Source organism: Gracilibacillus dipsosauri (assembly GCF_003176895.1).
GTDB classification, from domain to species: domain Bacteria; phylum Bacillota; class Bacilli; order Bacillales; family Amphibacillaceae; genus Gracilibacillus; species Gracilibacillus dipsosauri.
Genome location: NZ_QGTD01000018.1, coordinates 184206 through 241876 on the forward strand (window position 1 = coordinate 184206; position 57671 = coordinate 241876).

Below are 57671 nucleotides of genomic sequence, written 5' to 3' on the forward strand. Positions count from 1 at the left end.
AAATTACTAACACACCAACCATGATGAAACCAAATCTTTTTAATAATGAAACCAAAATAAACACTCCTTATCAAATCGTAATAATTACGATTTAAATTATAACCATATATTGGTTCGGTCGTCAAGGAAAAAGTTATAAATAAAAGAAGACTAAACCAAATTCGGCTTAGCCTTCTGAAAAAGTGGGGTACTAGATATTCTCAATGGATGTTTTAACAGAATCCATAATCTTTAAAAAAGCGTCAGATGCTTTATTAGGGTTCTGCTCTTTTATTGCTTGAAGTAATTCCTCATGAAAGGGATAGCTTTTATCAAATATGTCCTCAATCCCAAATGGTTCATTCCAAAATTGGTTAAAAGTATCCCCGACAGAGTCAATAATACTAGTTAATAAATCATTGTCAGCAGCTTCATAAATAGTTTGATGAAACAATGAATCAGACTCGTTTGCTTTATCCCGCTCTTTATTGTTGATATACATCACATATTCTTTTAGATAACTTTCCATTTTTTTAATATCATCCTGTGTGGCTTTTTTTGCTGCTAGATCCACTGCTTTTCCTTCTAAAGCAATTCTAACTTCTAGAGCATCTAATAAAAATTTCCGTTCATTTTCAATATCAAAAGAAGTTTGAATATGAAAAGCTTTATTGTTTTTTACGAAAGTCCCTTTTCCGTTTAAAATTTCAACATATCCCTGTGTTTCTAACAACTGGAGAGCTTCTCTAAGGGAGGATCTTCCGATCCCCAGGGTTTCGATGAGTGTGGATATAGATGGAAGACGATCTCCTTCTTTCAGTTTTTCTTTTTTAATATATCTCTTTATTTCATCTGCAACAATTTCTGATAATCGTTTCTTCTTTAACGTTTTCATACGGTTCACCTCGAAATGATTATGCTCTAAGTTTATTATATTATCAACGATTAATCCAATAATAGATGTGTACTTACATTTCAAAATAATATAACCTTTCATACAGGTTGATAGTATGATAGAATGAAAAAGAAATGAAGTTCATCATGAGAAAGAAGGGATTAATTATGCAATATACGGATGAAGAAATTTGTACACAATTTTGGGATGATCCCTCCCAATATCATGGATCGGTTTCTCCTCCTATCTATCAAACTAGTCTTTTTGCCTTCAAGAGCTTTAAAGAGTTTACGGAAGCACAGAAGCTAGAAAGAGAAAATTATGTATATTCAAGAGGGGTTAATCCTACCGTACAAATTCTAGAGCAAAAATTAGCAGCATTAGAGAGAGGAGAAAAATGTAAGTGCTTTAGCTCAGGGATGGGCGCAATTAGTGCGGTGTTTCATACACTTTTGCGAAGTGGAGATCATGTTGTTGTAATCAATAATATTTATGGTCCTACAACCGAGTTAATTCATTATTTATCGAAGTTCCATATATCATATAGTGTGGTAGATCACCAATTAACCAATATTTATGAAGCGATACAAGAAAATACTAAATTGATTTATGTAGAAAGCCCGGGAACGATGCTAATGAAAGTAGTTGATCTGCAGGCAGTAACAAAAATAGCAAAAGAGCAGGGGATCGTCACTGCGATAGATAACACATGGTCCACTCCGATTTTTCAGAAACCGTTAACATTAGGGTTTGATTTGTCGATCCATTCCTTGACAAAATATATTGGTGGTCATAGTGATGTTATTGGTGGAGCAGTGATCGGTGATCAGGATCTAGTGGACGAAATTTTTCAATATGGGTATCAGTTGAATGGAGCAGTTTTAGGGGCACATGACGCCTATCTGATAAATCGTGGTTTGCGTACATTACCTATCCGTCTGAAGCAACATCAGGAAAATGCTTTGAATGTTATTGAGTATTTACAAACAAAAGATGAGGTTGCAAGTATTTATCACCCCAGCCTAGTAAAGAAGGATTCTCCTTATCTAGATAAACAGATGAAAGGATTCACAGGACTGCTGAGTTTTGAGCTTAAAGAAGCGAATTTTTTGAGTGTTTCTCGTTTCATTGATGCCTTATCTTTATTTAAAATTGGCGTCAGCTGGGGAGGATATGAAAGCTTAGTAAACTCTCCTGTAAAAGATAATAATGAACAACAACTAAATGAGCAAGGAATTTCACCAGGCTTAATTCGTTTATCTATTGGGCTGGAAGGCTCTGAATTGCAAATTGATGATTTAGAAAAGGCATTTCAACAATTATGATAAAAATCCTTGAAAGGGAGAGTTAAACGATGAATACAGATAATTTGAAACGTCCCTCCTTGGGTATGGCTTTAATTCCGATCGTTATTTCATTAGCTATTTTTATTTTGGGTATTGGAATAATGAAATATCCCGCAGAGTTAATGCTATTATTTGCAGGAATAGTTTTTGCGATTTTTGCTATATTTCATGGAAATCGGTGGGAGACAATAATAGAGGTGATGGGGTCCAAAATAAAAAAGGCACTTCCAGCCATTCTCATCTTGTTTTGTATTGGGTTACTAATCGGGACATGGATGATATCCGGAACGATCCCTTTATTTGTATATTATGGTCTTAAAATTATTGATCCAAACTATTTATATTTACTCGCATTCTTAGTTACTGCGATTGTATCAACCTGTGTAGGAACCTCATGGGGTGCAGCGGGAACCATCGGGGTAGCAATAATGAGTATTGCTCAAACAATGGATTTATCATTAGCGATAACAGCTGGAGCTGTCGTATCTGGTGCTTATTTTGGTGATAAGTTATCTCCTTTATCGGATACGACCAATATGAGTTCGATTGCCGCTGGTTCCAATTTATATGAGCACATAAAACACATGCTTTATACAGCCATTCCATCCTCTATACTTGCTATTATCATCTTTTCCATAGTTGGTTTAGGGATTGAAACCGATTCTGCCCAATTATCGAATATTCAAGAAATGGTTGCAAATCTTGATCAGTTATTTCAGTTGAATCTCTGGCTATTAATACCTGCTGTGGTGGTCATTGTGGGATCCTTAATGAAAAAACCACCACTTATTGTGCTATTTACTTCATCTGTTACTGCCATGATTATAGCAATTTTATTCCAAGGTGCGTCATTAGCTAATTTATTCGCTTCTGCCGTATCTGGATTTAATGTGGATATGCTGGTAGGAGTCGACATCGGCGATGATTTACAAGAGTTGTTAAATCGAGGTGGACTATATTCGATGTATAATGCCACATTCTTTGTCTTTGTAGCGTTTTTCTTCGCATCGGCATTAGAAGTATCACAGGCATTAAATACAATCCTAGAGAGTATTATTAAGCATTTAAAAACAGTCGGAAGTATAACATTTTCAGCACTTGTAACAGGTTTCGCTGTAATTAACTGTACTTCCAACGCCTTAGTATCTTATTTCTTAATTCAGGATATCTATGGAAGGGTATACAAGAAAAATAATTTGCACCCAGTCAATTTGTCTCGTAATATGGAGGACTCTATTACCATTACCGAAGTGTTAATGCCTTGGACTGTTTCGGGGGTATTTATGGCAACCACTTTAGGAGTTGACAATTTTGAATTTTTACCTTGGGCGATTTTTAATCTTGGAGGCTTTGTATTTTCAGCACTGTATGGATTTTTGGCACCGATTACAGGAGGTTTTGGAGTTCGTAAATTGGAGGGGCCAGTTGGAGATGACAATCGTTAACGTGAGGAAAAGCTAGTGGATTGTAGCACATATTAAGGCTCACCTATGTATGGTTGAATTAACCATACATAGGTGATTTGATCTTTTAGAATATCTCCTCGCTTAGTTCAATACTTCTTCCATTGCTTTCAGCATTTCATTCCAAGCATTTTCTGTTTGAGGGATATATTGTGCCCAATTAGGATCTATTTCATGTGTTAACGTAGCAATGGCACCGCTTTTTGATGGTTGAATTTCCACAGTAACCATATCTATATCAGGCAGGTCATCCACTGTTGCCCACGTGAATTTAATTAGATTTGGTTTATCCAGTTCTAAATATTGCCCAATATGCTCAATATCATCACCTTCTCGTCTGTCTACAAAAATGAAATAACCTCCTACTTTAGGATTGTTTTCACACCTTACTATATTTCCATTAGGGAACATCCACTTCTTTATTTTTTCAGGATTTATCCATGCATCATAAACTTTTTCTGGTAAAGCGTTAAATTGGTAGGTAACAACTGCCTTTGATTTTGTCATACTAATCAACTCCTATTATAATTATTTGGGTTTAATTCGTGCCATTCGATAAATTAATCTTCTGCTTCCTCCTTTTCAAGAAATTCATCCAATGAAGCAAGATTGTCCTTCCAAAAATTTCGATAAGGCTCTAACCATTTATCCACCTCAGATAAGGGAAGAGGACATAAATAATAAACACGTTTTTGAGCCTCGCTCTGTACCTCTACTAATCCTGCTTCTTTCAATATACGAAGATGTTTGGAAACTCCTGGTTGGCTCATTCCTGTTAATTGAACTAGCTCATTCACTGAATTTGCTTTTTTTCTTAACAAATCTAATATCAATCGGCGGTTAGGTTCTGAAATGATATCAAAAATACTCCTAGTTGTTTTCATGAGTTTATATTACCATACAGTTATATAACTGTAAAGGGATATTAGTATAACCTTTTATTGTAAAAAATATTTGTGGTGAATTTGTAATTGGGTAGTAGAAATGATGTTTTTGTTAGGTAATTTATAAAAATTCAAGCATGAAAATCGCATTTTCTCTACTTTTCAGCTAAATAAGGGAAGATGAAGCTCAATCTAAGCAACGTTATGCTTGTCTTACCGCGGAATACAAGTAAGGGCGCCTTTACATATGGGGCTTTGAATAATGGAAGATTTCGATAAGGTATTGAAGCATCATGAACGCATTATTTTTCATTTAATTCATAAATATGGGATTCGAGATGAAGACGGGGAGTTTTATCAATTGGGGTTAATCGCACTATGGCAGGCCTGGCGGGAATATGATAGTAGCAAATCCAAGTTTTCGAGCTATGCTTATCTATGTGTTAGGAGGGAGTTATTGCACTTAATCGATCACAACAGACGCGTACAGGAAAAGCATGAAAAATGGCTAAACACTGTTCGTATAGAAGATTTAATGGTAGAGGATTTAGCCCACGAACTAGACCCACAGTTACTTCATAAAATTCAGAATGCTTTAACGATGAAACAATGGAAATGGTTCGAGCATTGTTTGTTACATGGATATCCATTAAAAGAATTTGCACAGAAGGAAGCCGAGACATACGGAGCAGTAAAAAATTGTGGCAAGCGAGCGAGAGCAAAGCTTCGAATGCTTTTAACAGAGGAGGGATATGCTTTGTAATGCAGAGAAAAGTTCAAAAATTCCCTACCTATTTAGTTATTTTCGCAAGTTTTTTTATTTTTACTCTTTTATCCATTGCGATTTATACGTTCTTTTATCTTAAGCTTGGTATTGGTGAAAGAGTGGGGAGGGGGATCTTCTATTTGAAAGGACATTATCTGGTAGGGGATGTTTCGGATGGGGAAATTCGTAGAAAGGAATTTGGTATGGGTCTAGTGACAATCCCATTGTTTTCAAGTATTGCCTTCCTCTCTCTCTATTGGATAGTGGACAAAATCCTGTATAAGAAATAAAAAACTGCTTCCAAAAGGGTATCTACCTAATGGAAGCAGTTTTTCCTATATTATTCTACGCCCTCTGTCCATTTATCTACTTTATCTTGGTTTTCTTCTACCCAAGCTTCAGCAGCATCCTTTGGATCTTCTCCGTTTACAATGATTTCAACCATTACGGAGTTCATGTCATCTTGTGTCCATTCGAACTGATCAAGTACTTTGTAGGCATTTGGCAGGTCTTCTTCAAGCCCTTCGCGAACCATTGTTTCAATCGTTTCCGCTTCACCAAATCCACCATTTGGATCCTCTAAATATTTAAGATCATATTCTGAGAACATCCAGTGTGGAGACCAGCCTGTAATTACAATCTCTTCTTCATTATCAATCGCATCACCAAGTGCAGTAGTCATGGCGCCACTAGAAGAAGTTTGTAATGTCCAGTCACTAAGGTTGTCATATTCTTTAATTGCCTTTTCTGTTGCTGCAGTTACACCAGCACCTGGTTCAATACCAGTAATCGTTTTTTCTGCTTGATCTTTTAAGTCGGCAATAGAATTAACATCCATATAAGAAGGTACAACGAGTCCAGTTTTTGCTCCTTCTAGATTTGGTCCTAATTGCACTACTTTATCGCCAAACTCTTCATATTGTGATGCATGTGTCAATGGTAACCAAGCTGCTACCATACCATCAGCTTCCCCATTTGCTACAGCTTCCCACATTGCCGCATTTTCTAGAGAAGTTAATTTAACATCATAGCCTAAATTTTCTAAAACCTGACCAATCACGTGAGTAGATGCAATTTCTGTATCCCAGTTAACATAGACTAGTTCGATTTCTTTGCCTTGACCAACAGTGTCTTCACCTGAAGCATCGCCATTATCATTGCCACCACATGCAGCAAGGACTAATGCTAAAGATATTAGTACAGCCATCAATCCAAAAGTTTTACGTGTTTTAAACATACTAAATGATCTCCCCTTTTTTATAAATTTTATTGAAACTTCCCGGAGGAAACCGGGAAAGTTTTTAGCCTTTGTTTAAATTTTGAGAAATTCGGTCAATAATAATTGCTAGAATAACAATACCTAAACCTGCAACAAAACCAGGGCCTTCCTGTGAGCGTTGTAGGGCAGTTAAAACATCATTTCCAAGACCAGGTGCACCGATCATTGATGCGATAACAACCATGGATAATGAAAGCATAATGGTTTGGTTTACCCCAGCCATGATCGTTTTTCGTGCCATTGGCAGTTCAACCTTAAATAGTTTCTGTGATCCAGTTGTACCAAATGCATCCGCAGCTTCCACGAGTTCCTGTGACACTTGACGAATACCAAGGTTCGTAAACCGGACAACAGGTGGTGTTGCGAAGACTACAGAAGCAAAAACACCTGGCACCATTCCTATCCCAAAGAATAAAATTGCCGGAATAAGGTAGACGAATGCAGGCATTGTCTGCATAAAGTCTAAGATTGGTGTAATAATGGTTTGTGCCCATTTACTTTTAGACATCCAAATACCAGTAGGAATTCCGATAATGACCGATATAATACTTGCAAATAATACAAGAGAAAATGTATACATCAAATGCTCCCACAAGCCTTGGTTGTAAATGAACCAAAGTCCAACGATAGAAAAAACAGCTAAGCCAAACTTCTTCCCTGTAATAAAGAAGGCGAGTATGGCCACAATTAAAATCACTACAATTGGTGGAATAGTGCTTAATGAAGCGGATGTCCATTCAATGAATTCACCAAAATCTTCTTTAATTGGGTCGAATATAAATTCAAATGTATTTTGCACCCATTCTACAAATAAAGTAATCCAATCAGCTACTGGAATCTCAGGTACGAAATCAAGCATTCTCTAGCACCTCACTTCCATTTCCATTCGCTAATGCCGCGATAACAGCACCTCTTACAATAATTCCTTTTAATTTTCCATCTTCTACAACAGCAACTGGCACTGGTGCATCATGAATAATTTCAAATATTTCATGAATTGGTGATTCTAGTTCTGCTGTTCGCATATCTGTACGAAGAATGCCTTGTAAGTCTTTCTCACCGTTTTCGCGAGCTTGCTTGACATCATCCGCTGTTACATATCCTCTTAATTTTCTAGAGCGATCTACAACGTAAATACTGGATAATCCTTGCTCACGTATCCGTTCTAGGGCAACCCTTGGACCGTGTTTTTCAATATCTACCGTTTCTGGACGCTTCATAATATGGCTTGCCGTTAAAATCTTCGAACGGTCTACATCTTCCACAAAGCGCTCCACATAATCATTCGCTGGGTTTACGAGAATTTCTTCAGGAGTACCGATTTGAACAATGGCACCATCCTTCATAAGAGCGATTCGATCGCCAATTCTTAATGCTTCATCTAAATCGTGGGTAATAAAAATGATGGTTTTCTTCATTTTTTGCTGAAGGTCTAAGAGTTCGTCTTGCATTTCTTTACGAATTAATGGGTCTAACGCGGAAAAGGCTTCGTCCATTAACAGGACCTCTGGATCGTTAGCAAGTGCACGCGCTAAACCAACACGCTGCTGCATACCACCTGATAATTGATCCGGATATTGGTGAATAAAATTTCCTAATCCTACTAATTCTAATGCTTCCTGTGCTTTCTTTGTTCGTTCTTCCTTACCGATGCCTTGAATTTCAAGACCGAATGCAGCATTATCTAAAACCGTACGGAATGGAAAGAGACCAAATTTTTGGAATACCATACTAATTTTTTTGCGTCGGACTTTGCGTAGAGCATCTTTACCAACTTTGGCAAGATTTTCCCCGCTGATTTCGACATCGCCTTCTGTAGGCTCAATCAAACGATTCATCAAGCGAACGAGGGTGGATTTCCCACTACCAGAAAGTCCCATGATCACAAAGACTTCTCCTTCTTCTACCTCGAAGCTTGCTTGATTGACACCGACTGTACAGCCAGTTTTCTTCAAGATTTCTTCTTTTGAGTGTCCCTCTCTGAGTAAGGAGAGAGCACTTTTTGTTTTCTTACCAAAGATCTTCGATAAGTTTGTAACCTTAATTAAAGACATGAATTTATATCTCCTCATTTTCTTCGATTTTTTCTAGGAAATTATACTCACTTTTATAATGCTACAGATTTTGTCGAAACATTTCAAGTGATATGATTAGATTTTTCAGAATGTTTTGTTTGTAAAGTTAAAACTTTACAAACTTTATTTTGATCCTATACGATAGTTTTAATGTTCCCATTGATTTTGAAGCTATGTAGTGTAAATTAGATAGTAGGAGAATTTAAGGAGGATTACTTTCACTTATGACAAATGAAAATGAGCGATTAGAGCTTGAAAAAATTAATAATCAGATTATTTCTGAATTTTCCAAAACATTAGAGATGTTTTCTTTAAATAAAACAGAGGCGCAATTATTCGTCACCTTATATCTAAATGGAGCACCCATGACTCTAAATGAGATGAGGGACGCGTTAGGGAAGAGTAAGACTGCAATGAGTTACTCGATTAGAAGATTATTGGAGTTCAATTTAGTCGAACGTGTTTTTCAGAAGGGAGTTCGTCAAGATTTATATGAGGCTCGTCAAGATTTATATAAAAAATTTATGAAAACGTACGTCAATCGCTGGCTGGATTCTCTTAATCTACAAATTGATAATTTAGCGGATATTCAAGATACTATGGGGAATTGTCCAAATGATGAGAAGAAATTACTTGAGCACAAAATCGAGGAGGCCATTTCGTTTCATCGATCGTTGGAGACCGTTTTTTCGAAAATTAAGAAGAATGATTTTTTGTGAAATTTTATGGTGGAGCCTTCTGGCAATAGCAACAAGAAAACCGTTACTGTGAGGTGACGGTTTTCTTATTTGATCAATAGACTACTGTGGATCAGATATATTATTTTCGATAAAATATTCGGCCTGACTCTTAAACATGTCTAAGTAAGATTCTTGATCCATTGAAATATTTTGTAATTCGTCAACACTACCTTTGATTTCCACTGTATCCTTTTTTAAATCGATATGAACCGTCATATAGACCTTCCCTTTGTATGTAACAGTTCCGGTTACGCGTTTATTTTGTAAATCAATTAGAGGAAAAGCATGTGTTACACCTGTTGGTTTGAACAGTGTAATCCCCATGTTTGAAAAATGATTATTGGTTTTCAATTTTGAACCACCTTTCTAATGTTTTTTTAACACCCAAATTCCTTTCTTTAAGAAAATGCACGGTGTACTTATTCAGAGGAATTACTAATTTTTTATACTTTTATACGATTTGCACGAAGGAAATCCGTTTTGTTTACACTTTTTTACAGAATCGATTCCACTTTTTATCATAACATATAATTTTAGGGAGGATATTTAATCAACAACCATACCTGTCTCTTCCTCATCTTTGATTCGTATTGACCAATGTGGTCATTTGTGTTATATTAGAAATGACCACATTGGTCAATGTAGTCGTAGCAGAAAAGAGGTAATCACTATCAATTCCAAATTTAACAGTCTAAAATCAGAAAAACAACAGCATATTATCAATGCTGCAATAAAAGAATTTGTAAAAAGTGGTTTTGAAAAAGCATCTACAAATGAAATTGTCAAAGAGGCGAACATCTCTAAAGGTTCATTATTTAACTATTTTAATAGCAAGAAGGATCTTTATTATTATTTAATCGACCACAGTATTCAAGTTATCGAAAAGATTTATGAACAGATTGACTATAATGAAACAGATCTTTTTAAAAGAATCCAAAATATTGGATTACAGAAATTTCATATCCAACAAAAGTTCCCACATGTATTTGATTTCCTGGCCTCTTCCATTCAAGAAGAATCGGCTGAGGTAAAGGATATTATTAAGCAAAAAGTTGATCCAATCTATGACGAGGGCAAGGAGAAAATATATAAAGATATTGATTACTCTAAATTCCGGGAAGGGATTGATATTGAAAAGGCGATGGAAATCTTGAATTGGACGATGTTTGGATTTGTAGAGAAAGCGCTCCAACAAATAGATTCCTTTGAAAACATTGGTGAATTTGGAGAGCAATATCTCAAAGCATGGAAGAATTATTCTGAAATACTGAAGTACAGCTTTTATAAATAAGGATTAAATATCAGTGCATAAGAAGTAAGATATTTAACGAAGAAGGAGTTTTTATCTAGAATTTTAAACTTCTCTTGTAACAAACACTCTTTTCGTGTTACTAATCATATGAACAGATAAAAACGGGCTTAACTGTTAGGATCTAAGAGAAGGGGAAGTGTAAAAATAATGAGTCTCATTTGGTACTTAAACCTCGCCTAAGTACCAAAAATAAAAATAATGAGTCTCATTTGGTACTTAAACCTCGCCTAAGTACCAAAAATAAAAATAATGAGTCTCATTTGGTACTTAAACCTCGCCTAAGTACCAAAAATAAAAATAATGAGTCTCAACCAAAAATAAAAATAATGAGTCTCATTTGGTACTTAAACCTCGCCTAAGTACCAAAAATAAAAATAATGAGTCTCAATTGGCACTTAAACCTCGCCTAAGTACCGAAAATAAAAATAATGAGTCTCATTTGGTACTTAAACCCCGGCCCCAAAGCGCCAAGATGAACTCTCATGCCCTTCATTTCGCACTTATTCTTATCTCAGCTAATTTATGTTAAATATAAAAGTGTGCTATCAAATTTTTCAAAAAGAAGGAGTGGCAGTGTCGTGACAAAAATTATAGAGGTGCAAGGTTTGCAAAAAAAATTTGGTAAGTTTCAAGCATTAAGTGACGTGACCTTCACGGTAGATGCTGGAGAAGTTGTTGGTTTTATTGGTCCAAATGGTGCTGGTAAATCGACAACTATCCGTACTTTATTGGGAATTATCAAGCGAGATGCTGGCAATGTGGAAATATTCGGTAAGGACGTTTGGAAAGACAGTCTTGAAATTCATAAGCGTATTTCTTATGTCCCTGGGGATGTCTCTCTGTGGGGAAGTCTAACAGGTGGTGAAATTATTGATTTGTTTATTAAATTGCATGGTGGGGGAGATAAGCAAAAACGCGATTATTTAATTAGACGCTTTGAATTGGATCCTAAGAAAAAAGCCAAAGGATATTCGAAAGGAAATCGTCAAAAGGTTGGTTTGATTGCGGCATTATCTGTTGATTCGGATTTATATATATTTGATGAACCAACCTCTGGTCTTGACCCTTTGATGGAGGCTGTCTTCCAAGAAGAAGTAGAAAAAATCAAAAAATCAGGTAAAGCGATCCTGCTATCCTCTCACATATTGAGTGAGGTAGAACGTTTAGCAGATAAGGTTGTCATCATTCGCCAAGGTGAAATTGTGGAAACTGGTACTCTTGATGAATTGCGTCACTTAACCCGTTCTACTGTAACTATAGCAACAGAAGGTGATGTAGCTAAAATGGCCACCGTAAATGGAGTTTTTGATTTCAAACAAAAGGATAATCAAGCAACCTTCTCTGCGGATAATCAATATCTCAACGATATTTTAATGGAAGCAAGCAAATTAGGTGTCAGAAAATTTGAATCTATACCGCCAACTCTTGAAGATTTGTTTATGCGTCATTATGAAGGTTAAGTGCCAGAAAGGAGGATGGAATACGATGAAGGAAAAATTCGCTCGTTGGGATATACTGTTTCTACAATATCTTAAACGAGATTGGAAAAAAATTATTGTGTGGGTTTTAGGACTTGGCTTGTTTTCAGCTGCTTATGTTCCAGCTTTTGAAGAAATAGCAAAAGGGAATGGTTTGCTCGGAATGTATGAAACTATGCAAAATCCTGCTATGATATCTATGGTGGGCACAACTCCAGTAGATACTGCAAGTGATTATACTTTAGGAGCAATGTATGCGCAAGAAATGTTACTGTTCTGTGGTTTATTTGCGATGGTAATAGCTGTTTTACACATGGTAGGTCACACACGTAAAGAAGAAGATCTTGGTCTTATGGAGCTTGTGCGGTCATTTCAAATAGGTCGTCAAGCAAACTCTCTTGCTGCAACTATAGAGATAGTTTTCATTAATGTCTTATTAGCACTTTTTATTGCTGGGATTATGATGAGTTTCGGTACCGATACCATTTCTGCTGAAGGTTCCTTTTTATTTGGTGCATCAGTCGGAATGTCTGGTATTATTGGTGCTGGAATTGCTCTGTTTATGGCACAAATTATGTCAACTTCATCTGGGGCAACAGGTTCAGCACTTGGAATTATAGGATTACTTTATATTGTTCGTGCGGGAACAGATGTATCTAACGTTGACTTATCCATGATCAATCCCCTTGGTTGGACATATTTAACTTATCCCTTTACGGAAAATAACTGGTTTCTACTTATCCTTGCAACAATTTTTAGTGTAATTGTTGTGATTATTGCTTTCGCCCTTGAAGAGGCTCGTGATATGGGAGCTGGTTATCTTCCAGAAAGAGAAGGTCGAGAAAGCGCCAAAAAATCCTTGTTGTCTGTCCGTGGTTTACTTATCAAGATTAATAAAGGCGTAATAATTGGTTGGTTGATTGCTTTTGTTATTATGGGGGCAGCTTATGGTTCGATATATGGAGACATGCAGACCTTCTTGGAAAGTAACGAAATGATGCAACAGATGTTTACTCAATCAGGCGTTTCCATTGAAGAATCATTTACTAGCACGATTATGATGGTAATGATTGGTTTGGTTTCGATTTTACCAATTGCCATTGTCAATAAATTGTTTTCTGAAGAAAGAAGCTTGCATTTAAGTCAGCTTTATGCAACAAAAGTGTCTCGCAGCCAATTGTATTGGACCAGTATTATTTTAGCGACCTTTGCGGGTGTAATAGGAGTATTATTAGCTGCAGTAGGACTCGGTGGGACAGCTATCTCAGTCATGGGGGATAGTAGGTCGATGGATATATTTGATTTTCTGGCTGCTGGCTACAACTTTTTACCATCCGTATTATTTTTTACAAGTCTTGCAGCTTTAGCACTTGGTTGGGCACCGAAGCTAGGAAAAGTGGTTTATGTTTACCTCGCCTACTCCTTTTTGCTTAACTACTTTGGTGGTATTTTAGATTTACCAGAATGGTTTTCGAAAACAGCCATTCAAAGCTGGATTCCACAAATGCCAATGGAAGAATTTGATGCACCAATTTTTATTACTATAACTGTGATAAGTATTTCGCTGATGGTAATAGGCTACCTTGGTTATAATAGACGGGATATGAATGAAGGAGCTTAATATTGATCTAGAAGTATTTGAAATTAGTCAATGACCTAAAAGCTTGGACCTATAAGTATGAAGTGCTGATGTTAAGAACTTTTTTAAATGCTGCATTTTTCAACGAAAGAATGCGGCTTTATTAGCTTATTTGGGAGTCATCTTATAATCATATAAAAAGGAAGAGTATTATGCCGGTTAACTCTTTTGAAAATTATCCGATGAGCTGGAAGCCGTTGATTGATAGAACGAAGAAACCAATTTACAAATCACTTGCAAAGCAATTAAGAGAAGATATTGCTCATGGTGTTTTATTACCTGGTACCAAACTTCCTCCACAGCGAGAATTGGCTGATTATTTAGATTTAAATGTGAGTACCATTTCCAAAGCATTTAAAGTATGTGAATCAAAAGGATTGTTAAGTGCAACTGTGGGTAACGGCACATTTATATCGTATGATGCATTAGCAAATGCTTACTTACTAGAAGACATGAAACCAAATCATTTAATCGAAATGGGTGCAACATTACCTGATAATGATTCTTATCACCCGTTAATGGAAGAACTTAAAGGTATGCTGAAAGAGCCAAATTACGAAAAATGGTTTAGTTATGGTCGACAAGGTGAGAATCTTTGGCAAAAGGACGCTGCTGTAAAATTAATCCAAAGAGGGGGGTATGAAACAACAGTAGATCATATCTTATTTGCTAATGGTGGTCAAAATGCAATTGCTGCTACGTTAGCTGGAATTTGCCAGCCTGGAGATCGGATTGGTGTTGATGATCACACATATCCAGGCTTAAAAACGGCCGCATCCATGCTTAATATTCGATTAGTGCCGATAAAATCGGAGAATGGTGAGATGAGCGCTACTGCTTTGGAACTAGCATGTAAAAAGGAAAACCTAAAAGGAATTTATGTGATACCAGATTACCATAATCCAACCGCGAGCCGAATGTCCATTGAAAATCGAAGAAAGATTGCTGGAATCGCCAAAAGATGTAATCTGTTCATTATCGAAGATGCAGCATATCATCTTTATAACGAAAAACCACTTCCAGCTCTTGCATCATTTGTACCAGAGAAGACCATCTACATTGCAAGCTTATCTAAATCAATTGCGCCGGGGTTACGAATGGCGTATGTTGCAGTGCCTAATAAGTTTAAGGAGCAAATTTCAAAGGCACTGTATAATTTAAATGTTTCTGTTTCGCCTTTATTAGCAGAATTAGCAGCAAGAACGATTGTCTCGAAACAATTTGAGGTATTAATCGAGAAACATCAAGAACAAACGCTTTGTAGAAATAAAATAGTCCATCAATATTTAGCAGATTATCCGTGTTTGGGGTATGAAACAGGTATCTTTCGTTGGCTATTATTACCTGGAAAAATTACCGGGAATGAATTTGAATCTTTAGCTGCACGGAGAGGAGTGCAAGTGTATGCAGCAGAACGCTTTGTAGTTGGCAATAGCTGTCCAGAGCGAGCTGTAAGGATAGCAGTTTGTGCACCTAAAACCATGGAGGATTTGGAGCAAGGGTTGAACATTCTGAAACATTTACTAGACGAATTAAATTAAATTGTTTGCCATACAATTATCATATTGTATGGTTTATTTGTGCATGTTATGGTTAATATCAAACTCATTGTATTTAATTACATAACTGTAGCAATCAGATTTCTGCTTCTTTTTATGGAATCAAAAGAAAAAATACTATAAAAAGACTATATAATTTATCATTTTAAGGCTGTATGGACTTGTTGTAATACTAAGGAGTTAGATAATACATAGAATAACAGTATTTCACTTGTTAAATAGAGAGGTAGGTAGAATTATGGTAGATGGTAGAGGTGAAAAATTAGATGCTCAATCTGACAGTTTACAAGGTTATATTCATTCTAAAGAACAACAACAGTTATATAAGAAAACATTAATTGTTGTCATTATATCTCAAATTTTTGGAGGAGCGGGACTTGCGGCGGGTATAACAGTTGGAGCTTTATTAGCACAGGATATGTTGGGAACAGATAGTGTAACTGGACTTCCTACGGCTGTATTTACCTTTGGATCGGCAGGGGCTGCGTTACTTGTTGGGCGAATATCCCAGCGATTTGGACGTCGTTCTGGCCTCGCATCAGGCTTCTTAGCAGGAGGGATTGGTGCAATAGGTGTTGTTATTTCAGCAATAATGAATAATGTATTCCTTTTATTTATTTCCCTACTTATTTACGGATCTGGATCGGCAACCAATTTACAAGCACGCTACGCTGGAACGGACCTAGCCACTTCTACTCAACGAGCAAAAGCGATTAGTATGGCTTTGTTTTCCACCACTTTTGGTGCTATTGCGGGACCGAATTTGGTCGATGTTATGGGAAAATTTGCGATGGCAGTCGGTATTCCTGCATTAGCTGGTCCGTTTATATTAGCGGCGGTAGCGTATATACTGGCAGGTATTGTTTTGTTTATTTTTCTTCGTCCTGATCCTTTTATCGTTGCAAAAGCAATATCTGACAATCAAAGAGAAAAAAATCAACATGTCGAAGAAAATAGTCCGAATTTGGTTTCGACAGACAGACGAGGTGTTTTAGCTGGAGCTACTGTGATGGTGTTAACACAATTCGTTATGATAGCAATTATGACAATGACACCAATCTATATGGGCAACAACGGTTATTCTTTAAATGCTGTAGGGGTCGTGATTGGATTACACATTGCTGGAATGTATTTCCCTTCTTTTATCACTGGTGTACTTGTAGATAAAATTGGACGTACTACTATGGCTTTCGCATCCATCGTTACATTACTTGCTGCAGGTGTATTAGCTGCCATTGGACCGACAGATTCACTCATTTCTATCACTATCGCACTCGTGCTACTCGGTGTTGGCTGGAATTTTGGTTTGATTAGTGGTACGACCATCATAGTCGATTCTACCACTCCTTTTACTCGTGCTAAGACACAGGGTTCAGTAGATGTCTGGATTGCTTTCTCAGGAGCATTAGGAGGGGGGCTATCTGGGATAGTAGTAGCATATTCTAGTTACGCAACTCTCTCGATTATTGGCTCAATGCTTTCATTATTCATTATTCCGGTCATTGTTTGGTCTGGCACTCATAAACAACGTCCAGAGAAGTCATCAACATAGAACTTGAACTTTTAGCCAAAAATCATCACTCAAGCCTTCATTCATGAATTCTCTGATGAAGGCTTTCTATTCTTCTGAAATTCAAGCAAAACGATCACCATATACATCTGATTTTCTTAAATATCTTTCCATTCTATTCTAAAATATCTTCTAATCTAGTTTTTACAGCTCTCCATTCACTGTCAATAATGCTGTAATAAACAGAATTACGGTAGGTTCCATTGGCACGGACCATATGATTTCTTAGGATGCCTTCTTTCACTGCACCTAATTTTTCAATAGCCTTTTGTGATCGAATATTTTGTTCATCTGTTTTAAATTGTATTCGAATCAGATTCATGGTTTCAAAACAGTGCTTTAATAATAAATATTTACATTCGGTATTTGTATTTGTTCCCCAAACAGCGGGACTATACCAGGTCCAACCGATTTCCAGGCTTTTATTTGTATTTGATATATTAAGAAAACGTGTAGATCCAATAATTTGTTTGTTATGGCTTAAGACAACAAAGGGAAATTCCTTTTTACTTTCTTTACCTTCTAATGCTTTTTCCACGAAGGACTGCATATCATTTATTGTTTGTACGTTTTTAGGTAAATGATTCCAAACGTCTTGTTCTACTGCAATTTCATATAAACCTTGTACATGTTTTTTTTCCATTGGAACAATTTTTACTTTCTCACCAATTAGTTGATCAAACATTTAATAGCTCCTATCTGTTTAACCATTTTACTTTCTGAGATTAAGTTAGTTTAATTAGGCTCGATCATTACTCATTGACAAAAATCTTTTCCGCAGGCTCTTTGTCTTTTTCTTGAACCCAAACTTTAACATTGTCTCCTTTTGCTAACTCATCAAGATTATTTTTATAGCCCACTATCTGTGTCATTTCATCCACATATATTTCGTACACAGGATATGAGGCTTCTGGATCTGTTGCAGGTGGAGTAATGAAAAGAGACGTCTCTTTCACATCTTCGATAATAAAATTTTGATAATCTGGATTGGATTCTACTTGATGGTGAGTTTGTAGATTTAGAGTGGTATAGTTATTTTTATTTTCACTATTCTGATTGCAGCCAACTAGAGATATCAATAAGATTGAAAATAGAACAATTTTACTCAAGGAAACCCCTCCTGTCTTCCGTCCCCACCTTATTTTAATTTATTATTACTACTTCAAATTTTAAATTATTCAAATCCAAGCTATCTCCATCATCATTTTTGGTAGCATTAACTTTCACGCGTTGTCCTATCTCATAATCTTCTGGATTGGATACGCTTATCACATGTGATATAGAATTTTGTACAATTTCAAAGGACTCTGATGGGGACACAGCTTCTTTGATTATCATTTCCCCATACACTTCCATATCCCCACTGTTCTCATCAATAAGAGTTATTGTCCCATTAATAACCATTTCTTCTTTGTTTTGGGAGCAACCGATCAATAGGAATGTTAAGAGTGCGAAAAGAAAGATTACTTTATTTGTTGTCATCTAAATTCTCCTTTGATCTCAACCTAAAATTCGCTATAATCTTATAAAGATATCAAATATTATTTTAACATAAAATTCCATTATCATTCTCAAATAATAAGAATTCACCTATCACCGGCACCCAAATAGAAAGATATTAATATTACTCACCAATCTGTAACAAATATCTATTTTCCATTCCATCATATTCAACAATTAAGATGTCTCCTCTTTCTTCTGTTGTGTAGATTGTTGCACCATCTGGTAGCTTAGTTGCCGACCATTTCGATATTTCTCCAACTCTTTCCCCTTTTGTTAATTCCTTTTTTTCTATCCAACCTATACCTGTACGATAAACTTTTCCATTAAATTCAAAGAGATCAGCCTCTGGGTCTCGTTTTAACACTTGCTCCTTGCTTAAGATACCACCTTCCTTTTCCCCTGGACTTTGTATACAGCCTAATAAAGTGATGGGCACCATAAATAAAAGAAGAAAAGTCAAAAACAATCTCATGTAGAACCTCCAGTAGTGTTAATTCTTGATTAAACTTCGCTTTCTTTTTTTTCTACATGTCTTTCGTAAGATTTTTCCCAAAGATTCTTTCTAGGTAATGCATCTGATATTCTCTTATGAATATCATTCAGAATATAAAGTGCCCGAAATAGAGAACCAATAACAATTCCAAAGCTAAGGATGATTCCTATATAGGGTGGAATGAAAAATAACGAAATTCCCAATATTGTGCACAAAAAAATTGATAGTAATAAATACATAATAGTTCCTCCAATAAAAGTAAAGTTACACCAAAAATCTCTAGTCGAATGGGCTGTTAAGCTACATCACTTTGAATGTTAAGCATATAACATTTTTGGTAATTTTTAAATAATTTCTGGGGAACGCTAAGAATGAATTTGATTAAAAGGAGGCAATATCTGTGGACAGTCAAATGAATTACGGTAGTGATTATAAGTACATTCCCGTTACTTCGGTTGGAAGTGGTATGGGGATGGAGGTTTTACCTGATATTTTTCATTACACGATACAAATAGTGAATATTTTCTTAGTAGGGAAGCCGGACACTAATGATTTTGTGCTCGTTGATGCGGGGATGCCAGGTTCAGCAGAAAAGATTATCTCTGTAACAGAAGAACGGTTTGGTGCAAATAGTAGACCAAAGGCTATTATATTAACCCATGGTCATTTTGATCATGTTGGTGCCATTATAGAGTTAGTCGAACATTGGAAGGTTCCAGTCTATGCACACGAGAATGAGATTCCTTATTTAATTGGCCAAAAGAGTTATCCAGAACCAGACCCAACTGTTGAAGGGGGAATGGTTGCTAAAATGTCTCCATTCTTTCCTAATGAAGCCATTAACTTAGGGAAGAATGTAATGCCATTACCTACTGATGGATCTATACCATCTATGCCAGAATTCAAATGGATCCATACTCCTGGTCATTCACCTGGTCATGTTTCCTTTTTTAGGGAAAGTGATAGGGTCTTGATTGCAGGAGATGCATTTATTACGGTAAAACAAGAAAATCTTTTTAAGGTCTTAACACAAGATAAAGAAATTAGTGGTCCACCAAGATATTTAACAACAGATTGGAAAGCAGCCAAGGAATCTGTTCACAAATTAGCTTCTCTAAAACCAACGATAGCCCTTACTGGTCATGGATCAGCACTTTCCGGCGAATTACTAACAGAGAGTTTAGATAAATTGGATAAGAACTTTGATAAAATTGCGAAACCAGATTATGGAAAGTATATTAACTAAGAGATATCTTTTTTAGATTAGAGGGAATTACTGCAACAGGTATTAATTAAGCAATTTGGCACCACTCTCTAATTGTGAATAGATTAGAGAGTGGTGGTTCCTTTAATCTACTTGTCAATTGCTTTCGTCGTTATCCCTTTTATTAAAGTAGCGTCTATATAGTCATTTTCAATTTTCCTATTTCTATTAACCATATCGATCAGTCGTTTAGTTGTCATCTTGCCTAATTTTTGTTCATTTTGTTTTAAATGAGTGAAGTTGCTTTCCATGTCACTGAATGGCGTACTGTCAAAGCAGATAATCGATATGTCATTTGGGACTTGCAAATACAACTCCTCCACAGCTTTCTTAGCAAGTAAAGCAATATTATATTCTAGAGCGAAAATGGCAGTAATTTTTGGATGGCTTTGAATGTGATGTTTTATTCTTTCCACATCTTCGGATTTCGCTGAAAGTGGATAGGGGAGAGTGCTGTGGATTTCCGAGTACCATAATTGTCTGTCCACAATCAGATTATTTTCTGCGTAAGCTTGAACAATTCCGGTTATTCGGTCTTCAATAGAAGTAGTCTTATAATTAGAGGGCATGAGAATCGCAATGTGTTCATGCCCTAGTTGAAATAGGTAATTAACTCCCATTTGAGCTGCTGCTTCGTTATCTGTTGAGACAGTTGTGACACCGATCCCTTTAATAGACCTGTCAATAAGAACAAGTGGAAATTTATTGACAACCATCTTTAATATTTCGGAATTGTAATGCTCAGAATGTGCAGGTGCTATGGCAATGCCATCAACACCTAGCTCTCTTAATTCTTGAATTATTCTTTTTTCGTTTTCAGGAATACCTAAAGAAACTCTAAGAATAAAGTTGTGTGATTCCTCAGGTCCTTGCAATAGGGAGGTAACTAATTCATTACCAAAACTTGCATCAAGACTTGTCATAATTAGTCCAAACAAAGGTTTTTTGCTTGGTTTTTTATGATCAGGAGAATGTTTGTCTTTATCTGAAACAAAGGTACCTTTCCCACGTTGTCGATAAACTAAACCCTCTATCATCAGTTTTTCAATTGCTTTTTTACTTGTAATTCTGCTTACTTGAAACTGCTCTGCTAGATCTTTTTCAGATGGAATTCGGTCTCCTGGTTTGAATTTTCCATTTATTATATCATGTTTTATGGAACGATATACTTGCTGATAAAGTGCAGTCATACTTCAACTCCTTGATTATGTTTTTCGCTAAAATACATTTCATTCTCTCCAATAACTTTATCCTTTCGTTGCACCGCCGAAACTAAAACCTTGTGACATGAATTTTTGTGAAAATAAATAAAGAATAACAGCTGGCATCGTATAAACTAATGAAAATGCAGCTAGCTTTCCATATTCGACCATTCCATAAGTTCCGAAGAATTGATAAATGGTAACAGATGCTGGAAACTTATCGGGTGATTGAATTAAAATATAAGGTACAAAAAAGTTTCCCCAGCTCATCGAAAAGGTGAAAATTCCAACAGTACAAATTCCTGGAATCATTAAAGGGGCTACTACTTTTCTAAGACAGGTCCAAATAGAAGCTCCATCGACCCAAGCTGATTCCTCCAATTCTAGAGGGACAGCATCCATAAAGTTCTTTAGCATCCATATTCCATAGGGCAATCCAGAAGCTGTTAAAAACAACGTAGTAGCGACCAAGGAATCTTGTAAATTTAAGAACATAAATAATTGATAAACTGGCACCATAACAGCGGTAATAGGTAATGAAGTCATGAATAAAATCGTCAGCATAAAAGGCTTTTTATATTTAAGTGCATATCGTGAAAGTGGGTATGCTGCGAGGCCCCCCACTGCAACTACAAGAATAGATTGGCCTAGAGATATAAATAATCCAATAATAAAGGAACGAATAGTTGCTGGATCAGATAAAATAGCCGTAAAGTTATCTAGCGTAAATTCAGAAGGTATCGTTAACGCCTGTTTTGCATTTGCATCAATGGAAGCAAGGATTACCCACAAAAGTGGTAAAATAAACAAAAAACCAATAAACGTCAATACAATATAGGAGAGTTTTTTTTCTAATTTAAATCGATTCACAATTGACCTCCTTCCTATATTTGAACCTTCATTGAACGAATATAAAAAAGGCTAGCTATTACTCCAATAAGTAACAGGACGAGTGATATGGCAGTACCATACCCAAGCTGGTAATTAACAAATGCCTGATTGTACATAAAGATTGGCAATGTCTGAGTTGACGTTCCTGGTCCGCCTCCAGTCATTGCATAAATTAGAGTAAATACACCAAGTGTTTGCAAAGTAACTAGAATCATATTCGTTACAATCGAACCCTTCACTGTTGGTAAAATAATTCGGATTAGTATTTGTAATTTGGATGCTCCATCAATCATAGCTGCCTCTTCAATGGTTTTAGGTACATCGTCAAGCGATGCTTGGAAAACTAACATAGAAAAAGCAGTTCCATGCCAAATATTTGCTACACATACACTTATAAGAGGGAAGGTGTACAACCAAGTGATCGTCTCAAGGCCAAAGGATTGCAGGATGGCATTCAGTGTACCGCTATCGTTTAGAAAAGCAACCCAGCAGAATGCAACGACAATCTCTGGTGTTACCCATCCCGCAATGACGACAATTCCAATAATTCTTCGGAATGTCGTGTTTTTTTCTTTCATTAAATATGCCAGCAAAAATCCTAGAACCTGCTGTCCAATTATGGCAGAGATAAACAAAAATAGAATGGTCTTCGTTACACTGATTCGAAAATTAGGATCCTGAAACATTTCGATGAAGTTATCAAAGCCGACGAATGCCATTTGTTGTGCTTGTGCCCCTGTTAGGGCTAGGTCAGTGAATGAAAAATAGAAGGTTAATAATATTGGTCCGATAAAGAATATTAATAGAAGTATCCATGATGGTAATAAAAAAAATATCGATCTTAATGTAATCGCCCTTGACGCAGTATTCACAAGATCACCTCACATATAGAATTGTCTAGAAAGGCACTACCATGATGTATTCTTGCAATAGCTTACCACCTGACAACTACAAGTGAACAAAGAGTAGAAACAATCAGCCATAAGGGCAATCTATCGCGGATCACATTTTGTTTATTTTTAGAAGAGTAGTAGTATAGTAAAAAATGTAAGCAAAGACTTGGAAGCTTACGATTATCCAAGCTAGTTGAAATCATTTAGAGGCAAATGGAAAATTATATCTGATCTTAGGAATGAATTATTTTTCCATAATCTTATCAGCACCAACGATTTCAGTAACTTGAACTTTATACTGTTCTGCTGCTTCTTCAGGAGAAATGGCATCTGTCACTACTTGTTCTACCAATGATTGAATGACAGTAGAAACATTTGGATATTTATCAACAGCAGGTCGAAAGTTGGTATTTTCTAGGAAAGAGGTTGCTTCTTCAAAAAACGGTAATTCTTGATATTTAGGATTTTCGGCTACCTCTTTGTATGGTGAAATATTACGATCATTTAGCTGTAATTCCAAATTCATTTCTGGAGTAGATGCCATTTTAATAAACTCCCATGCCAAATCCTTATTGTCTGATTTTGCCGGAATAGATAACGCCCAGCCACCAGACATCGAAGTAGTTCCAGGATCATTCCCGTCTTGAGTAGGCATCGCGGCAAAACCTAATTTATCTTCAAATTCTGGCCATGGTGCAGAACCATTTTCGTGCCAGTTACCTGTTTGCCACATACCGTCCAGGCCAATTGCCAGTTTTCCCTCTGGCATTAGTTGCTGGTAGGCAATACTACTACCTTGGCCATTAAGAACTTGTGATAAATTAGGTCCAAGCCCCTCTTCATAAATGGTATCTATAAATTTAAAGGCATCGACTAATCCATCACTCTTGACAATCCATTTTTCCTCTTCATAATCATATAGCGGATCATCTGTTCCGTATAAAAGCATCTCAAATGTCTGCATCGAGGTGGCTTCTCCAGTAGCTTTACCAGAATTCATCCACATCGGTACAACATCATCCCCGAATGTTTCTTTGACAGCCTTTGCCGCGTTAATAATGTCATCCCAGTTTTTTGGTTCCCATGGAACGGACACGCCAGCGTCTGCTAATAATTCCTTGTTATACCAGAGTCCTCTAGTGTCTGTATTATAGGGGACACCATAAATATTTCCATCCTCCGCTATAACACCTTTTTTGACTGTGTCGGTAACTTTATCCCAGCCATCCCATGACTCAATGCGATCATCAAGTGCTTCAAGATAGCCAGCACTGGCATCGGAATTGACCATAAAAGTGTCTTCGGTAACAATATCTGGAGCTGTATCCTCTGACTGAAGCAATAATGCAACCTTAGCAAAATAATCGCCTTCACTAACTTCTAAAGGAGATAATTGAACATTTACCTCTGGATTTTCTTCATTGAATTTAGGGATAACCATATCATTTAACCAATTTATTAAACCTTGGTTGGTACTTCCACCAGATCGGAAGGTTATAGTGAGTTCATTATTTTTCGCTTTTTTGGGATCATTTTCCTTATCAGTAGAACCAGCATCGGAATCACTATTTGAACAAGCTGCTGTAAAAAGAATAAGCAGAATAAGTAATCCTGCTAACAACACTTTTTTTCCAATGTTTCTATCCATAATAACTCTCCTTTAATTGTCATTTTGTGTGAAATCAACACATGCACCATAAACTGTAAGCGCTTAGATATGATGTTATACCTCCTCTTTTCTGAGAAACTGTATTCCTTAATAAAATTATGTCAATATATATTGTCATATTCTATTTAATTGAAATTCTTAAGATTTTAATAGGGAATTAAAATTAGTCATTGCCATTCTTTTAAGGATATCGTGGAATATTAAACCAAAGACAGAAAAAGTAGTTTAAAGGCAAAGAGGTATGAGATGAAGATTCTTTACATATATGATATAACATGATATAACAACAAGTAAGGTTTTACTGGTAGGAAAGTAGGTGTTTCGGTTGTCGAAGCCATTGTATAAGGTTTTGTATGAAAATATTAAAAAAGATATTGTTTCAGGAGTTTACAAAGAAGGGGATCGAGTGCCGTCAGAGAAGGAATTATCACAGCAATATGGTGTTAGTCGCATTACAACTAAAAAAGCACTTGAATTATTAGCTGGAGATGATTTGATTACAAGACAGCCTGGTAGAGGTTCTTTTGTCAAACGGGCTTCAGGATTTAATCATAAAATGAAGGTGAATAACCAAAAAGGTGAACAGACTGCTTTACTGTTCGGTTTAGTGATAACCGATTTTGATGATAGCTATGGTACCGAATTAATTTCGTCACTGGAGAAATGCTCAACAAAGCATTCGAGTTTTTTAATCCTTAGAAGGTCCTTCGGAAAACCAGAATTGGAAGAAAGAGCAATCAAAGAATTAGTGGAATTAGGAGTCGATGGACTTATTGTTTTCCCATCTCAAGCTGAGTATTTTAGTGAGGAAATATTAAAATTAGTAATTAAAAAATTTCCACTTGTTCTGGTTGATCGCCATTTGAAAGGTATTTCCACTGCATCCGTTAGTACTGACAATGTTGCAGCAGCAAAAAAAGGGACTGAGCACCTTTTGGAACTGGGGCATAAGCATATAGCTCTCCTCACTCCACCGCCAACAGATACAACAGCATTAGAGGATCGAATTGAGGGTTTTGTCCAGGCACATGCGGAGAAAGGGGTTATGGTTGACCGTAACTTATGGTTGAATAATATAACTTCCACACTGCCCAATGCATTTAGACCGCCTAATTTTACTCAAGATATTAAAAAGATAAAAGACCATTTGGTGAAATTTCCTTATATTACAGCCTTATTTGCGGCAGAATATTATATTGCTCTGATGGCAAAGAAAGCGGTAAAGGAATTAGGAATGAGAGTACCTGAGGACATTTCTATTATTTGTTTTGATAGTCCTCCGCGTCGAATAGGGGATTTTCATTTAACTTATTTATCTCAGGACCAGGAAAAAATGGGCCAAAAAGTATTTGATCTTTTATTGAAGCTGAAAAGTAAAGAGGAGCAAGAAGAAACTCCAAAGCGTTTGTTACTGGATGCCAGTCTGGTAGTTGGAGATTCTACAGCAGAGGTTTCATCGAAAAAGCAGAATAAGCTATCATGAAAGGTAACAGATAGGAGCTACCCTTAATTAATAGGTGGCTCTATTTTTTTATTTTTCTTCAAATGATATATACATGTAATATTAAATTTCTATTGACATATCATTAGTATATCAATTATATTATTTGTAAGCGCTTTTACAAAGGGAGGGGGGTGAATGAAAGGATGAATCAATCTCAAATAACCATTCCAGAATCCATGATTAAGAAGATGGATCAAGTAAGAGCATATTTTAGAAATCGCCCTAAGCTAGGAGAGATATTTTGCAACTGTTTTAAAAATACTTTATTAACAACGGTCGAACAGCTTGAAGACAATTCTGTTTTTATTATCACTGGAGATATACCTGCAATGTGGCTAAGAGATTCTACCGCACAAATCAAACCGTATTTAACGCTTGCCAAAAAGGATCCACTGCTCGCCTCTATCATCGAGGGAGTGATTAGAAGGCAGATTGATTATATTAATCTTGATCCTTATGCGAATGCATTCAATAAAGAAGCTTCAGGCGCTGGGCAACACAGTGATATAACTGATATGTCAGATTGGGTCTGGGAACGGAAATATGAAATTGATTCACTATGCTACCCTATCCAGTTATCCTATTTATTTTGGAAAGAAACTGGTAGTGTTTATCACTTTGATAAGAGCTTTCTTGAAGCAATGCAAAAAATTATCAATGTATGGCAAACAGAACAGTATCACGAGGAAAAATCTTCTTATCGCTTTCAACGACCAGACTGTCCCCCATCGGATACTCTAATTAGAGAAGGTCTTGGACATCCAGTTCAATATACGGGAATGACCTGGTCTGGATTTCGTCCAAGTGATGATGCATGTATTTATGGATATTTAATACCTTCTAATATGTTCGCAAGTGTGGTTCTAGGATATATGGAAGAGATTCTGAGTAAAGTCTATCATGAGCACCAATTAATCGAACGTGTCCATAAACTTAAGCAAGAAATACAAGCTGGGATAGAAAAATATGGGATCGTAGAACATCCAGTATATGGAACGATATATGCATACGAAACGGATGGGTATGGCAATTATAATCTAATGGATGATGCAAATGTCCCAAGTTTATTGTCCATCCCTTATCTGGGCTATGGCAATAGAGAAGACGAAATTTACCAAAATACGAGGGCCTTTATTTTAAGTGAAGATAATCCTTACTATTACCACGGGAAATATGCCAAAGGAATCGGCAGTCCGCATACACCCGACCAATATGTTTGGCATATAGCACTAGCTATACAAGGTCTTACTGCTAAATCTATGGAAGAAAAAAATGAAATCTTGACACTCTTTGAAAATACGGATGCTAATACTGGCTATATGCATGAAGGCTTCCATGCAGATGATCCAACAAAGTTTACGCGCAAGTGGTTTTCATGGGCGAATTCCATGTACTGTGAATTTATATTGGACTATATTGAAAAATCTCTAAAAAATGATTGATTAAAAAAGAGGTGCTGAGATGAATAAGAGCCGTTTTATTTGTATGTTGCTGTTAGGTTTGCTGATCATTCTAGTAATGGTGGGATGTAGTAGTGATAACGATGCGAGCTCTGATGGAAATAGTGGTTCAGATGAAGAAGTAAAGCTTACCTTTTGGGGAGATTGGACAGGGGATGGTGAAGAACAAATCAATCACATGGTGGAAATGTTTAACGAATCACAAGATCGCATCGAAGTAGAGTACGTTATTCAGGAGGATTTAATCACTAAATTTATGACAGGTATCACTTCAGGTCAAGTTCCTGACGTCATGATCTGGGATCGATGGAGAACAGCTCTTTATGCACCAAAGGGTGTACTACATCCAATTAATGATTTTATGGACGAAGACAGTGTTTCAGATGGTGACTTTTACAACGAAGCTTTAAAGGAACTGAGTTATGGTGATAAGTTATATGGCCTTCCCCTTACAGTTGATGCAAGAGCACTTTTCTATAATAAAGATCATTTTGAAGAGGCTGGTTTAGAGCCTCCTACCAATTGGGATGAATTACGGGAAGTTGCAAAAAAGTTAACGATAAAAGATGGAAATGATCTTGAACGGGCAGGTTTTTCTTTAATGGATTTAGGCTTGTTCAGTATGTGGTTACAACAAGCGGGCGGACAGATGATGACAGAAGATTTATCAGCTACTGCCTACAATAGTGAAGATGGTCTAGAAGTATTAAATTTTTGGAATCAATTAATCTATGAAGATGGAGTATATAAGCCAGGATTTGATAAAGGGCTAGAAGGTGCACAGCACCCATTTATTACAGGAAAAGTTTCGATGCATTATACCGGGCCGTGGGATGTGCAAACTTACAATCAATATTCTGATCAATTAAATTACGGGGTTGTTCCACCACCTGCTGGACCGGATGGCGACAAAGGTGCGGTAATGGGTGGTTACGGTCTAGCGATAACGGAAGCCTCAGAGAAGAAAGAGGCTGCATGGGAGTTTATCAAATGGTGGTTAGCAGATCCTGAGATTGCGTTAGAATGGGGAAAAACAAGTTTGAACCTCCCTGGTAATAAAGTTGCGCTGGAAGACCCGTTTTTCCAAGACGATCCGTTCTGGAAGCCATTTGTTGATACGTTAGAATTTGCAACGATTCGTCCTCAGCACCCCGGTTATCCTGTTGCAGAGGTGGATGCCTTAATTCCGAATTTAGAGAAATTCGTTTTAAAGGAGCAATCCGCAGAAGAAACTTTGGAAAAAGCCCAAGAAGCGGGAGATAGGATGCTAGAAGAAAATGAAGCTGAATAAGCAATATAGAGTCCATGAAAATGTACTCTCCATTGACTCTATTCCTAGAAAAAGCTCCTTTAACCGCTATCAGTCTCGAGCTGCGTATATTCTAATTGCTCCTGCTTTGATCCTTTTTATCATTTTTATGGTGATACCAATCGGGATGGCGATAGTTCTAAGCTTTATGGAATACGATATTATCAGTCAAATGAATTGGGTAGGCATTGAAAATTTTAAAAGATTAATAGATGACAGTATTCTTTGGCAGACATTTCGTAATGTCGGTCTACTAGCTTTTTTTTATGTACCGTTGATGGTTATTATTTCTTTATTGTTAGCGGTTTTAGTAACACAGCCCTATCGTGGAGTGACTTTTTTCAGACTTGCCTTCTATATGCCGACTGTAACTTCTGCTGTTGCAGCATCGATCGTTTGGTTGTGGCTCTTGAATTCTGAGTTTGGTTTAATTAATCAAATTCTAAGTTATGTCGGTATTTCGGGACCAGCATGGCTATCTGAGTCAGGACCGGCAATGGCATCCGTTATAGGGGTAACTCTCTGGCTAGGGGTAGGTGGAAACATGATTATTTATATGGCTGGGATTAAAGGAATCCCTGCACAGCTGTATGAAGCGGCCAAAATTGATGGTGCATCAGCATTTAAGCAATTGATTTATATCACTATCCCCATGTTGAGGCCAACGACATTGCTGATAAGTACGATGACGATTATCGGTGCTTTACAAATATTTGATCAGGCATATGTATTAACTCAAGGTGGGCCGGCAAATTCAACCAAGACAATTGTTTATCACATATATACCACTGGATTTGAGCAATTGCAGATGGGTTATGCTTCGGCTCAGGCGCTAGTACTTACATTGGCAATATTAATCTTTACTGCTATTAACTTTAAAATTAATCAAAGTAATGATTTCTAGAAGGAGGGGAAAGAATTGAGAAGAAGAGAAAATATTAAGAAGCTACTGTTTTATATCCTAGGTTCAGCCATTACCGTCATTATGGTAATGCCATTTATTTGGAGCTTATTAACATCCATTAAACCCAATGATGAAATATTCCGCATTCCTTTGCAGTGGCTCCCTTCGATCATCACCTTTGATCATTATATCGAAGCATTCGAAGCAGTTCCATTTGGGCGTTATCTGATTAATTCCCTTTATCTTGCTGTCATGGGGGTGTTTTTTAATCTATTATTTGGTTCGATGAGTGGCTATGCTTTTGCAAAGTTAAAATTTAAAGGGAGAAAGGTAATATTTGCTATTCTGCTCGCAGCAATGATGATACCAGGAGTTGTTGTGATGATCCCACAGTATATCGTATTAAATCACATACCCTTAATGGGTGGAAACAATATTCTTGGTCAAGGTGGACACGGCTTATTAAATAACTTTTGGGCGGTTATCCTCCCAGGTGCAGCGGGTTCATTTGCCGTCTTTTTTATGAGGCAGTTTTTTAAAACATTGCCAGATGAATATATGGAGTCTGCTAGAATTGATGGTTGCAGTGAATTCAGGATCTACTGGAATCTATATCTACCGTTAACAAAGCCAGCTCTTGCTACACTTGGAATTTTTACCTTCCAGGCAGGCTGGAATAGTTTCCTTTGGCCTTTAATTGTTTTAAATGATCGATCGCTTTATACCGTACAAATCGGATTGCAGGCATTTACCTTCGACAAACAAACTGCTTATGGACCTATGATGGCGGCAACTATTGTGATCATTCTACCAATTATCCTTATTTTCATGTATTTACAAAAATACTTCATTGAAGGTGCAAATTTTTCTGGAATCAAAAGTTAAGATTAATTCCTCTGTAATGAAAGTAGGTGTATGTGGTGTATAAGTTAATGGAGTGGACTGCTAAAATCTCCTTGATGAATATCATGTGGATTCTACTAACATTGGCTGGGTTTATCTTATTCGGTTTTTTCCCTGCGACAGTTGCTTTACTAATGGTTTGTAGAGATTTAACACAGAACAATAACAAGGTTGTATGGTCCTCCTTCCTAACCTATTTTGTGGAGAATTTCATAAAAGCTAATGGTTACGGATATTTTGTAACAACGCTCAATGTCTGTTTTATCTCATTAGCCATTCATTCCCTCAATAATTTGTCTATGGTAATTAGAGTGCCTGTATTGGTAATTGCCGTATTGACATTTATTGTCTCATTATATGTCCTGCCCGTCTTTTCTTACTTTAAAGGAACTTTTATTAACCATTTAAAGCTTTCCGTATTTATTGCTTTAGGGCATCCGGTAGTATCATTTGTTCTATTTTCCTTATTTGTCTTAAATTTCAGTGTTATTTTTTATTCCAACATTCTCATCGTTTTTCCCGCTTTATTCTTATTTTTTATGGTTAGTGTTTCAGCTTATTTGACCATGATCGTTTTAAAGCCGGTGTTTAATAAATTTAGTTATTCCAAAGATAAGAGCATATTTCCAGTTAAAAAGGTGTCGGGTAGTAATGGTTAATACATTATCTAAAGCTTTAAGAATAAACGATAAAAGGGAGTGTTAGTCTTGTTTTTGAAGTCAAATCAATTGATTGTTGCCACGATCTTAGTACCTCTAAGTACATTGTTTTTAGTAAATATTTCTAATCCTTTGGAGGTAAAAGCAGCAACGGAATGGAGTGAAGAGTATGATGCAACAGAAGGTAAACTGCATAATGTTGCAGTCGAAAACTCCGAAGCTGGTTACTTTGGCAATGGATACATTGCGAGTTGGAATGGTAATGGGCAGTTTGTACAACTTGAAGTGAGTGTCCCTAGTGCAGGTGCTTACACTTTCGTATTTAACTATTCAGCTGCTGCAGGATCAGCTACCCGCTACTTATCTGTTAATAGTGAGGTTGTGATCGAAGAGGTGCGTTTCTCTGGAACAGGTAGCTGGGGGGACTGGCAAACAACTTATGTAAAGGATGTTTATCTAACCTCGGGGGTGAATACCATTACTCTTGGTTTTGATTCCGCAAAAGGTAGTACCAATTGGCTGAATTACGACAGTTTAATTGTAAAAGAACCTAGTGAAAAACAGTCTGTAGAATGGGATTTAAAAGAGGAAGCAGAGCTAGCCCAACAATCACTCGAGGATAACTTTTGGGATAATGAAACGAGTATGTTTCGCAACCAATATCCAGATGATGAGGAGAATAACCGCTTTCATTATTGGTGGCTGGCACATGGTATAGACACACTAATGGATGGCTATGAGCGAACTGGTAATAGTCAATATATTGACAAGGCGACTGCTTTATATGCAGCAGTAAAAGAGAGAAATGGGAGAGATATCCGCAACGATTTTTATGATGACATGCTTTGGATGGCTCTTGCTTTACAACGCCTCCATCAATTCACGAATGATCCTGAACATGAACAAGCTGTTTTTACATTGTGGGAGGATATAAAGACAGGATGGAGTAATGAATATGGTGGCGGAATTGCCTGGAATAAATCTCAGTTAGACTATAAAAACACACCTTCGAACGCACCTGCAGTAATACTAGCGACTAGACTTTATCAAAACTACGGAAATGATGAAGATTTACAATGGGCTAAGAAAATTTACAACTGGCTCACTGATACACTAGTGGATCCGACAAATGGATTTGTTTGGGATGGAATTAACAGAACTGGTGATGGGAAGATCGATAAAGAATGGGAATTCACTTATAACCAAGGAGTTTATATTGGGGCATCTGTAGAGCTCTATCAAGTAACAGGTGAGGAAAAGTATTTAAATTCAGCTGTCAGAACTGCCAATACAGCCAAAAATATATTTTCCAATCACAACCATATTATTTACGAAGGAGGTTCCGGTGATGGTGGACTATTTAAAGGAATCCTTGTCCGCTATGTAACCGATTTAGTCAAGGTTGATCCGTCACAGGAACAGTTAGCACAATGGATAGTAGATAATGCAAAAAACGTCTGGAAAAAGGTTAAATTAGTTCCTGAAATCTTATTTGGGTCCTCTTGGGAAGGAAAAAATAGATTACCAATTGAGCTAAGCCAACAACTAAGTGGTGTAATGCTGATGGAGCATGCTGCACAATTAGAACCAATTATTTTAAAACAAACTACCTCGTCATTAGAGGAACATATTGCCAATTATCAGGAAAATAATCAGCTTGATAAAGTACTAGCTAAAAAGCTTAGCAATCAAGTAAAGCAAGCGAACGATCACCTTGATAAAGGTCGCCTTAAACAAGCAGTAAATCACTTAGAATTATTTAAGAAGCATTTAGAAAAAGGGTTAGACAAAGGAGCAATAACGAACAAAGTATATAAAGCAATACAAGAAATCTTAAATAAATCCCTTTAACATAGAATAAAGTGTTCTTAAGACCTTCATTTGCTAAATGTTAAGTTTCGCTAACCATCAGTGAACAACTGATGGAGATCACCCTAAAATAAGGATCGTTGAGGAGTGAAAACTGTGAGAGAAATTCGTATTGGTTTTATTGGTACAGGGGGAATGGCTCAAGTACATGCCGAACAACTTTTAGAGTTAGAAAATGTAGAGATTAAATCAATTGCTGACATTAGTGAAACAGCACGAAATCAATTTATAGTAAGGAATGATTTACAAAGGGTCGAGCAATTTACTGATTATCAAGACATGCTTGAACAGGTTGAATTAGATGGTGTAGTGATCTGTTCGCCACATACCCTTCATTTTGAACAAGCAACCGCTGTATTAGAAAAAGGTTTACATGTGTTAATCGAAAAGCCGATGACTTGCTCTTCAAAAGAGGCAAGACAATTAATGGAAACAGCAAATCGGACGGGTAAAATGATGCAAGTTTCGTACCAACGTCACTTTCAACCAGAATTTATTTATATCCATGATATCATTCAAAGTGGAAAACTTGGTAAAGTAACATCTATAACGGCATCTCTGTACCAACAGTGGTGGAGGGGAAGACAGGATAAGTACGTATGGAGGCAAGACCCGAAATTATCAGGTGGAGGATTTTTGATGGATTCTGGCAGTCATATCATCGATGTTCTCCTCTGGACAACTGGTTTAACACCAATAGAAATATCTACAAAGCTCTCTCAACAGGGTGCGCCAGTAGAAATTGATACTTTTACCTCGATTCGTTTTAAAGAAGGAGCCATTGCTGGACTAAATCTTGTTGGTTATGCTCCTATATGGCATGAAACATATGTTTTTTGTGGAGAGAAAGGTGCTCTTTTTTACGATAATGATCAAATAAAGGTGTACTTATCCAATGGGGAAATGATTATCCCAGAACTTCCTAAGCAAACTACTAATCAAGACAAGAGCTTTATTGATGCAATCCTAGGTAAACATGAGGTAAAGGTACCTGGAGATTTTGCATTAAAAGTAGTCGAATTTTCGGAAATGGTTTATAAATCTGCAGGCTACAAGCCTTATGAAATGGATGAAGAATAGGAGAGAGGCTAAACATATGAATTTTCAAATTGGAATGCGTATTCCAGGGCAGATTGGTCAACAAGGTATGGAAAAGGTGGCTAATTGGGCGGCAGAGGTTGGCTTAGATTCCCTTGATGTCCCAGAACTAACCCCAGACGTAATAAAAGCATGTGATCATGCAGGTATTACTGTCGGAACAGTTGATGTAAAAAATGTAGGACAATTGCTTAGTATAAATGAAGAAAGTCGAGCTAATGCTGTAAACAGCTTAAAACAGCAAATGGATCACATATCATCGTTAGGAGCACGAACAATATTTATATGTCTCGTGCCAGAGGATCCTCAATTATCTCGAAAAAAGGGCTTTGCTATTTGGAAGGAGACATTTCCCGAAATAGTAAAACATGCTGAACAAACAGGTCTTTATATTGCAATCGAAGGATGGCCAGGACCAGCTCCGTATTATCCTACGCTTGGCTGTACACCTGAAATGTTACGAGCAATGTTTGAGACCATTCCATCTCAACACTTTGGAATGACTTATGATCCATCACATTTAGTACGACTAGGTATTGATTATATTCGAGTATTAAATGAATTTGGTGAGAGAGTCAACCATTGTCACGGTAAAGATACGGAGATTCTACATGATGAGCTTTATGAATGTGGTGTCCTGCCATCAACTTTTGGCGAAAAATATCTGTTTTCTGAAGGTTCATGGCGCTATACCATTCCTGGAGATGGTGAAATTAATTGGGGGAAGATTGCTCTTCGTCTGGAACGAATAGGATATAAAGGACCTATCAGTATTGAATTAGAAGATCATCGTTATAGTGAATCCCTTGAGGCAGAACAACAGGGAATTATTAAGGCGGTTAAACATTTACGACATTATTTTAAACGATAGCAAGGGATTAAAATATAGCCATCATGCTCGAGTAACAGTGAGGAGTGGACACAAATACTTGATAAAGGATGAAACAAATGCGGCATGTTAAGTTTGCGCTAAATTCCTCGACCTTGTTCCCATTTAATTTGAACATTCTAGAACAAATCAGAATTGCTACAGAAGCAGGTTATGACGGAATAGAACTTTGGATGAAGGATATAGTAACTTTCTTGGAAAGTGGAGGCTCATTACGAGAATTAAGAGATTGTATTACGGATCATGGAATTTCCTTAGTGAATACGATTACCTTTTTCAACTGGTCAGATGAGGATGAACAAAGAATGAAAGAAGGATTGAAGGAAGCAAAAGAAGAGATGAGAATACTGAAAGAAATAGGAAGTAGAGCTGTCGCAGCGCCTCCTTGTGAGAATATGGAGAATCTAAGCTTAGCTGAAATTGCAGACCATTTTGTAACATTAACTACTTTATCAGAACAAATTGGTTTGGATGTCTATTTAGAATTTTGGGGGCATGCTAAGAAATTAGCAACATTAAGCGAGGCAATGTTTATCGCATTGGAAAGCGGACTTCCCAATGTTAAATTTTTATTAGACACTTTTCATATGTATAAAGGTGGAAGTTCATTTGATAATTTAGCCTACTTAAAACGGGAAAACATCGGTATCTTTCATGTCAATGATTATCCAAAATATCTAACAAGAAATCAAATTACAGATAGAGAGCGTCTGTTTCCAGGTGACGGGGTGATAACAACAGAAAAAGTTGTCAGCTATTTAGAAAACATAAATTATCAGGGGTATTTATCACTTGAGCTTTTTATGGAAAGCTTTGAAAATCAAACGCCAACAGCTGTTGCTGCATATGGATTAAAAAAAATGAAACAGGCATATCTAGGAAAATCAGTGGGAGGATAAATCCTCCCACTGATTGATGTTTTAATAGTTTTATTAGTCCTATTACGACTTTGTTAAGGAATTGTTAAACAATGTTAAATTTGGAAAATAACCTTGATTGCTTATTTTTAGGTTGTTATAATCACTTTAGAAAATTCCTTCAGATTAAATCCTCCATGAATGAAACAGGAGACTTTCGAATGACTATTTTTAACTCTTGCCTAAGGAGGTAAATGTCATGCTAGAAATTCAACAACTTCACTTCTCTTATGATAAAAAAACACCGGTACTGAATGGCCTTAACCTAACTGTCCAACAAGGTGACTTTCTAGCATTAATTGGTCCGAATGGCTGTGGAAAAACAACCTTAATCAAGTTGATTTGTGACCTTTTAGAAAAACAAAAAGGTTCGATTAAGCTTGACGGACTTGATCATAATGATTTTAAAGTTAAGAATGCTGTATTGTATTTACCGAGTGATGATGTCCTTCCAGAGTTTCTAACTGGAAAAGAATACATAAATCTTATGCTAAAAATGTATAATGCCTCTATGGATGAAGAACGTTTTCACCGTTTAGTCAAATATTATTCCTTTGATTCAGCATTAGATGTCCTCATAGAGGAATATTCCAATGGGATGAAAAAGAAGGTTCAGCTCATTGCTGCGATGTTGATTGATCCTGAAATATTAATTATTGATGAAACATTGAATGGAATGGATGTCGAATCAAGAGAAATTACGAAACTACTATTAATGAATTTTTCTGGGCCGAATAAGATCGTGATTATGTGCTCACATGATCTGCATCTATTAGAAGAAATGTGTAATAAGGTCGTTATTCTCTACCAAGGAAAAATTCATACCGAAAAGAAGATTGACGATGTCCGCCAAACTACGAGCTTGCTCTCTATTTTTAGAGGGATAATGAATCATGAAGATTTAAAAAATGAGATTATCTCGAGCTAAGTAAATAAAAATCTAAAAGCTATTAGTGAGGGCAAAAATGAGAGTATATCCAATTAAGCATCTAGTTCATTTATATAGCACCTTTTTTATGCGAAAAGTACTAAACTTTGGCATATTAAAAAATCCACTTATTCGTATTTTGTTACTTGTTGCCTTTCTTATTTTAATGACAGTCATTGCAGTGTCTGTATTTATATTTTTCTCTGAAGCATTACAGACAGAAGAAATCGTTTTATTTCTGTTGAATACATACTCTAGTACAATCATACTTTGGACGATTGTTGTCACGATTTTTCTCAAAGTGATCTTCTCCAAAGTGGATGGATTTTTACGGATGACGATTAATTTTCCGATTAGTAGTAAGGAGCGGAATTTCTCTGTTTTTCTTTATGAGACATTGATTTCCTTTGTAGTAATATTTCTACTTTCCTTTTCCGTTGTCCTGTCTATGGTATTGATCCATCAATTCGCATTTATCGATGTATTAATGGTGAATTTGTTATATGTCAGTACTTTTGCTTATCTCTCGTTACAGGTGATTTCCAAGCTAGTTTCCTTTGCTTGCACCTTTTTCAAAATAGAAAAGCTCTTCCACATTATTAATCTATCTATTCTTGTTTTTATTTTTGCGGTTTTCTTGAGAAAAGCACAAACATTGGTACAGGAGCTTGCTAATGATTTGATTCAAGAAACCAATACAACGGAGAGTATACTCTTATTCTTTCAACAATTTCATGAGAATTATGGTTTTTGGTTAACGACTCTCTTGTATGTCGGTCTTGTCGTTATAATGACTGGACTCATTATTGTGATCCCTGACCAATCTCATATGTCGAACTCCAAGCATCTTCTTGCCTTTCAAGCAAAAAACGTTTCTGTTATGAAAGCATATGTATTAAGCACTTTTCGAAATATGAATACATTGAATACGATAGCACTTGTGTATTTAGCAGCAATTATACTTATTCTTTTTAATTTAAGTGAATATATCCTTTATACGATGATTTTACTTAGTTTTAATGGTATCTATAGCTTTATCCATTCACAAAATCTGAGACAAATGATGTATAAATTTGATTATGTGGCATGGAAGGATTATTTATATTTATTAGTCTCACAGCTAATTATTATTTATCTTGTTTCGATCCCCTTATTATTATCTGGATTTATCATGATTACAACGGTTATTCATTTCATCATTCCATATGTTGTCGTTACATTCGGTGTGCTAATCTTCGTGTTAGCAGGGATATTATTTCCCCCCTATAATGACAATCCATTTTCCGTTATCACGAGTATTGCTGTTGTGATGATTCCGATACTTGTGATAGGAATTTCGCTAACCTTCATGAATTTGGGCCTTTGGATGAATATAGCTATTCTGATTTTTTTCTACTTGGTCATGATATTATTCAGTATTCAGGGCTTAATCAATCTGAGAAGGAGTTTTCGAAATGAAAAATTTGTTGACATACATTAATAGTTTAATAGCAGCTATTATCACGACATTATTTATTTTAACGGCTAGTTTCCTAATCATGCTTTTTAGTAGCGGGGAGGAAGGTTATCGAACTACCTATTTTGGTAGTCTCTTCTTTAACAGTACCCCAACATCGGAGGATACATTGGAAATGCAATTTGGTGTTGCTAATGGTATTCCAATTTTTATAACGATAGCTATTTTGTTTGTCCTATTTATTTTTATCCTATCATTGTTTAAGCGAAAGTCGGCAGCTTCATGAAGGTTGTCTATTCGCTAGATCGTGTGAGCTTTTGGCTTTTTGTCCAACTATTCCTTGGACATTACAAAAAATTACTTGTGGCAATGGTAGTATTCAGTCTACTTCCATTAGTAATACATACAAGCTGGACAATGGCTCGATACATCCTTCAATTTTATGTTATTTTTTTTGGTGGCTTATTTCTTTCCTTTATTATTCATGAATACTTGCATGCAATCTTATTGAAAAAGAGTAGGGAGGAAGGAGAGTTGGAGGTAGAATTCACCTTTGCCAAAATTACTATCTATCCGAAATTCACTTTAACATCGAAGGAAATGATGAAGGTAGCAGCGATGCCACTTTTTATTCTACTAGTTATCGGACTTGTTCTGATTATTTTTGCGAAATGGACAAACCAGAATGTCCTCATGTTTACCGGTTTTTTGTATGTGTTCCATGTTATTAACATCATTCCACCACTTGGTGATGGAATGATGATAATAAAAGCAATATTTCATAAAGGCTCTACACTTGAAAGGAGGTGAAAAAAATGGCATTAGTTAATCGTTTATCTTTATTAGTTGTACTTACTCTTGCATCTTTGAAAAGCAATCTTACTGCAATGGTTGAAAATCGTAAAGTGCAATTCGATGGTTGGTTTATCGTGTTATTAGCAGTACTTTTAACACTTGCATTCACTATCTTTGCTGGTTTAACTATCTGGTGTCTTGTATACCAAGGTGGTTCTTTCAGTGGTAACTGGAGCTGGCACAAGTGGGGTGTTAGTGTAAAAGCTGAATGTGTGTAATGGGGGGCCTTCTAAAGCTATTAGCTTTAGAAGGCTTATTATACTATCAGTAAGATAAAATTCTTATTTGTTGATAGTATAAGAAAAACTTCGGCACTCGGTATTGGACATGGCGAATGCCGAGTTTTTCTAATATGCAAATAGGATGTACTCCTATAATGCAACAATCTAACATTTGATAGTATATATGCTTCTTTGTAGGATTTTATTTCATAAAATCCCAAATCACTTTATAATAAAGGAAATAATGAATCGTCAAAATACTTAAGAGAACATATACTACCATATTTGCACTTAATTCAAAGGAAATCATGTGCAAATAAAACGCAATCAATGTAAGAATCGGAATCACGGTTGTATAAAACATATAGATTCGTTTCGTAGCGATCGTATAAATATGTTGGGTTCCTTCATCTTCTTCATTGATTTCTGGTGGTTTAAGTGACAAAGGATTCCCTTTATTCCACTTTTGATAATAGTACGTATAGACAATTAAAAAGCTAGAAAAACCAATGAATCCAATGATTAGTATGACCATAAATAAGTGGATTCTAAACCCATTTATGGTTAAGATGGCTTGGTCGGGATTATTCATAATGAAATCAACATATCCGAAGAATAGTAATAAGGCAAAGTAGAAACATGCCATAATTAGTGGGTGATAGAGCTTAAATTTATTCACAAGTCCTCATCTCCCTCTTCTAGCAAAAATAACTCCTCCACTTTACATTGGAAAACCTTTGCTAGCTTTATTGCTAGTAATACGGATGGGAGCATCTTTTGTTTTTCAATAAATCCAATCGTTTGCCGCGTTACACCAATAAGAGTTGCCAGCTTTTCCTGTGAATAGCCATAACGCGCTCGATACTCCTTAAGCCGATTCTTCATTATGATCTCTCCTTATATACCATTGTAAAGGATCGTTTGCATTTTGTAAAGTATACTTACGTATAGAAGGATGCTTTTTTTCGTGATAGAAATAGGAGATTATTCTCCTTAGAAAAAACCTCTGATTTTTCAACAAGTTTCACTGATTTTTTAATGGTGTAACCAAGCTATGTTGGTATAATCGAAAACAGGAAGGGAGGTAAATTTTTCTTAATCTAAAATTTGTAAGCGATTTCAAAAAGGAGTGATTATTTGTTAAAGCAATCATGGGCAAAAAAGACACTAGTTTCCATTAGTACGTTAGTATTACTATTTTCGGGTGTGATTAATATTTCAGCAGTAGAGAAAAAAGGTACAATGAACAGTATCCAGCTAGAAAAATTAGATCGAGGCTTAGTAGCTGCATCTACTTCGGAAGGTATCTTCTTGAGCTGGCGTTTACTAGCTAATGAAGTCACTGGCTATTCTGAAACAGGGCTAACAGGTGTGAATTTCCATGTGTATCGAGATGGTGAAAAGATGGCAACAGTCGAGGAAAGCACGAACTATTTGGATAAAGCAGGCTCTAGCAATCATGAATATGCGGTTCATGCCGTAATAAATGGAAAAGAGGTAGAAGAAAGTAAAACGATTCTCCCGTGGGACAAAGCGTATTATGATTTACCATTACAAAAGCCTGCAGATGGAATAACACTAGCAGGGGAATCTTTTACTTACCACGCGAATGATATGATTGTTGGGGACATGAACGGAGATGGTCAATACGAGTATGTTGTCAAATGGGAGCCGTCTAATGCTAAGGATGTATCTCAGGTTGGCTATACTGGAAAAACCTATCTTGATACGTACACTCTTGATGGAAAACTTCTTTACCGAATCGATTTAGGTGTCAATATCCGCTCAGGAGCACATTATACACAGTTTTTAGTATATGATTTTGACGGCAATGGTAAGTCAGAAATAATGTTAAAGACAGCTCCTGGTACGAAGGTACTCAGATATGATGAAAACGGTGAAGTAATATCGGAAGAATTTATCACGATGCCAGAAGAGGATAAGGAACAGGGGTACAGTCATCATGATGATTATCGCATGAGTAGTGAGGATTATTATGCACATATCGTAGACTTATTTAGAAACTGGCATGAGCAAGAAGAGGTTATTAGTGGAGAGTGGCCTGCTACATTAGAGGAATGCTTTGGAATAGAACCGAAATATGCTTATCCTTTATCACAGGAGGACGCAGAAAATCTAGCTGATTATTTTATCGATGTCTATGCTCCAGAAAGAAGTAGTCGTAACGATTTACGCAATTTTGAAGGCTTTATCCTAGAAGGACCAGAGTATGTGACGGTTTTTGATGGAGAAACTGGTGGAGAGTTAGAGACAATTCATTACAAGCCTGGGCGTCGAGATGATGGATTAAGATGGGGAGATTATGCTATGTCCCGTATCGAGCCTGGTAATCGTGTCGATCGTTTTCTAGCAGGTGTTGCGTATTTAGATGGGCAACGGCCTTCTGCCGTTTTTGCTAGAGGTTATTATACAAGAGCTACGATTGTCACTTACAACTGGGATGGGGAGCATCTTCGTGAAAATTGGTATGTAGACAGTGGTTGGACACCGATGAGCAACCCATTTAATGATGGTCCACACGGTGTGGATGGAACGGACAAGGAATTTGGAAGTATTACCACTCAAGGCTTTCATTCCTTAAGTGCAGCAGACGTTGATGGAGATGGAAAACAAGAAATTGTTTATGGCTCGGCTACGATTGATCATGATGGCTCTTTATTGTATAGCTCGATGGATGAGATGCCGGAGGAAGCAGCTGGAGAAGGAATCGCTCGTTTAGGCCATGGAGATGCCATGCATGTTGCCGATATTGATCCGAACAGACCTGGTTTGGAAATGTATATGGTTTTTGAAGGCGGTGCTTGGGCTCCTTATGGTTATGCACTAAGAGATGCTGCGACTGGTGAGGTTCTTTATGGTGATTACACAGGAAAAGATACTGGCCGCGGAATGATCGGTGATATAGATCCAACGAAACCAGGCTTAGAAACATGGGCTGTTAAATTACAAACGGCTGAGGGGGAAGACATTACTGAATCCAAGGGGCTTCCTGGAACCAACATGAGCATTAAATGGTCTGCTGATATGACGACTCAACTTATTAATGGATCTAGAGACCAAACTCCAACCATTGATGATTGGCAGAAGGGTACTGTGTTAACGGCAGAAGGTACGAGAACCAATAACTGGACGAAAGGAAATCCAAGCCTTGTTGCAGATATATTTGGTGACTGGCGTGAGGAGTTACTAGTAAGAACAGAGGATAGCTCAGCTATTCGTATTTACTTGAGTACAGAAGTAACAGATCACAAGCTTTATACGTTAATGCATGATCCACAGTATCGTGCAGAGGTGGCGAGACAAAATACGTCCTATAATCAACCATCCTATACGAGCTTTTATTTTGGTTCGGATATGGATTGGTCAACAGTTCTCGTTCCCACTGTTGAATTTCCTGTTCAGCTGTCTAGCCTACAAGATTTAATGGATGGATACATCGAGTCGGGAGACCTGCGAGGTCCATTGGCAAAACAATTGACCAATACGTATAGGCAAATGATCCACCATTATGAAAAAGACTCCATTAAACAAGCGCGTAAGTTCCTTGCCAAGTTCGAAAGACAAGTAGAGAAACGGTCGATGGAACGCTTTATTTCGGCAAGTGCAAAGGAACAATTAACGAAAAGAGTAAAGCAATTAATAGAACAGCTAAGCTAAGTTTGAAACCTACCACCTCTGGTTAAGAAGTGGTAGGTTTTTTGATGGTTTTAAGAGATGTTTTTCCTGAAATTAATTCTGTTTTGAATATTTTGCAAATTTTGAAAGGGCTTTCTTTTTTGAGCGCTTTTTTGATATGATAGAGAAAATAACAAGTTAGGGGGAAATACAGTGGTATTCGTTAACGGATTTTTTAAATATCTATATACGTTTGGCTTTTGGTTAGCTAGAATGATGATTTTAAATATTTGTTGGATTATCTTAACCTTGTTAGGTGTCGGGGTATTTGGGATTGCTCCTGCTACAGTAGCAATGGCATCTATTATACATAAGTGGTTTTCAGAGAATAAGGAAGTTCCAATTGTAAAAGAGTTTTGGAATACATACAAGAAAAGTTTTATAAAAACAAATGTTTTATTTTTAGGTTGGTTATTGATTGGTCTATTCTTATATGTCGATTATTTTGTATCTAAAACATATATCCAATCTTTTTATTTTCATTTAGTATTAATGTTTTTCATAATCGTTGGCTTGGCGAGTTTTTGTCACTTTCTTATTGTCTATGTACGTTATGATCTAACCTTATTACAGTATTATAAACAATCCATCCTTATAGCCTTAGCTAGACCCTTTGAAGCGATCGCTATGTTTATCTCCCTTATTATTTTGTATTATTTATATTGGTATCTTCCGGTATTAACGGCTTTTGTAGGCGTGCCTTTAACCTTGTACCCCATTCTTTGGTTTTCGTATAGGGCGTGTGTAGGTGTGGAAGAAAATCAGCAAAAAATAAAACAAAAAAGTAAAACCCCCTCCTATGGAAGGAGTTAATTGCTTGTATAGGGAGAAGGTGGTATTTTGATTAAATCTAAATTGTTTATTAATTATATTGTTTCCTATCTAATCGTTTTCTTTGTCCCTTTTGTAATTATGAGTTCCATTATTTATTTAAATTCTGTAAGTAATTTAAAGGAAGAAATCGAACAATCCAATTTAGCCAAATTGGAACAGGTTGCAGCTATTACAAATGAGAGAATGAGTGAATTAGAATCCATTTCGAACAGGATTGCACATGATCCACGATTGACTCCATATATGATTCATCACCCGTATTATGGGCTCGAGGCAGTAGCTGAGTTGAAAAAGTATAAAGCAAATAGTTCGATATTAGAAGAATTGTTAATTTTTTATCATCAAAGTAACACGATTTATTCATCAGAAGGGTCATTTAGTCTCCCTGCATTTTTGAATAAATACCAATTTTATTACATCGAATTAAATGATTTCGATGAGCTTCTTCACACGAATATTCCAAACAATGTCCTTTTTGAGAAACAAAATAACTATGGAAGTAAGGATAAATTTGTTGCCTACTTTACTCCAATTACGTTAGATAGTAATAGTACGTATGGTTCTGTATTATATTTAATTAAGGAGAAAAGCTTAAATGAACTGATCGAGAATGTAATGGGTGATTTTAAAGGCAATGCCTACATAGTATCAGGTAATAATGAAATTCTCGCTTCAACGATTAAAGATAAGACCATCAACATCAATGAAGTAAAACTGGATAAAAGTGAATTTAGAAAAATTAATACAATAGAGTTGAATAATGAAGATTATTCGTTAGCTGCAGTTGAGTCAACGATATCTCAATGGAAGTTTGTCACGATAATGGAAACAGATCAATTTTTTGAACGATTAGCCAATACGAGGTTACTTATTATCTTATTATGTATTGGAGTTTTTATATTAGGGGGAGTACTAGCCGTTATCCTTGCGAGAAGACAATATCATCCTATTCGTTCCTTGTTTAACTCCGTAAGTCGTAATAAAACAGTAAATGCTACCATTAATGAACTGGAGACCATTAAACGAACGGTCACGTCCGTTTTTGAAGACCACGAAAAATTGAGCGAAACCGTTTATAAGCATCAATCATTTGCACGTGATCAATTTATTACTAAAATATTAAAAGGGGATTTTAATAAGGAAGAAGAGATAACAAACTACAATAATACGTTACATTTAGATATAGCTGGTGACTATTATGCTTCTCTTATTCTTTCATTAGAAAGTGGTCGCTCGTCCTCCAAGAAATTAATCGAAAAAGAAACGATCTATGAGCTAGTAAATAGCTTTCGATTAGATGATGTAAAAGCATTTGGCGTAGATTTGTTGTATGTAGATGCAGTTGCTTTAATTATTAAAATGGATGGTGATTTAGCAACTGTCACCCAAAAGCGTCAAAACTTTGTAAAAAGATTACGAACAGAGTCAAAGGAAAAATTAAGGGTAAAGCCAATTATTAGTGCTGGCTCTATTGTTGATCATATTACCCTCATTAACAGGTCCTATATCGAGGCATTAGCCGCTTTAGAATATAAATATTACTATGCACAAGGTAGTTGTATTTATTTTGAAGAGATTGAGAAAGAGCCAACTGCTTCATTAGGCTATCCGAAAGAAGAATTATTAAAGATTGTGCAAAGCATTAAACATGGTGATACGCAAGTTGCTCAAGAATCACTAACTACAATATTCGATACAATGAAGCATAAAGAACTATCTCCTTCTTTTTTAAGAGCGATTAGTTTTGAAATCATTAATACAGTGATTAAAACGATAACAGAGGTTGGGATTACCCCTAAGCATGGTCAATTAGAGTCCGTTTTTGATTTTCAGTCAATTGAAGGACTTTACAATGAGCTTTATAGCATCATTGATCTAGCTTGTGATCAGGTGAATAGTAGTAAGAAAAGTCATAATGATCAATTAAGAAATAATATCATCACATACTTAGATGAACATTATCACCTGTATGATTTATCTTTAGAAAAAATAGCATTAGAATTTCAACTATCAGCTTCTTATGTAAGTCGATTTATCAAAGAACAAACCGGGTATAACTTCAAACAATATGTGCAAAATTTACGCATCGAAAAAGTGAAGGAGGAGTTAATAGCAACAGATGCTCCCATAAAGAATATTGTCGTAGATGTAGGTTATAAAGATGTAGCTAATTTTACAAGGAAATTTAAAGGTATTGTTGGAATGACACCAGGAAAATATCGGCAACTATATAGTAAGCAGATAAGTGAAGAAATGTAAAAGTAAGGAAAAGAAGTGGATTTCTAATTGTAGAAGTTCATTTCTTTTTTTGTACGTTAGAAAGTATAAAATTATTGCAAGTAGTAAAGCGACGAAGCGGAAATTTTAAAGTCCAAAGTATAAGAAAAGCTAACGCATCCGCTAAAAGGACGAGCGAATGCGAGTTTTTCTAGTATGTTTGGAAGTATAAAATTTCTACACAGTAGAAGTTTCGACATAGTCGAAGTTTTAAGGTGCAGCAAAAATGGGATAGGAGATTGTTAGATTGTAGATCTGACAAATGACAAGAAAGACATATATCAAAATCCACATATAGATCAATTTCTACATATTGACTTTCTTTGAAAGCGTTATCTACCAACTTATTAGCATCTAGATAAAGCAATAATGACAAGTCAAAGCAAAAACGACATATTGATAACGCTTACTTTTAGTCATTATGATGATATCAGATAGCGAATGGAAAAGTTGGAAAAGGAGGAAAGCAATTTATGGGCAGTGTAAATTCAGCTGTAACTAATAAACAAAAAGTAAAACTAAAGACGAAGAAGAATAGAAAAATAATTCAGAATTGGCAATTGTACATTTTTATTTTGCCAGCACTCCTTTACTTTATTATTTTTCATTATGTACCAATGTACGGTATTCAAATAGCGTTTAAAGATTATGTTCCCTCATTAGGGTTTTTGGGAAGTGAATGGGTTGGTCTCAAACACTTTGAACGATTTTTTGATTCTTATTATTTCTGGGATTTATTAAAGAACACGCTTGGGATTAGTATATATGAGTTAATTGTAGGTTTTCCATTACCTATTCTATTAGCACTGTTACTAAACGAAGCGAAAGATGGTATTTATAAACGAACGGTTCAAACGGTTACATATGCACCACATTTTATTTCTGTTGTTGTTATTTCAGGGATGATCATTGCCTTCTTATCTCCTACAACAGGGATTATCAATCATATTATTCAATTTTTTGGATTGGAACCAATTGCATTTATGAGTGATCCGGCTTGGTTTAAAACAGTGTATGTTTTATCAGGTGTTTGGCAGAGTACGGGGTGGGGTACGATTATTTATTTAGCAGCATTATCTGGTGTCGATCCCCAGCAGCATGAAGCAGCAATTGTAGATGGTGCTTCAAGGTTCCAAAGAATTATTTATATTAATATTCCAACATTAGTTCCGACGATGATTATTTTACTCATTATGAACCTAGGGAACATTATGGCATTAGGTTTTGAGAAGATTTTATTATTACAAAATCCATTAAACATGGAATCTTCTAATGTTATTGCTACATTTGTTTATCAAGCAGGTTTATTAGACGCACAATACAGTTTTGCTGCAGCGGTAGGTTTATTTAATGCAGTAATTAATGCCATTTTATTAATCGCAGTCAATCAAATTGCACGGAAAACAAGTGAAACAAGCTTATGGTAAAGGGGTGGAGAAATGGATTCAACAACATTGTATGAAACGAAAACAGATAAGTTTTTTAAGTTGATTGTATATTTCTGCTTAACGGTCGCCTTGGTGGTAGTGCTTTATCCATTGATTTATATCATTAGTGCATCGATTAGTGATCCTACAGCTGTAAATACAGGAGAAATGTGGTTACTTCCAAAAGACGTTACCTTTGAAGGGTATCGACTGATTTTTGGAAATGATTCGATATGGCAAGGGTACTTAATGACACTTGTTTATACGGCATTAGGTACATTTATCAATTTATTAGTAACGATTCCAGCAGCGTATGCGTTAGCGAGAAAAGATTTTTATGGGAGAGGATTTTTCACCGCCATATTCGTTTTAACTATGTTCTTTTCAGGTGGTCTTATCCCCACTTACTTAGTTGTAAGAGATTTAGGCTTAATCGATACAATCTGGGCAATGGTATTACCAAATGCTGCAGCAGTCTGGAACATTGTTATTGCGCGAGTGTTTTTTCAATCAACGATTCCAAAAGGACTTGAAGAAGCGGCAATTATTGATGGTGCCTCTAACCTTAAATTGTTTTTTAAAATAATCTTACCACTATCTGCACCAATTATAGCGGTCATGGCATTGTTTTATGGTGTGGGACATTGGAATGGTTACTTTAATGCCTTAATTTATATCTCGGATCGTGATTTATTCCCATTACAGTTAGTCTTAAGAGAGATATTAGTGTTACAAGATATGTCTTCTAATAATACCAATATTACTGGTGAAACGGCCCAGTTAATCAATAGTAATCAACAGTTGGCAGCCATTATTAAATATGGAGTAATGATCGTGTCCTCGTTACCTGTCATTATTGTTTATCCTTTCTTACAAAGGTACTTTGTAAAAGGTGTCATGATTGGTTCATTAAAAGGATAAATCGATAAATCGGAAGCTTATTTAAGGAGGTGATGTGGAAGGATTGTTACCTGTAAGAACAATATACCATGCATTTAATAAGGAGAGGGGTTAAGTAATGAAGAGAAAATTATGGTTATCCGTAGTGTTTACAGTACTTTTCATTTTTTTAATAGCGTGTAGTAATGATGACACAACGAATCAAGCTGATAATAATGACGATAATCAGTCTGAGGATGTTGCTGTAAATAAAGAAGGCTATCCGATTGTAGAGGAAGAAATAACCTTATCATTAATGGCTCCAGGTACTGGTCTTGCAGAGTGGGAAGACATGCCGACATTACAACAATACTCGGAGAAAACAAACATAAATTTTGAATACGATACACCACCATTAAGTGATTTTCAAACAAAATTAAACCTAGCATTTGCAAGTGGTGATATCGCAGATATTATTTTTGGTGCAGGAACGGCGGACTTAACACCAGGTATGGAAGTTGATTACGGTGAACAAGGTGTTTTAATCCCATTAGAGGATTTAATCGATGAGTATGCCCCAAATTTCAAAGCACTTATGGAGGAAAATCCAGAAATAGAAAGATCGATAACCACAACAGATGGGCATATCTATGCTTTGCCAGCAATCAATCAACATCCCACAGCAGCTTGGCCAGCAGGCCCCATGTGGTATAACGGGGCATGGTTAGATGCATTAGGTGTAGAGGAATTACCGAAAACAACGGATGAGTTATACGATTTATTAGTACGTTTTCGTGATGAAGATCCTAATGGTAACGGCAAAGCCGACGAGATTCCTTTAGTCGATGTCAAAATGAATAGTACAAGAAGATGGCTTCTAGCCGCATTTGGAATGAAGGAGTGGGGCATTGAAGAAGTCGAAGGAAAAGTTCGATATGCTCCTGTTACGGAAAATTACAAAGAATATTTGACCTATATGAATAAATTATATGCAGAGAAATTACTTGATCCGGAGACCTTCTCCCAAGCGGATGAACAGAAAAAGGCAAAGGGTCAACAAAATAGATTAGGACTATTTCCTGACTGGTTCTCTTTCTTTACAACTGGACAAACAGAAGAAGAAGCGATGAATAATCCAATGTTCCATCCTTTGACGAGTGAGGTGTCACCTGAGATTGTTTTACCAGGAAATCCGGGAATAAGTAGAGGAGCTTTTGCGATTACTTCAAATAATGATCATCCAGAAGCTTCGATGAGATGGATTGACTATTTATATTCTCAAGAAGGACGAGATTTCTTTGATCAAGGTCCAGAAGGTTATTTATGGGAAGAAGGCGAGGATGGACAAAGGGTATTTAAAGAAGTGCCGGAAGAATTTGAAAGTAGTGAAGATTATCGTGGTACATTAACACCAGCATATGGGATTACTACACCAATGTTAGTAGATTTAGTAGAAAATGCACCAAGATCTGAATTTGACTTATTTATTGAAGAAGAAACAAAAGCCAAAGTAGATCCATATGCAGAGACTGCGTATCCATTAGTTTACTTAACAGAAGAAGAGCAAGAAGAAATTAACACAATTGAAGTGGATTTGGAATCATATGTGGAACAAATGGAAGCAAAATTTATTACGGGTGTAGAGCCTTTAACCAATTGGGATAAATATATCGAAACAATTGAAAACATGAATATTGATCGTTATGTAGAGATCTATCAGGATGCATATGATCGCTGGGCGAAAAACTAATCTATTCCAAATCAATGGCTCGTTATTGACATCTATTACTGAAGTAGGATGACGAGCCATTGCTCCATCTCTTATAGATACATAATTAGAAAGATAAGATGGATGAGGAAGGAAAATATCCAACACAAATTGGAGGAGTTTTACGTGAGTCAACAAAAGAAAACCATTCATATTATTTCCCATACACACTGGGACCGGGAATGGTATTTACCATATGAAAAGCATCATTATCTATTAATTGAATTTATGGATCAATTAATAGAGATATTGGAGGCTGATACGGATTTTAAAAGCTTTCATTTAGATGGGCAGACTATTATTTTAGACGATTATTTGGAAGTGAGACCAGAAAAAAAGAAGAAAATAAAGCGTTTAATAGAAGATGGTCGTATTCATGTTGGACCTTGGTATGTATTACAGGATGAATTTTTAACAAGTAGTGAAGCAAATATTCGTAATTTGCAGTATGGTTTTAAAGATGCAAGGAAGTGGGGAAGTCTATCAAAAATTGGCTATTTTCCTGATTCATTTGGCAATATGGGGCAAGCACCACAAATCCTACATCAAGCAGGGATAAAACATGCGGCATTTGGTCGTGGTGTGAAGCCCACTGGATTTAACAATTTAGTAGGTGAATCAGATATGTATGAATCACCATATTCAGAAATGAGATGGCAAGCGCCAGATGGTTCTGAAGTGACAGGTATTTTATTCGCGAATTGGTACTGTAATGGGAATGAGATACCTGTCGAGAGAGACCTTGCGAAGAAATATTGGGATGGTCATCTCGAAGCGATGGAAAAATATGCTGCTTCTGATCACTTCTTAATGCTTAATGGTTGTGATCACCAGCCAGTACAAGTTGATTTATCTGCAGCAATTCGTACAGCAAAAGAATTATATCCAGATTATGAATTTATTCATTCTAATTTTAATGATTACGTAAATGCAATAGACCGACAATTATCGAAGCCAAAACTAAAAGAAGTAAAAGGTGAATTAAGAAGTCAACATACTGACGGCTGGGGAACCCTTGTAAATACCGCCTCCTCTCGTCTGTATTTAAAAAGAATGAATCATGAAGTACAGACATTTCTAGAAAAGGAAGTAGAGCCATTAGCAACCTTTGCTTATTTACTTGGTGAAGACTATGATCACGATATTTTAGAGTATGCATGGAAAACATTAATGCAAAATCATCCACATGACAGTATTTGCGGTTGTAGTGTAGATGAGGTCCATCGTGAAATGGTTACACGCTTTGAGAAAAGTAAACATATGGCTGAGAGTCTGAAGCAAGCAACATTAAAAAAAATTGGTGCGAAAATAGATACTTCTAGTTTCATACAATATAGTAATCAGTCAGTACCGTTTGTGCTTTTCAATTCAACAGGCCTTCCGAAAACTGGGGTGGCTACTGTTGAAATAGATTTTATACGATCTTATTTTGCTGATGGTGTTAATCGCAAATCCATCGAGGAATTTGATTTAGACGGCTATACTTTAGTTGATCTGGATGGTAAGGAATACGCCTATCATATAGATGATGTAAAGATTGTTTTTGATTATGATTTACCAAAGCATCAATTCCGTCAACCATACCTAGCAAAAAGAGCAACGGTTTCGTTTGAAGCGAAAGATGTTCCTTCCTTCAGCCATCGTACATTTGCCTTTGTTCAAATAGCTAAAAGTACTAAAGCAGACGAAAGAAGCATCGCACAAGAAGCAAATACGTTAGAAAATAACTTTTTAAAGGTAGAAATAAATCCAAATGGCTCGCTTACCATATTTGATAAACAAACAAAAGAAGTGTTTCCTAATCTTTTAATCTATGAAAATTCTGGTGATATCGGTAATGAGTATATGTATAAACAAGCTTCAGAAGATTTGCCGATTACAACAGAAGATAGCGAGGCATCGGTTGAACTGATTGAGAATACATCTATTCGAGCAACATATGAAATTATCCACCAATGGGAAATACCAGAAAGTGCAGAAGCAATGCTACAACAAGAGCAGCAACAACTAGTAGGATTTAACACCCGGAAATCGAAGCGTAGTAATAAAAAAATTCTATTGACGATTACAACAAAGGTGAGCCTAGAGAAGAATGGCACAGGGGTTAATGTCGAAGTTACTTATGATAATAATGCGAAAGACCATCGTTTACGAGTCTTATTTCCAACAACGATAGAATCGAGTCATCATTATGCAGATAGTATTTTTGAAGTAGCCAAACGGAATAATGTACCGTCAGAGGAATGGACAAATCCAGATTACTCTCAGCACCAGCAAGCCTTTGTTAGCATGCATGATGATGTGAAAGGAATAACGATTGCAAATAAAGGACTTAATGAATATGAAATTCTAAGAGATAAAGCAAACACGATTGCTATTACCTTGCTTCGGGCCGTTGGTGAATTAGGAGATTGGGGGTATTTTCCTACACCTGAAGCGCAATGCTTGGGTGCACATAAAGCGTCCTTTAAAATCTTCCCTCATATTGGTAATCGGAATCGAGAAATAGTCTATCATGATGCCTATCAATATGCTGTGCCATGGTCTACCTTACAACTTCCTGTACAAACTGGTGAGCTTTCAGGTAATTATCAATATTTTTCCTATAAGTCAGATCATCCTATTGCTCAAACGTCACTTAAAGTAGCTACCAATAAAAAGGATGTCATGATTCGTTTTTTCAATATGATGGATCAACCAGGATCACTTGAAATAAAGGCAAATCCGCTTATTGACACAAAATATGAGAGTAATGTAATAGAAGAAAAAGTAAACGAATGGATAGATAAACATCAAATAAATCTGAAACCATATGAAATAAAAACGATTGGTATGATTCCTAATAGAAAGAAGTGAGATGCAATGACACAGGTGCTTACACCAGCTATTAAAGAGTTTATCGAAGATGTTGTCGATCAATTCCCTCATGATAAAAAAATAAGGGAAATGTTCAAAAAAACTTTTGTGAATACGTATGAAACGACGATTCGACCACAAACAGATGGATCGACGTTTGTCATTACTGGGGATATTCCAGCAATGTGGCTACGTGATTCAGCTGCACAAGTCAGACCATATTTATTACTTGCAGATCAGGATGAAACGATTGCAAAAATGATTAAAGGAGTCATTCAAAAACAGTTCTTTTTTATCCAACATGACCCATATGCGAATGCATTCAATGAGTCCGCAAATGGAAAGAGGTTTCATGATGACCAAACAAAAATGACAGATTGGATATGGGAAAGGAAATACGAAATTGACTCATTATGCTACCCTATACAACTAGCCTATCTTTACTGGAAATCAACTGGTGACACGTCACACTTCGATGAGACATTCAGTAAAGCAGTTAAAAAAATCTTACAAGTATGGACAATCGAACAGAATCATGAACAATCTGACTATCATTTTGTTCGCGATCATTGTCCACCACAAGACACCTTATCTCATGATGGCTTTGGGGCACCTGTAGGCTATACAGGAATGACTTGGAGTGGGTTTAGACCAAGTGATGATGCCTGTCAATATGGTTACTTAATTCCGGCGAATATGTTTGCCGTTGTCTCTTTACAACAACTGATAGAAATTGCAGAAGCAGTATTACAGGATATAACCATTGCAAAAGGTGCAAAGAAATTAAAAGAAGAAATAGAAAATGGAATCAACACATATGGAACCATTGAACACCCAGACTATGGAGAAATATATGTATACGAAACAGATGGATTAGGGAATTATGTGTTGATGGATGATGCCAATGTACCGAGTCTATTGTCGTTGCCATATCTAGGTTACTGTGCATTGGATGATCCGATTTATTTAAATACGAGGAGATTTATTTTAAGTGAGGAAAATCCTTACTATTTTGAAGGGAAGATTGCTAAGGGAATTGGAAGTCCACATACGCCTGATCATTATATCTGGCATATTGCACTGGCAATACAAGGGCTAACATCGATTAACGAACAAGAAATACAAGAAATGATGGAATTATTTAAGCAAACAGATGCAGAAACAAATTTCATGCATGAAGGCTTCCATGTTGATGATCCTACACAATTCACAAGACCATGGTTTTCATGGGCAAATTCGATGTTTAGTGAGTTTGTCTTAAGCAGGATTGGTTGGTATGTTCCAGGTAGTCCTTTATCGAAATACAGAAGGGGATGAATAGTATGAACGAAGAACAAGAACAAGGTGTCCATCATTATTCATCCGAAAAAAATTGGATCGAACCTGAAAGTGCCATCTTAAAAGAAAGGTTAGAGTGGTTTAAAGATCAAAAATTGGCACTTATGATGCATTGGGGTCCATATTCACAAATAGGCTTAGTAGAATCTTGGGCATTAAGTGATGAGGATGGAGATTGGTCACGGGATGATGTTGACTGGACGGATGATATGGAGGAATTTAAGAGGCAATATTTTGATTTAAATAAAACCTTTAATCCGATACGATTTCAACCAGAGAAATGGGCACAACTAGCAGCTGAAGCTGGATTTAAATATCTAATCTTTACTACAAAGCACCATGATGGCTTTTCGATGTGGGATACGCACGAGACAGACTATAAAATTACCGGCAAGGACTGCCCTTTTCATAAACATAAATATGCGGATATTACCCGCAATGTTTTTGATGCATTTCGTGATAAAGGAATCGCGATTGCCGCTTATTTTTCTAAGGCAGATTGGCATACACCGTATTATTGGGCGCCTGGCATGGACAGAAAACAACATATGTGGCGAGGCCCCTCCTATGATCCAGATCAATATCCTTGGATGTGGGAAAGGTTTATCTCCTTCACACATCATCAAATAATGGAATTAATCACGAAGTACGGGAGAATTGATATATTGTGGCTAGATGCCGGCTGGGTAGGCAAGAGGAATCAAGATATTCGCTTAGGTGAAGTAGTAGAAGAAGCCCGCAGGCATCAGCCATGGTTATTAACCGCTGATCGAACAGTTGGTGGAATATATGAAAACTACATAACACCAGAACAAACGGTACCAACACATCCCATTAATGTACCTTGGGAAAGCTGTATAACGATTGCGACTTCCTTTTCTTACAAATTTGAGGATAAGTATAAAACGTTAAGAGAAATTATTCATACACTGATCGAAATCGTTGCGAAGGGTGGAAACTTAGCATTAAATGTTCCGCCACAGCCTGATGGCAGATTACCGAGAAAGGCAATCGAACGATTAAAAAAAATGGGTGCTTGGTTAAAGGTTCATGGTGAGGCGATATATGGGACGCGTATGATCGCACCGTATTTTGAAGATAACCTTGCCTATACGACAAAAAATAATCACGTGTATTGCTTTCGTCTGTATCATGAGAATGATGATGCGTACCGTCAGAATACGATTTCCATCCCATTTGATCATGAGATTTTACAGGTTGAATGGCTTGGAAGAGATACGCTTCTTGACTTTGAGCAGAAGGGAGCATCTATTCAAATAAATATGCCAACATTAAAGGAGACATCCACGCCGATTGCACATGTTTTTAAATTCACACTTGGTCAGAGGTGGAAACTTTGATAGAACAACAAGTCGATCAATTACTAGAGCAAATGACTTTAAAAGAGAAAGTCGGACAACTAAACCAAAAGCTTTATGGCTGGCAAGTATATAAAAAAGAGGGGGGTAAATATGAATTAACAGATCTCTTTAAACAACATGTGGAAACATTTCAAGGAATAGGAGCATTGTATGGCTTGTTTCGAGCAGATCCATGGTCTGGTATTCATTTTGATAATGGCATCCCTTTAAAGGATTGTCTGCATGTAACAACGATGATTCAACAATATTTAAAAAAGCATACAAGATTAGGTATTCCCGTATTATTCTCAGAGGAATGTCCTCATGGCCACCAAGCATTAGACAGTACCGTCTTCCCAACACATATTGGTTCTGGAGCAACATGGAATCCAAAACTTCAACAGAGAGTATCAAACTATGTTGCCAAAGAGCTACAGGAAAAAGGGGTTCATCTTGGACTTGTATCCACATTAGATATAGCAAGGGACCCGAGGTGGGGTAGAACGGAAGAGTGTTTCGCTGAAGACCCATATCTTTCTTCCAGAATGACAGAAGCAGTCGTAAAGGGGATGCAAGGAGAAAAGAGGGAAGTTCTTGCTGTTTTAAAACATTTTGCTGCACAAGGTTCTGCGGTAGGTGGACATAACGCAGGACCAGCCTTAATCGGTGAACGTGAATTGAGAGAAATACATATTCCACCAATGAAAGCAGGTATTGAGGCCGGTGCATTAGCATGTATGGCGGCATACAACGAAATCGATGGTATTCCTTGCCATTCCAATCGATATTTATTAACAAATATTTTAAGAAATGAACTTGGATTTAAAGGCTTTGTAATGGCTGATGGAGTTGCTTTAGAGAGATTACTTCATCTTAGCGGTGATAAAGAATTAGCAGCGAAATATGCCATGGAAGCAGGAGTAGATTTAAGCTTATGGGATGATATCTATACCCAATTGGAATACGCGGTGGAAAATGGCAAAATGACAGAAGCAACTATCGATATGGCAGTAAAGAGAGTTCTCTATGTGAAATTTCTATTAGGCTTATTTTCCGAAGCCCCTCTAGAAGAGAAGATTGTTGATCGAGAAGAAGGGAAAAGGTTAAATCTAGAAATGGCTAGAGAATCTATTACCCTTCTTAAAAATAAGCAAAATCTCCTACCATTAAATAAAGATAAGCCAACTATTGCGATTATTGGACCAAACGCAGATCATGTGTATAACATGCTTGGAGATTACACACCTCCTCAACGAAGAGATTCAGTTGTGACAATAAGAGATGGGATTACTTCTATCGCCAAAGACCAAGATACCGTGTTGTATACAAAAGGGTGTGATATTCGTTCAGAGGATAAGTCAGA

Annotated in this window: 54 protein-coding genes (2 of these 54 cut by a window edge); 36 read left to right on the forward strand and 18 right to left on the reverse strand. The window is 36.4% G+C overall.

The window, feature by feature from the left end; genetic code table 11:
- Positions 1 to 58, reverse strand: partial view of a metal-binding protein ZinT gene (locus tag DLJ74_RS16955; protein WP_425454598.1) — the 5' end (the start) only. Its footprint begins 716 nt before the window's first position; the window shows 58 of its 774 coding nt (coding positions 1-58); its start codon is at positions 56 to 58; its stop codon lies beyond the left edge, outside the window.
- A 132-nt stretch (positions 59 to 190) separates the two neighbouring features.
- Positions 191 to 874: a FadR/GntR family transcriptional regulator gene (locus DLJ74_RS16960; protein ID WP_054860317.1), complete on the reverse strand. Its 684-nt coding sequence runs from the start codon at positions 872 to 874 to the stop codon at positions 191 to 193.
- Between the two features lie 146 nt (positions 875 to 1020).
- Between DLJ74_RS16960 and DLJ74_RS16965 the strand changes: the two genes are divergently transcribed.
- Together DLJ74_RS16965 and nhaC are read left to right on the forward strand one after the other, a co-directional pair.
- Entirely contained in the window at positions 1021 to 2199 is a 1179-nt protein-coding gene (locus tag DLJ74_RS16965) for a trans-sulfuration enzyme family protein (protein ID WP_219987236.1), read from the forward strand.
- Between the two features lie 29 nt (positions 2200 to 2228).
- Positions 2229 to 3665, forward strand: a complete 1437-nt coding sequence (gene nhaC / locus DLJ74_RS16970) for a Na+/H+ antiporter NhaC (protein ID WP_109985348.1) — start codon at positions 2229 to 2231, stop codon at positions 3663 to 3665.
- 102 nt (positions 3666 to 3767) lie between these two features.
- On the opposite strand, the gene DLJ74_RS16975 is transcribed toward nhaC, so the two are convergent.
- A complete protein-coding gene (locus DLJ74_RS16975) occupies positions 3768 to 4190 on the reverse strand; it encodes an SRPBCC family protein (protein ID WP_109985349.1) in 423 nt (140 codons plus the stop codon).
- A 53-nt stretch (positions 4191 to 4243) separates the two neighbouring features.
- Entirely contained in the window at positions 4244 to 4567 is a 324-nt protein-coding gene (locus tag DLJ74_RS16980) for an ArsR/SmtB family transcription factor (RefSeq protein ID WP_054860319.1), read from the reverse strand.
- Between the two features lie 262 nt (positions 4568 to 4829).
- Between DLJ74_RS16980 and DLJ74_RS16985 the strand changes: the two genes are divergently transcribed.
- Complete coding sequence (locus DLJ74_RS16985) at positions 4830 to 5330, forward strand: sigma-70 family RNA polymerase sigma factor (protein WP_109985350.1); 501 nt, start codon at positions 4830 to 4832, stop codon at positions 5328 to 5330.
- Complete coding sequence (locus DLJ74_RS16990; RefSeq protein ID WP_109985351.1) at positions 5330 to 5623, forward strand: hypothetical protein; 294 nt, start codon at positions 5330 to 5332, stop codon at positions 5621 to 5623. The genes DLJ74_RS16985 and DLJ74_RS16990 overlap by 1 nt, the downstream gene beginning before the upstream one ends.
- 50 nt (positions 5624 to 5673) lie before the next feature.
- Here DLJ74_RS16990 and DLJ74_RS16995 read toward each other — a convergent pair whose 3' ends face one another.
- The 3 genes from DLJ74_RS16995 to DLJ74_RS17005 all read right to left on the reverse strand — a co-directional run bounded on the left by DLJ74_RS16995 (position 5674) and on the right by DLJ74_RS17005 (position 8666).
- Positions 5674 to 6570, reverse strand: a complete 897-nt coding sequence (locus DLJ74_RS16995) for a glycine betaine ABC transporter substrate-binding protein (RefSeq protein ID WP_054860321.1) — start codon at positions 6568 to 6570, stop codon at positions 5674 to 5676.
- Between the two features lie 64 nt (positions 6571 to 6634).
- The gene (locus tag DLJ74_RS17000) at positions 6635 to 7471 is read right to left on the reverse strand and encodes an ABC transporter permease (protein WP_109985352.1); all 837 of its coding nucleotides are present in this window, start codon (positions 7469 to 7471) and stop codon (positions 6635 to 6637) included.
- Entirely contained in the window at positions 7464 to 8666 is a 1203-nt protein-coding gene (locus DLJ74_RS17005; protein WP_054788933.1) for a quaternary amine ABC transporter ATP-binding protein, read from the reverse strand. Before DLJ74_RS17005 ends, DLJ74_RS17000 begins: the two co-directional genes overlap by 8 nt.
- A 245-nt stretch (positions 8667 to 8911) precedes the next feature.
- Here DLJ74_RS17005 and DLJ74_RS17010 point away from each other — a divergent pair, with 245 nt between their 5' ends.
- A complete protein-coding gene (locus DLJ74_RS17010; RefSeq protein ID WP_109985353.1) occupies positions 8912 to 9406 on the forward strand; it encodes a GbsR/MarR family transcriptional regulator in 495 nt (164 codons plus the stop codon).
- A gap of 81 nt (positions 9407 to 9487) precedes the next feature.
- Here the strand turns inward: DLJ74_RS17010 and DLJ74_RS17015 are convergent, their stop codons facing one another.
- Entirely contained in the window at positions 9488 to 9778 is a 291-nt protein-coding gene (locus DLJ74_RS17015; protein WP_245902373.1) for a hypothetical protein, read from the reverse strand.
- Between the two features lie 256 nt (positions 9779 to 10034).
- On the opposite strand from DLJ74_RS17015, the gene DLJ74_RS17020 reads away from it, so the two are divergent.
- From DLJ74_RS17020 to DLJ74_RS17040, 5 genes are all read left to right on the forward strand, one after another.
- Complete coding sequence (locus tag DLJ74_RS17020) at positions 10035 to 10718, forward strand: TetR/AcrR family transcriptional regulator (RefSeq protein WP_245902374.1); 684 nt, start codon at positions 10035 to 10037, stop codon at positions 10716 to 10718.
- 599 nt (positions 10719 to 11317) lie between these two features.
- Positions 11318 to 12199, forward strand: a complete 882-nt coding sequence (locus DLJ74_RS17025; protein ID WP_054860325.1) for an ABC transporter ATP-binding protein — start codon at positions 11318 to 11320, stop codon at positions 12197 to 12199.
- A 25-nt stretch (positions 12200 to 12224) separates the two neighbouring features.
- Positions 12225 to 13838, forward strand: coding sequence for an ABC transporter permease (locus DLJ74_RS17030; protein ID WP_109985354.1), 1614 nt, complete (start codon positions 12225 to 12227; stop codon positions 13836 to 13838).
- A gap of 170 nt (positions 13839 to 14008) precedes the next feature.
- Positions 14009 to 15397 carry an aminotransferase-like domain-containing protein gene (locus DLJ74_RS17035; protein WP_109985355.1) on the forward strand — a complete coding sequence of 463 codons (1389 nt, stop codon included), beginning with the start codon at positions 14009 to 14011 and terminating at the stop codon, positions 15395 to 15397.
- A 256-nt stretch (positions 15398 to 15653) separates the two neighbouring features.
- Positions 15654 to 16967: an MFS transporter gene (locus DLJ74_RS17040; RefSeq protein WP_109985356.1), complete on the forward strand. Its 1314-nt coding sequence runs from the start codon at positions 15654 to 15656 to the stop codon at positions 16965 to 16967.
- A 133-nt stretch (positions 16968 to 17100) separates the two neighbouring features.
- On the opposite strand, the gene DLJ74_RS17045 is transcribed toward DLJ74_RS17040, so the two are convergent.
- The 4 genes from DLJ74_RS17045 to DLJ74_RS17060 form a co-directional block, all read right to left on the reverse strand.
- The gene (locus DLJ74_RS17045) at positions 17101 to 17670 is read right to left on the reverse strand and encodes a GNAT family N-acetyltransferase (protein ID WP_109985357.1); all 570 of its coding nucleotides are present in this window, start codon (positions 17668 to 17670) and stop codon (positions 17101 to 17103) included.
- Positions 17671 to 17737: 67 nt separating this feature from the next.
- On the reverse strand, positions 17738 to 18094 hold the full coding sequence (locus tag DLJ74_RS17050) for a hypothetical protein (RefSeq protein WP_109985358.1): 357 nt from the start codon (positions 18092 to 18094) through the stop codon (positions 17738 to 17740).
- Positions 18095 to 18128: 34 nt separating this feature from the next.
- Positions 18129 to 18467: a hypothetical protein gene (locus DLJ74_RS17055; protein WP_109985359.1), complete on the reverse strand. Its 339-nt coding sequence runs from the start codon at positions 18465 to 18467 to the stop codon at positions 18129 to 18131.
- Positions 18468 to 18609: 142 nt separating this feature from the next.
- Entirely contained in the window at positions 18610 to 18960 is a 351-nt protein-coding gene (locus DLJ74_RS17060) for a hypothetical protein (RefSeq protein WP_109985360.1), read from the reverse strand.
- A gap of 421 nt (positions 18961 to 19381) precedes the next feature.
- On the opposite strand from DLJ74_RS17060, the gene DLJ74_RS17070 reads away from it, so the two are divergent.
- A complete protein-coding gene (locus DLJ74_RS17070; RefSeq protein ID WP_109985362.1) occupies positions 19382 to 20227 on the forward strand; it encodes an MBL fold metallo-hydrolase in 846 nt (281 codons plus the stop codon).
- 107 nt (positions 20228 to 20334) lie between these two features.
- On the opposite strand, the gene DLJ74_RS17075 is transcribed toward DLJ74_RS17070, so the two are convergent.
- The 4 genes from DLJ74_RS17075 to DLJ74_RS17090 all read right to left on the reverse strand — a co-directional run bounded on the left by DLJ74_RS17075 (position 20335) and on the right by DLJ74_RS17090 (position 24879).
- Positions 20335 to 21435 (reverse strand): GntR family transcriptional regulator, encoded by a 1101-nt coding sequence (locus tag DLJ74_RS17075; protein WP_109985363.1) that lies wholly within the window; start codon positions 21433 to 21435, stop codon positions 20335 to 20337.
- 57 nt (positions 21436 to 21492) lie between these two features.
- On the reverse strand, positions 21493 to 22317 hold the full coding sequence (locus DLJ74_RS17080) for a carbohydrate ABC transporter permease (RefSeq protein WP_109985364.1): 825 nt from the start codon (positions 22315 to 22317) through the stop codon (positions 21493 to 21495).
- Between the two features lie 14 nt (positions 22318 to 22331).
- Positions 22332 to 23210 (reverse strand): carbohydrate ABC transporter permease, encoded by an 879-nt coding sequence (locus DLJ74_RS17085; RefSeq protein WP_109985365.1) that lies wholly within the window; start codon positions 23208 to 23210, stop codon positions 22332 to 22334.
- 265 nt (positions 23211 to 23475) lie between these two features.
- Positions 23476 to 24879: an extracellular solute-binding protein gene (locus DLJ74_RS17090; protein ID WP_109985366.1), complete on the reverse strand. Its 1404-nt coding sequence runs from the start codon at positions 24877 to 24879 to the stop codon at positions 23476 to 23478.
- A 337-nt stretch (positions 24880 to 25216) separates the two neighbouring features.
- Here DLJ74_RS17090 and DLJ74_RS17095 point away from each other — a divergent pair, with 337 nt between their 5' ends.
- The 15 genes from DLJ74_RS17095 (at position 25217) to DLJ74_RS17165 (ending at position 39869) form a co-directional block, all read left to right on the forward strand.
- Entirely contained in the window at positions 25217 to 26383 is a 1167-nt protein-coding gene (locus DLJ74_RS17095; RefSeq protein ID WP_109985367.1) for a GntR family transcriptional regulator, read from the forward strand.
- A gap of 164 nt (positions 26384 to 26547) precedes the next feature.
- Positions 26548 to 27846 (forward strand): glycoside hydrolase family 125 protein, encoded by a 1299-nt coding sequence (locus DLJ74_RS17100; protein ID WP_109985368.1) that lies wholly within the window; start codon positions 26548 to 26550, stop codon positions 27844 to 27846.
- Between the two features lie 19 nt (positions 27847 to 27865).
- Positions 27866 to 29155 carry an ABC transporter substrate-binding protein gene (locus tag DLJ74_RS17105; protein ID WP_181397637.1) on the forward strand — a complete coding sequence of 430 codons (1290 nt, stop codon included), beginning with the start codon at positions 27866 to 27868 and terminating at the stop codon, positions 29153 to 29155.
- Complete coding sequence (locus tag DLJ74_RS17110) at positions 29142 to 30077, forward strand: carbohydrate ABC transporter permease (protein WP_109985369.1); 936 nt, start codon at positions 29142 to 29144, stop codon at positions 30075 to 30077. Before DLJ74_RS17105 ends, DLJ74_RS17110 begins: the two co-directional genes overlap by 14 nt.
- 15 nt (positions 30078 to 30092) lie before the next feature.
- Entirely contained in the window at positions 30093 to 30962 is an 870-nt protein-coding gene (locus DLJ74_RS17115) for a carbohydrate ABC transporter permease (protein ID WP_245902375.1), read from the forward strand.
- Positions 30963 to 30997: 35 nt separating this feature from the next.
- Positions 30998 to 31639, forward strand: coding sequence for a YesL family protein (locus DLJ74_RS17120; RefSeq protein WP_146202443.1), 642 nt, complete (start codon positions 30998 to 31000; stop codon positions 31637 to 31639).
- 48 nt (positions 31640 to 31687) lie between these two features.
- Positions 31688 to 33490, forward strand: a complete 1803-nt coding sequence (locus tag DLJ74_RS17125) for a glycoside hydrolase family 76 protein (protein WP_181397638.1) — start codon at positions 31688 to 31690, stop codon at positions 33488 to 33490.
- Between the two features lie 114 nt (positions 33491 to 33604).
- The gene (locus DLJ74_RS17130; protein ID WP_109985372.1) at positions 33605 to 34588 is read left to right on the forward strand and encodes a Gfo/Idh/MocA family protein; all 984 of its coding nucleotides are present in this window, start codon (positions 33605 to 33607) and stop codon (positions 34586 to 34588) included.
- Between the two features lie 16 nt (positions 34589 to 34604).
- Positions 34605 to 35477, forward strand: coding sequence for a sugar phosphate isomerase/epimerase family protein (locus tag DLJ74_RS17135; protein WP_109985373.1), 873 nt, complete (start codon positions 34605 to 34607; stop codon positions 35475 to 35477).
- 77 nt (positions 35478 to 35554) lie between these two features.
- On the forward strand, positions 35555 to 36394 hold the full coding sequence (locus tag DLJ74_RS17140) for a sugar phosphate isomerase/epimerase family protein (RefSeq protein ID WP_181397640.1): 840 nt from the start codon (positions 35555 to 35557) through the stop codon (positions 36392 to 36394).
- 217 nt (positions 36395 to 36611) lie between these two features.
- Positions 36612 to 37340 carry an ABC transporter ATP-binding protein gene (locus tag DLJ74_RS17145; RefSeq protein WP_054860340.1) on the forward strand — a complete coding sequence of 243 codons (729 nt, stop codon included), beginning with the start codon at positions 36612 to 36614 and terminating at the stop codon, positions 37338 to 37340.
- Between the two features lie 37 nt (positions 37341 to 37377).
- Entirely contained in the window at positions 37378 to 38820 is a 1443-nt protein-coding gene (locus DLJ74_RS17150) for a hypothetical protein (RefSeq protein WP_109985375.1), read from the forward strand.
- Positions 38795 to 39082 carry a hypothetical protein gene (locus tag DLJ74_RS17155; protein ID WP_109985376.1) on the forward strand — a complete coding sequence of 96 codons (288 nt, stop codon included), beginning with the start codon at positions 38795 to 38797 and terminating at the stop codon, positions 39080 to 39082. The genes DLJ74_RS17150 and DLJ74_RS17155 overlap by 26 nt, the downstream gene beginning before the upstream one ends.
- Positions 39079 to 39606 carry a metalloprotease family protein gene (locus DLJ74_RS17160; RefSeq protein ID WP_109985377.1) on the forward strand — a complete coding sequence of 176 codons (528 nt, stop codon included), beginning with the start codon at positions 39079 to 39081 and terminating at the stop codon, positions 39604 to 39606. The genes DLJ74_RS17155 and DLJ74_RS17160 overlap by 4 nt, the downstream gene beginning before the upstream one ends.
- A gap of 5 nt (positions 39607 to 39611) precedes the next feature.
- Entirely contained in the window at positions 39612 to 39869 is a 258-nt protein-coding gene (locus tag DLJ74_RS17165; RefSeq protein WP_054788405.1) for a hypothetical protein, read from the forward strand.
- A 205-nt stretch (positions 39870 to 40074) separates the two neighbouring features.
- Here the strand turns inward: DLJ74_RS17165 and DLJ74_RS17170 are convergent, their stop codons facing one another.
- Together DLJ74_RS17170 and DLJ74_RS17175 are read right to left on the reverse strand one after the other, a co-directional pair.
- The gene (locus tag DLJ74_RS17170) at positions 40075 to 40551 is read right to left on the reverse strand and encodes a hypothetical protein (protein WP_054788404.1); all 477 of its coding nucleotides are present in this window, start codon (positions 40549 to 40551) and stop codon (positions 40075 to 40077) included.
- Entirely contained in the window at positions 40548 to 40757 is a 210-nt protein-coding gene (locus DLJ74_RS17175) for a helix-turn-helix transcriptional regulator (protein ID WP_109985378.1), read from the reverse strand. Before DLJ74_RS17175 ends, DLJ74_RS17170 begins: the two co-directional genes overlap by 4 nt.
- 252 nt (positions 40758 to 41009) lie before the next feature.
- Between DLJ74_RS17175 and DLJ74_RS17180 the strand changes: the two genes are divergently transcribed.
- The 10 genes from DLJ74_RS17180 to DLJ74_RS17225 all read left to right on the forward strand — a co-directional run.
- On the forward strand, positions 41010 to 43550 hold the full coding sequence (locus DLJ74_RS17180; RefSeq protein WP_109985379.1) for a rhamnogalacturonan lyase family protein: 2541 nt from the start codon (positions 41010 to 41012) through the stop codon (positions 43548 to 43550).
- Positions 43551 to 43721: 171 nt separating this feature from the next.
- A complete protein-coding gene (locus DLJ74_RS17185; RefSeq protein WP_109985380.1) occupies positions 43722 to 44381 on the forward strand; it encodes a YesL family protein in 660 nt (219 codons plus the stop codon).
- A 27-nt stretch (positions 44382 to 44408) separates the two neighbouring features.
- A complete protein-coding gene (locus DLJ74_RS17190; RefSeq protein ID WP_109985381.1) occupies positions 44409 to 46661 on the forward strand; it encodes a helix-turn-helix domain-containing protein in 2253 nt (750 codons plus the stop codon).
- Positions 46662 to 47152: 491 nt separating this feature from the next.
- Positions 47153 to 48106 carry an ABC transporter permease gene (locus DLJ74_RS17195; RefSeq protein ID WP_109985382.1) on the forward strand — a complete coding sequence of 318 codons (954 nt, stop codon included), beginning with the start codon at positions 47153 to 47155 and terminating at the stop codon, positions 48104 to 48106.
- Positions 48107 to 48118: 12 nt separating this feature from the next.
- The gene (locus tag DLJ74_RS17200) at positions 48119 to 49027 is read left to right on the forward strand and encodes a carbohydrate ABC transporter permease (RefSeq protein ID WP_109985383.1); all 909 of its coding nucleotides are present in this window, start codon (positions 48119 to 48121) and stop codon (positions 49025 to 49027) included.
- A gap of 97 nt (positions 49028 to 49124) precedes the next feature.
- Positions 49125 to 50735, forward strand: coding sequence for an extracellular solute-binding protein (locus tag DLJ74_RS17205; RefSeq protein WP_109985384.1), 1611 nt, complete (start codon positions 49125 to 49127; stop codon positions 50733 to 50735).
- Between the two features lie 144 nt (positions 50736 to 50879).
- Positions 50880 to 53609, forward strand: coding sequence for an alpha-mannosidase (locus DLJ74_RS17210; protein ID WP_245902376.1), 2730 nt, complete (start codon positions 50880 to 50882; stop codon positions 53607 to 53609).
- Between the two features lie 6 nt (positions 53610 to 53615).
- A complete protein-coding gene (locus DLJ74_RS17215) occupies positions 53616 to 54926 on the forward strand; it encodes a glycoside hydrolase family 125 protein (RefSeq protein ID WP_109985386.1) in 1311 nt (436 codons plus the stop codon).
- A gap of 5 nt (positions 54927 to 54931) precedes the next feature.
- Positions 54932 to 56308 carry an alpha-L-fucosidase gene (locus DLJ74_RS17220; protein ID WP_425454592.1) on the forward strand — a complete coding sequence of 459 codons (1377 nt, stop codon included), beginning with the start codon at positions 54932 to 54934 and terminating at the stop codon, positions 56306 to 56308.
- Positions 56278 to 57671, forward strand: the 5' portion of a protein-coding gene (locus tag DLJ74_RS17225) for a glycoside hydrolase family 3 N-terminal domain-containing protein (RefSeq protein ID WP_425454599.1). It continues 874 nt past the right edge of the window; only the first 1394 of its 2268 coding nucleotides appear in the window; its start codon is at positions 56278 to 56280; its stop codon lies beyond the right edge, outside the window. The genes DLJ74_RS17220 and DLJ74_RS17225 overlap by 31 nt, the downstream gene beginning before the upstream one ends.

Excerpts from the sequence above, each read along its gene's own strand:
- DLJ74_RS17075 (WP_109985363.1), bottom strand. The coding sequence starts at position 21,435 with ATGACTGCACTTTATCAGCAAGTATATCGTTCCATAAAACATGATATA.
- DLJ74_RS17030 (WP_109985354.1), top strand. The coding sequence starts at position 12,225 with ATGAAGGAAAAATTCGCTCGTTGGGATATACTGTTTCTACAATATCTT.
- DLJ74_RS16965 (WP_219987236.1), top strand. The coding sequence starts at position 1,021 with ATGAGAAAGAAGGGATTAATTATGCAATATACGGATGAAGAAATTTGT.
- DLJ74_RS16985 (WP_109985350.1), top strand. The coding sequence starts at position 4,830 with ATGGAAGATTTCGATAAGGTATTGAAGCATCATGAACGCATTATTTTT.
- DLJ74_RS17045 (WP_109985357.1), bottom strand. The coding sequence starts at position 17,670 with ATGTTTGATCAACTAATTGGTGAGAAAGTAAAAATTGTTCCAATGGAA.
- DLJ74_RS17195 (WP_109985382.1), top strand. The coding sequence starts at position 47,153 with ATGGGCAGTGTAAATTCAGCTGTAACTAATAAACAAAAAGTAAAACTA.
- DLJ74_RS16995 (WP_054860321.1), bottom strand. The coding sequence starts at position 6,570 with ATGTTTAAAACACGTAAAACTTTTGGATTGATGGCTGTACTAATATCT.
- DLJ74_RS17135 (WP_109985373.1), top strand. The coding sequence starts at position 34,605 with ATGAATTTTCAAATTGGAATGCGTATTCCAGGGCAGATTGGTCAACAA.
- DLJ74_RS17110 (WP_109985369.1), top strand. The coding sequence starts at position 29,142 with ATGAAGCTGAATAAGCAATATAGAGTCCATGAAAATGTACTCTCCATT.
- DLJ74_RS17175 (WP_109985378.1), bottom strand. The coding sequence starts at position 40,757 with ATGAAGAATCGGCTTAAGGAGTATCGAGCGCGTTATGGCTATTCACAG.
- DLJ74_RS17090 (WP_109985366.1), bottom strand. The coding sequence starts at position 24,879 with ATGGATAGAAACATTGGAAAAAAAGTGTTGTTAGCAGGATTACTTATT.
- DLJ74_RS17220 (WP_425454592.1), top strand. The coding sequence starts at position 54,932 with ATGAACGAAGAACAAGAACAAGGTGTCCATCATTATTCATCCGAAAAA.
- DLJ74_RS17145 (WP_054860340.1), top strand. The coding sequence starts at position 36,612 with ATGCTAGAAATTCAACAACTTCACTTCTCTTATGATAAAAAAACACCG.
- DLJ74_RS17000 (WP_109985352.1), bottom strand. The coding sequence starts at position 7,471 with ATGCTTGATTTCGTACCTGAGATTCCAGTAGCTGATTGGATTACTTTA.
- DLJ74_RS16980 (WP_054860319.1), bottom strand. The coding sequence starts at position 4,567 with ATGAAAACAACTAGGAGTATTTTTGATATCATTTCAGAACCTAACCGC.
- DLJ74_RS17060 (WP_109985360.1), bottom strand. The coding sequence starts at position 18,960 with ATGAGATTGTTTTTGACTTTTCTTCTTTTATTTATGGTGCCCATCACT.
- DLJ74_RS17150 (WP_109985375.1), top strand. The coding sequence starts at position 37,378 with ATGAGAGTATATCCAATTAAGCATCTAGTTCATTTATATAGCACCTTT.
- DLJ74_RS17005 (WP_054788933.1), bottom strand. The coding sequence starts at position 8,666 with ATGTCTTTAATTAAGGTTACAAACTTATCGAAGATCTTTGGTAAGAAA.
- DLJ74_RS16960 (WP_054860317.1), bottom strand. The coding sequence starts at position 874 with ATGAAAACGTTAAAGAAGAAACGATTATCAGAAATTGTTGCAGATGAA.
- DLJ74_RS17105 (WP_181397637.1), top strand. The coding sequence starts at position 27,866 with ATGAATAAGAGCCGTTTTATTTGTATGTTGCTGTTAGGTTTGCTGATC.
- DLJ74_RS17035 (WP_109985355.1), top strand. The coding sequence starts at position 14,009 with ATGCCGGTTAACTCTTTTGAAAATTATCCGATGAGCTGGAAGCCGTTG.
- DLJ74_RS17140 (WP_181397640.1), top strand. The coding sequence starts at position 35,555 with ATGCGGCATGTTAAGTTTGCGCTAAATTCCTCGACCTTGTTCCCATTT.
- DLJ74_RS17010 (WP_109985353.1), top strand. The coding sequence starts at position 8,912 with ATGACAAATGAAAATGAGCGATTAGAGCTTGAAAAAATTAATAATCAG.
- DLJ74_RS17200 (WP_109985383.1), top strand. The coding sequence starts at position 48,119 with ATGGATTCAACAACATTGTATGAAACGAAAACAGATAAGTTTTTTAAG.
- DLJ74_RS16990 (WP_109985351.1), top strand. The coding sequence starts at position 5,330 with ATGCAGAGAAAAGTTCAAAAATTCCCTACCTATTTAGTTATTTTCGCA.
- DLJ74_RS17040 (WP_109985356.1), top strand. The coding sequence starts at position 15,654 with ATGGTAGATGGTAGAGGTGAAAAATTAGATGCTCAATCTGACAGTTTA.
- DLJ74_RS17055 (WP_109985359.1), bottom strand. The coding sequence starts at position 18,467 with ATGACAACAAATAAAGTAATCTTTCTTTTCGCACTCTTAACATTCCTA.
- nhaC (WP_109985348.1), top strand. The coding sequence starts at position 2,229 with ATGAATACAGATAATTTGAAACGTCCCTCCTTGGGTATGGCTTTAATT.
- DLJ74_RS17205 (WP_109985384.1), top strand. The coding sequence starts at position 49,125 with ATGAAGAGAAAATTATGGTTATCCGTAGTGTTTACAGTACTTTTCATT.
- DLJ74_RS16975 (WP_109985349.1), bottom strand. The coding sequence starts at position 4,190 with ATGACAAAATCAAAGGCAGTTGTTACCTACCAATTTAACGCTTTACCA.
- DLJ74_RS17155 (WP_109985376.1), top strand. The coding sequence starts at position 38,795 with ATGAAAAATTTGTTGACATACATTAATAGTTTAATAGCAGCTATTATC.
- DLJ74_RS17215 (WP_109985386.1), top strand. The coding sequence starts at position 53,616 with ATGACACAGGTGCTTACACCAGCTATTAAAGAGTTTATCGAAGATGTT.
- DLJ74_RS17160 (WP_109985377.1), top strand. The coding sequence starts at position 39,079 with ATGAAGGTTGTCTATTCGCTAGATCGTGTGAGCTTTTGGCTTTTTGTC.
- DLJ74_RS17100 (WP_109985368.1), top strand. The coding sequence starts at position 26,548 with ATGAATCAATCTCAAATAACCATTCCAGAATCCATGATTAAGAAGATG.
- DLJ74_RS17165 (WP_054788405.1), top strand. The coding sequence starts at position 39,612 with ATGGCATTAGTTAATCGTTTATCTTTATTAGTTGTACTTACTCTTGCA.